This window comes from Brevibacillus sp. BD137 (assembly GCF_041644655.1).
Taxonomy (GTDB): Bacteria; Bacillota; Bacilli; order Brevibacillales; family Brevibacillaceae; genus Brevibacillus; species Brevibacillus brevis_D.
Genome location: NZ_JAOTNO010000012.1, coordinates 115,344 through 163,968, shown reverse-complemented (window position 1 = coordinate 163,968; position 48,625 = coordinate 115,344). Strand labels below are relative to the sequence as shown.

The 48,625-nt window shown below is 48.3% G+C and carries 51 protein-coding genes and 3 tRNA genes (1 of these 54 running past the window's edge); 45 read left to right on the top strand and 9 right to left on the bottom strand.

Annotated features, from left to right (window positions below; all coding sequences use genetic code 11):
- Positions 1 to 4 precede the first annotated feature (4 nt).
- Positions 5 to 748 carry a class I SAM-dependent methyltransferase gene (locus tag ODZ53_RS22975; RefSeq protein WP_372680304.1) on the bottom strand — a complete coding sequence of 248 codons (744 nt, stop codon included), beginning with the start codon at positions 746 to 748 and terminating at the stop codon, positions 5 to 7.
- Between the two features lie 239 nt (positions 749 to 987).
- Here ODZ53_RS22975 and ODZ53_RS22970 point away from each other — a divergent pair, with 239 nt between their 5' ends.
- The gene (locus ODZ53_RS22970; protein ID WP_012686227.1) at positions 988 to 1,437 is read left to right on the top strand and encodes a hypothetical protein; all 450 of its coding nucleotides are present in this window, start codon (positions 988 to 990) and stop codon (positions 1,435 to 1,437) included.
- Between the two features lie 31 nt (positions 1,438 to 1,468).
- Here the strand turns inward: ODZ53_RS22970 and ODZ53_RS22965 are convergent, their stop codons facing one another.
- From ODZ53_RS22965 to trhO, 3 genes are all read right to left on the bottom strand, one after another.
- Positions 1,469 to 1,990, bottom strand: coding sequence for a hypothetical protein (locus tag ODZ53_RS22965; RefSeq protein ID WP_372680302.1), 522 nt, complete (start codon positions 1,988 to 1,990; stop codon positions 1,469 to 1,471).
- 12 nt (positions 1,991 to 2,002) lie between these two features.
- Positions 2,003 to 3,454 (bottom strand): amidase family protein, encoded by a 1,452-nt coding sequence (locus ODZ53_RS22960; protein WP_372680300.1) that lies wholly within the window; start codon positions 3,452 to 3,454, stop codon positions 2,003 to 2,005.
- 143 nt (positions 3,455 to 3,597) lie between these two features.
- The gene (trhO, locus tag ODZ53_RS22955) at positions 3,598 to 4,542 is read right to left on the bottom strand and encodes an oxygen-dependent tRNA uridine(34) hydroxylase TrhO (RefSeq protein ID WP_372680298.1); all 945 of its coding nucleotides are present in this window, start codon (positions 4,540 to 4,542) and stop codon (positions 3,598 to 3,600) included.
- Positions 4,543 to 4,739: 197 nt separating this feature from the next.
- Between trhO and dut the strand changes: the two genes are divergently transcribed.
- Positions 4,740 to 5,276 (top strand): dUTP diphosphatase, encoded by a 537-nt coding sequence (gene dut, locus ODZ53_RS22950; RefSeq protein ID WP_016740092.1) that lies wholly within the window; start codon positions 4,740 to 4,742, stop codon positions 5,274 to 5,276.
- Positions 5,277 to 5,372: 96 nt separating this feature from the next.
- Here dut and ODZ53_RS22945 read toward each other — a convergent pair whose 3' ends face one another.
- On the bottom strand, positions 5,373 to 5,675 hold the full coding sequence (locus ODZ53_RS22945) for a DUF3846 domain-containing protein (RefSeq protein ID WP_372680296.1): 303 nt from the start codon (positions 5,673 to 5,675) through the stop codon (positions 5,373 to 5,375).
- A 150-nt stretch (positions 5,676 to 5,825) separates the two neighbouring features.
- Here ODZ53_RS22945 and ODZ53_RS22940 point away from each other — a divergent pair, with 150 nt between their 5' ends.
- From ODZ53_RS22940 to ODZ53_RS22915, 6 genes are all read left to right on the top strand, one after another.
- Positions 5,826 to 7,052 (top strand): NAD(P)/FAD-dependent oxidoreductase, encoded by a 1,227-nt coding sequence (locus ODZ53_RS22940; protein ID WP_372680294.1) that lies wholly within the window; start codon positions 5,826 to 5,828, stop codon positions 7,050 to 7,052.
- Between the two features lie 286 nt (positions 7,053 to 7,338).
- A complete protein-coding gene (locus ODZ53_RS22935; protein ID WP_372680313.1) occupies positions 7,339 to 8,343 on the top strand; it encodes a sulfate ABC transporter substrate-binding protein in 1,005 nt (334 codons plus the stop codon).
- 30 nt (positions 8,344 to 8,373) lie between these two features.
- On the top strand, positions 8,374 to 9,210 hold the full coding sequence (gene cysT / locus ODZ53_RS22930) for a sulfate ABC transporter permease subunit CysT (protein ID WP_199927019.1): 837 nt from the start codon (positions 8,374 to 8,376) through the stop codon (positions 9,208 to 9,210).
- Positions 9,211 to 9,222: 12 nt separating this feature from the next.
- Positions 9,223 to 10,089, top strand: coding sequence for a sulfate ABC transporter permease subunit CysW (cysW, locus tag ODZ53_RS22925; RefSeq protein ID WP_372680292.1), 867 nt, complete (start codon positions 9,223 to 9,225; stop codon positions 10,087 to 10,089).
- The gene (locus tag ODZ53_RS22920; protein WP_188068097.1) at positions 10,086 to 11,207 is read left to right on the top strand and encodes a sulfate/molybdate ABC transporter ATP-binding protein; all 1,122 of its coding nucleotides are present in this window, start codon (positions 10,086 to 10,088) and stop codon (positions 11,205 to 11,207) included. The genes cysW and ODZ53_RS22920 overlap by 4 nt, the downstream gene beginning before the upstream one ends.
- Positions 11,208 to 11,556: 349 nt before the next feature.
- A complete protein-coding gene (locus ODZ53_RS22915) occupies positions 11,557 to 13,170 on the top strand; it encodes an ABC-F family ATP-binding cassette domain-containing protein (RefSeq protein ID WP_199927017.1) in 1,614 nt (537 codons plus the stop codon).
- 69 nt (positions 13,171 to 13,239) lie between these two features.
- On the opposite strand, the gene ODZ53_RS22910 is transcribed toward ODZ53_RS22915, so the two are convergent.
- Positions 13,240 to 13,425 (bottom strand): hypothetical protein, encoded by a 186-nt coding sequence (locus ODZ53_RS22910; RefSeq protein ID WP_372680289.1) that lies wholly within the window; start codon positions 13,423 to 13,425, stop codon positions 13,240 to 13,242.
- Between the two features lie 206 nt (positions 13,426 to 13,631).
- Here ODZ53_RS22910 and ODZ53_RS22905 point away from each other — a divergent pair, with 206 nt between their 5' ends.
- The 14 genes from ODZ53_RS22905 (at position 13,632) to ODZ53_RS22840 (ending at position 26,817) form a co-directional block, all read left to right on the top strand.
- A complete protein-coding gene (locus tag ODZ53_RS22905; RefSeq protein WP_372680287.1) occupies positions 13,632 to 14,891 on the top strand; it encodes a M20 family metallo-hydrolase in 1,260 nt (419 codons plus the stop codon).
- A gap of 128 nt (positions 14,892 to 15,019) precedes the next feature.
- Positions 15,020 to 15,877, top strand: a complete 858-nt coding sequence (locus ODZ53_RS22900; protein WP_012686242.1) for a carbon-nitrogen hydrolase family protein — start codon at positions 15,020 to 15,022, stop codon at positions 15,875 to 15,877.
- A gap of 36 nt (positions 15,878 to 15,913) precedes the next feature.
- Positions 15,914 to 16,585 (top strand): GNAT family N-acetyltransferase, encoded by a 672-nt coding sequence (locus ODZ53_RS22895; protein WP_188068100.1) that lies wholly within the window; start codon positions 15,914 to 15,916, stop codon positions 16,583 to 16,585.
- Positions 16,586 to 16,630: 45 nt separating this feature from the next.
- Entirely contained in the window at positions 16,631 to 17,302 is a 672-nt protein-coding gene (locus ODZ53_RS22890) for a GNAT family N-acetyltransferase (protein WP_372680284.1), read from the top strand.
- A 142-nt stretch (positions 17,303 to 17,444) separates the two neighbouring features.
- On the top strand, positions 17,445 to 17,687 hold the full coding sequence (locus tag ODZ53_RS22885) for a hypothetical protein (RefSeq protein ID WP_372680282.1): 243 nt from the start codon (positions 17,445 to 17,447) through the stop codon (positions 17,685 to 17,687).
- The gene (locus ODZ53_RS22880) at positions 17,684 to 18,982 is read left to right on the top strand and encodes a sigma-54 interaction domain-containing protein (RefSeq protein ID WP_372680280.1); all 1,299 of its coding nucleotides are present in this window, start codon (positions 17,684 to 17,686) and stop codon (positions 18,980 to 18,982) included. The genes ODZ53_RS22885 and ODZ53_RS22880 overlap by 4 nt, the downstream gene beginning before the upstream one ends.
- A 161-nt stretch (positions 18,983 to 19,143) precedes the next feature.
- The gene (locus tag ODZ53_RS22875) at positions 19,144 to 20,013 is read left to right on the top strand and encodes an energy-coupling factor transporter ATPase (protein WP_087350822.1); all 870 of its coding nucleotides are present in this window, start codon (positions 19,144 to 19,146) and stop codon (positions 20,011 to 20,013) included.
- Positions 20,010 to 20,870, top strand: coding sequence for an energy-coupling factor transporter ATPase (locus ODZ53_RS22870; RefSeq protein ID WP_372680277.1), 861 nt, complete (start codon positions 20,010 to 20,012; stop codon positions 20,868 to 20,870). The genes ODZ53_RS22875 and ODZ53_RS22870 overlap by 4 nt, the downstream gene beginning before the upstream one ends.
- A gap of 13 nt (positions 20,871 to 20,883) precedes the next feature.
- A complete protein-coding gene (locus ODZ53_RS22865; RefSeq protein ID WP_372680275.1) occupies positions 20,884 to 21,720 on the top strand; it encodes an energy-coupling factor transporter transmembrane component T family protein in 837 nt (278 codons plus the stop codon).
- A gap of 66 nt (positions 21,721 to 21,786) precedes the next feature.
- Positions 21,787 to 22,344: an ECF transporter S component gene (locus tag ODZ53_RS22860; RefSeq protein WP_064199677.1), complete on the top strand. Its 558-nt coding sequence runs from the start codon at positions 21,787 to 21,789 to the stop codon at positions 22,342 to 22,344.
- On the top strand, positions 22,344 to 23,306 hold the full coding sequence (locus tag ODZ53_RS22855; RefSeq protein WP_372680273.1) for a P1 family peptidase: 963 nt from the start codon (positions 22,344 to 22,346) through the stop codon (positions 23,304 to 23,306). The genes ODZ53_RS22860 and ODZ53_RS22855 overlap by 1 nt, the downstream gene beginning before the upstream one ends.
- 37 nt (positions 23,307 to 23,343) lie before the next feature.
- Complete coding sequence (locus ODZ53_RS22850) at positions 23,344 to 24,561, top strand: M20 family metallopeptidase (RefSeq protein ID WP_372680271.1); 1,218 nt, start codon at positions 23,344 to 23,346, stop codon at positions 24,559 to 24,561.
- Between the two features lie 98 nt (positions 24,562 to 24,659).
- On the top strand, positions 24,660 to 26,447 hold the full coding sequence (locus tag ODZ53_RS22845; protein WP_372680269.1) for a M3 family oligoendopeptidase: 1,788 nt from the start codon (positions 24,660 to 24,662) through the stop codon (positions 26,445 to 26,447).
- A 121-nt stretch (positions 26,448 to 26,568) separates the two neighbouring features.
- Positions 26,569 to 26,817, top strand: coding sequence for a hypothetical protein (locus ODZ53_RS22840; protein ID WP_012686254.1), 249 nt, complete (start codon positions 26,569 to 26,571; stop codon positions 26,815 to 26,817).
- Between the two features lie 79 nt (positions 26,818 to 26,896).
- Here ODZ53_RS22840 and ODZ53_RS22835 read toward each other — a convergent pair whose 3' ends face one another.
- Positions 26,897 to 27,805 (bottom strand): C40 family peptidase, encoded by a 909-nt coding sequence (locus ODZ53_RS22835; RefSeq protein WP_372680267.1) that lies wholly within the window; start codon positions 27,803 to 27,805, stop codon positions 26,897 to 26,899.
- A gap of 177 nt (positions 27,806 to 27,982) precedes the next feature.
- Between ODZ53_RS22835 and ODZ53_RS22830 the strand changes: the two genes are divergently transcribed.
- The 19 genes from ODZ53_RS22830 to ODZ53_RS22740 all read left to right on the top strand — a co-directional run bounded on the left by ODZ53_RS22830 (position 27,983) and on the right by ODZ53_RS22740 (position 43,923).
- Positions 27,983 to 28,059: transfer RNA gene (locus ODZ53_RS22830), tRNA-Asp, on the top strand.
- A gap of 43 nt (positions 28,060 to 28,102) precedes the next feature.
- A tRNA-Thr gene (locus tag ODZ53_RS22825) sits at positions 28,103 to 28,178 on the top strand.
- 7 nt (positions 28,179 to 28,185) lie between these two features.
- Positions 28,186 to 28,272, top strand: a tRNA-Leu gene (locus ODZ53_RS22820).
- A 178-nt stretch (positions 28,273 to 28,450) separates the two neighbouring features.
- Positions 28,451 to 29,497, top strand: a complete 1,047-nt coding sequence (locus tag ODZ53_RS22815) for an NAD(P)/FAD-dependent oxidoreductase (RefSeq protein WP_199926767.1) — start codon at positions 28,451 to 28,453, stop codon at positions 29,495 to 29,497.
- Positions 29,498 to 29,655: 158 nt separating this feature from the next.
- Entirely contained in the window at positions 29,656 to 30,285 is a 630-nt protein-coding gene (locus tag ODZ53_RS22810; protein WP_199926768.1) for a VanW family protein, read from the top strand.
- A gap of 133 nt (positions 30,286 to 30,418) precedes the next feature.
- Positions 30,419 to 30,964, top strand: a complete 546-nt coding sequence (locus ODZ53_RS22805) for a hypothetical protein (RefSeq protein ID WP_372680265.1) — start codon at positions 30,419 to 30,421, stop codon at positions 30,962 to 30,964.
- Between the two features lie 57 nt (positions 30,965 to 31,021).
- A complete protein-coding gene (locus ODZ53_RS22800) occupies positions 31,022 to 31,648 on the top strand; it encodes a fumarylacetoacetate hydrolase family protein (protein ID WP_087350857.1) in 627 nt (208 codons plus the stop codon).
- Positions 31,649 to 31,949: 301 nt separating this feature from the next.
- On the top strand, positions 31,950 to 32,852 hold the full coding sequence (locus tag ODZ53_RS22795; protein ID WP_372680262.1) for a C40 family peptidase: 903 nt from the start codon (positions 31,950 to 31,952) through the stop codon (positions 32,850 to 32,852).
- Positions 32,853 to 33,047: 195 nt separating this feature from the next.
- On the top strand, positions 33,048 to 33,653 hold the full coding sequence (locus tag ODZ53_RS22790) for a TetR/AcrR family transcriptional regulator (RefSeq protein ID WP_017248223.1): 606 nt from the start codon (positions 33,048 to 33,050) through the stop codon (positions 33,651 to 33,653).
- 33 nt (positions 33,654 to 33,686) lie between these two features.
- The gene (locus ODZ53_RS22785) at positions 33,687 to 35,213 is read left to right on the top strand and encodes an o-succinylbenzoate--CoA ligase (RefSeq protein WP_372680260.1); all 1,527 of its coding nucleotides are present in this window, start codon (positions 33,687 to 33,689) and stop codon (positions 35,211 to 35,213) included.
- A 9-nt stretch (positions 35,214 to 35,222) separates the two neighbouring features.
- Positions 35,223 to 35,639 (top strand): MaoC family dehydratase, encoded by a 417-nt coding sequence (locus tag ODZ53_RS22780; protein ID WP_372680258.1) that lies wholly within the window; start codon positions 35,223 to 35,225, stop codon positions 35,637 to 35,639.
- Positions 35,636 to 36,682 carry a 3-oxoacyl-ACP synthase gene (locus ODZ53_RS22775; RefSeq protein ID WP_372680256.1) on the top strand — a complete coding sequence of 349 codons (1,047 nt, stop codon included), beginning with the start codon at positions 35,636 to 35,638 and terminating at the stop codon, positions 36,680 to 36,682. Before ODZ53_RS22780 ends, ODZ53_RS22775 begins: the two co-directional genes overlap by 4 nt.
- 49 nt (positions 36,683 to 36,731) lie before the next feature.
- Positions 36,732 to 37,919, top strand: coding sequence for a substrate-binding domain-containing protein (locus ODZ53_RS22770; RefSeq protein WP_372680311.1), 1,188 nt, complete (start codon positions 36,732 to 36,734; stop codon positions 37,917 to 37,919).
- 12 nt (positions 37,920 to 37,931) lie between these two features.
- Complete coding sequence (locus ODZ53_RS22765) at positions 37,932 to 38,702, top strand: ABC transporter ATP-binding protein (RefSeq protein WP_372680254.1); 771 nt, start codon at positions 37,932 to 37,934, stop codon at positions 38,700 to 38,702.
- Positions 38,686 to 39,387: an ABC transporter ATP-binding protein gene (locus tag ODZ53_RS22760; RefSeq protein ID WP_372680252.1), complete on the top strand. Its 702-nt coding sequence runs from the start codon at positions 38,686 to 38,688 to the stop codon at positions 39,385 to 39,387. Before ODZ53_RS22765 ends, ODZ53_RS22760 begins: the two co-directional genes overlap by 17 nt.
- A 27-nt stretch (positions 39,388 to 39,414) precedes the next feature.
- Complete coding sequence (locus ODZ53_RS22755; RefSeq protein ID WP_142496099.1) at positions 39,415 to 40,275, top strand: branched-chain amino acid ABC transporter permease; 861 nt, start codon at positions 39,415 to 39,417, stop codon at positions 40,273 to 40,275.
- 7 nt (positions 40,276 to 40,282) lie between these two features.
- Positions 40,283 to 41,281, top strand: a complete 999-nt coding sequence (locus ODZ53_RS22750) for a branched-chain amino acid ABC transporter permease (protein ID WP_372680250.1) — start codon at positions 40,283 to 40,285, stop codon at positions 41,279 to 41,281.
- Between the two features lie 136 nt (positions 41,282 to 41,417).
- Positions 41,418 to 43,001 (top strand): acetate--CoA ligase, encoded by a 1,584-nt coding sequence (locus tag ODZ53_RS22745; protein WP_372680248.1) that lies wholly within the window; start codon positions 41,418 to 41,420, stop codon positions 42,999 to 43,001.
- Between the two features lie 109 nt (positions 43,002 to 43,110).
- On the top strand, positions 43,111 to 43,923 hold the full coding sequence (locus ODZ53_RS22740; RefSeq protein WP_199926779.1) for a transglycosylase domain-containing protein: 813 nt from the start codon (positions 43,111 to 43,113) through the stop codon (positions 43,921 to 43,923).
- Between the two features lie 122 nt (positions 43,924 to 44,045).
- Here the strand turns inward: ODZ53_RS22740 and xerS are convergent, their stop codons facing one another.
- On the bottom strand, positions 44,046 to 45,158 hold the full coding sequence (gene xerS / locus ODZ53_RS22735) for a tyrosine recombinase XerS (RefSeq protein ID WP_372680246.1): 1,113 nt from the start codon (positions 45,156 to 45,158) through the stop codon (positions 44,046 to 44,048).
- A 145-nt stretch (positions 45,159 to 45,303) separates the two neighbouring features.
- Between xerS and ODZ53_RS22730 the strand changes: the two genes are divergently transcribed.
- The 4 genes from ODZ53_RS22730 to ODZ53_RS22715 all read left to right on the top strand — a co-directional run bounded on the left by ODZ53_RS22730 (position 45,304) and on the right by ODZ53_RS22715 (position 48,438).
- Positions 45,304 to 45,681, top strand: coding sequence for a (2Fe-2S) ferredoxin domain-containing protein (locus tag ODZ53_RS22730; protein ID WP_372680244.1), 378 nt, complete (start codon positions 45,304 to 45,306; stop codon positions 45,679 to 45,681).
- A gap of 292 nt (positions 45,682 to 45,973) precedes the next feature.
- The gene (locus ODZ53_RS22725) at positions 45,974 to 47,167 is read left to right on the top strand and encodes a glycine C-acetyltransferase (protein WP_012686276.1); all 1,194 of its coding nucleotides are present in this window, start codon (positions 45,974 to 45,976) and stop codon (positions 47,165 to 47,167) included.
- Complete coding sequence (locus ODZ53_RS22720; protein WP_064199661.1) at positions 47,164 to 48,126, top strand: L-threonine 3-dehydrogenase; 963 nt, start codon at positions 47,164 to 47,166, stop codon at positions 48,124 to 48,126. The genes ODZ53_RS22725 and ODZ53_RS22720 overlap by 4 nt, the downstream gene beginning before the upstream one ends.
- Positions 48,127 to 48,279: 153 nt before the next feature.
- Positions 48,280 to 48,438 (top strand): hypothetical protein, encoded by a 159-nt coding sequence (locus ODZ53_RS22715; RefSeq protein ID WP_172801860.1) that lies wholly within the window; start codon positions 48,280 to 48,282, stop codon positions 48,436 to 48,438.
- A 92-nt stretch (positions 48,439 to 48,530) separates the two neighbouring features.
- On the opposite strand, the gene ODZ53_RS22710 is transcribed toward ODZ53_RS22715, so the two are convergent.
- Positions 48,531 to 48,625 carry the final stretch of a spore coat protein gene (locus ODZ53_RS22710; RefSeq protein WP_012686279.1) on the bottom strand. 460 nt of this gene lie beyond the right edge of the window, so only the last 95 of its 555 coding nucleotides appear in the window; the start codon falls outside the window, past its right edge — the gene reads right to left on this strand; its stop codon occupies positions 48,531 to 48,533.

The window sequence follows — 48,625 nt, the reverse complement described above, 5'->3', positions numbered from 1 at the left end:
CCATTTAAGCAATCTTCTGCGTCTTGAAAATAATAAACGTCGGTCTTCTTACTTCTGAAATCTGATGCGGCTGCAAGAGAAGTCCTTCTGGCGTGCAGGTTGGCTCGATGATCTCTTGGAGGGTAAGCCCCGATTGGATTAACGTATTGACGGCAGTGGACATGGAGCGGTGGTAAAAAAGCGCCTTTCTGCCGTTCATCATGTACATTTCACGTTCTCCATCTTCCAGGTAGTTGTCCAAGGGCCAGAAATGCTTCTGTCCTTCTTTGTCGCGTACCCAGCCCTCGACCTTTTTGCGAGCGGTAATATGCGGATGGAGTGTGGAGTATACGAAATGTCCTCCGTTGCGTAAGGCGCGGCTTATTTTGTTGATCACGTGCTCATAGTCACGAACATAGTCCATGACGAGAGAGCTCGTAATGAGATCGTAGTCATGAGTGGCAAGCTCAATGTCCTCCAGGGAGCTAAGTAGATATTGAATGTTCTCATGACTGTTATTCGTTCGGGCATATTCCAGCATATTGTGGGAAAGATCAACACCGATCACTTCACTTGCGCCTTGCTCTACACAGTATCTGGCAAACTGTCCGCCACCACAACCGAGGTCGAGTACACGCAAACCTTTTAGGGAGGGGAGACATCCGCGTAAGGCAGGCTGTTCGATCATATCATTCTCTGATTCACCGGACAGACGCAGCTTTTGATAGTCCTGATAAAAATCCAGTTGATCATACAGATTTTGTTTCATCCTATATCTCCCCGTTTCCATTTTTTCTCGGATTCCTATTATGGATAAAAGATGAAGATGATGTCAATTATTTGTTTAAAACGATTGAAAATGAGAGCAGGAGTTTGCTTTTTTTACGAGAATTAGTGATAGACAACCCATTTTTGTGATTCCGTCCGCTTTGCTGTGACGGTTTTTTTCTGTAAGAAGATTTGGTTTCGGTATTTTTTGGCGAGACTGAAATCGAAGGAGGGATATACGTGGACCAAATACTTCAACTGATCAAAGATTACTGGCCGATTGCGCTAGCTATCATAATCATCATCATGGCTGCCCAATGGGTGGTGCGAAGTATCATTCGAATTATTTCGCTTGCAGCTATTATTGGTGTTGTGCTCGTGTTGTTTTTCCAATTCAGTCCTGAAGAAGTGATCCAAATGGGGCGCCAAGCAGCCGTAGCGACGCAGGAAGTCGTCGATAAAACGATTACTCCGGTATTGGACAAAGAGCTTAAGGATGCGGATATTTCCTTCAAGGAAGATGGCACCTATGAAGTGAAGACAACGAATATTCGTATCGTAGGTAAAAAAGGCGAATCCAAAGCGACTGTTTATTACAAGGATGAGGAATGGGAAGTAAATATCGGTCAATTGAGCAAGCTGTTCCAGGATCGACTCGGGAAAGCGGAGCAAGAAAGCAAGACGATGTAGAAAGGGAAAAACGCATGGGGCCAAAAAGGTCTCATGCGTTTTTTGCTGGATAGGCGAGTACTTCCTTTACCCATGTATCTAGCAGATGCTGATATTCTTTGCTCGTTTTGATTCCAGGGGCTGAGGCAAATTGTTTTTCTAGTGGGAGCGTGCGCAGTTTTTTAGCGAATTTCCCTTCGATATCATCTTCATCTTCGAATACCAGATAGACGACATCTTCCAAGGAGCGATAGCACGTAACACTATACTCGATTTCATTCATTATCGTTTGAAAATGACCGTGACTATACTGGCATAGGATGAACGTGAAGCCAAGGTTGTTTATAATTTCTAAAAATCTGTTCAAAAAAGCCGGTTCCACCATAATACACGCTAGCATACTGTTTGGATAATCAGAGTGACCGATGTGGAGTTCTGGAATAATTTCGATAAAGTCCTGCTTTCGTTCTGGACTGGCTTTGCCATAGTAATCATCGTTGAATTTGCGAATGATTTTCTTCAGGTGCTTGAAAGGGATTGCTGTGCCAATAAAAAGTCCGTAATATCGGTTCATTCTGTGCTTCCTTTACGCATTCGTCATATCCGGAGCTACGCGCAGTCGAGTTGCTTGCTCATAAGCGTAGGCCAGACGAAGTAAAGCAGGTTCCTGGAATGCCAACCCAGTCAGCATGATACCAAATGGTTTGCCCGCAGAAGTATAGCCAGCCGGAATCGTAATCGAAGGGTAACCAGCTTTGGCTGGGATTGCATAACCCGTACTGCCAGGGTACAAGAGGGCATCGAGTTCGTGCTCTTTCATGACAGCATCAAGACCTTGTTTCTGTGACATTTCCAAATCGAACAGGCGATTAGCCAGATATTCCGGTTCTGTCAGTGTGCCACTGGTTTGCTCGGATTCTTCCAGCAGCTCTTGCCCATAAAGCAGGGCTTGCTCCTCATGTGCCCGATTAAAAGCAATGACATCCTGTAAGGAGCGGATCGGGTAGGAGGCTGGTAACGTTTTTAAGTACGCATTTACACCAACCTTGAATTCATGCACGAGAACATGTATGTTCCATTCGGCATTTTCTGTCGGGATGTTGACCGTATCTATGATAGTTGCACCAGCCTCTTTGAGCTTTTCAATTGCTGCTTCATACAAGGTGATTTCTTCGGCTTCACACTCAGCCAAAAATCTGGAGCGTACAACGCCGATGCGTGCACCCCGCAATCCATCTGCATCGAGGAAGGGGAGGTAATCGGTCTGCGCGAGACCCTCGCTTTTTCCAGTCACCGGATCCTTTTCATCTATGCCAGTAAGCGCGCCAAGCAAAATAGCTGCATCTGTCACGGTTCTTGCCATCGGTCCGGCTGTGTCTTGGCTATGGGAAATCGGGATGATACCCGAACGGCTGATTAAGCCAACAGTAGGTTTGATTCCCACGAGCGAATTTTGTTCTGCTGGATGGAGAATCGACCCGGAAGTCTCCGTACCGACTGCTACAACGGCAAAACCTGCGGCAATCCCAGCAGCCGACCCCGAGCTAGACCCGCCGACATCGAGTACACCAGGACCGTATGGGTTCAACACTTGTCCACCGCGCGAGCTGTAGCCATCTGGCATGTCATTGGAGATAAAGTTAGCCCATTCCGTCAGATTGGTTTTCCCTAAAAGAACCGCGCCCGCCTCTCGGAGCTTCGTTACGACGAATGCATCCGCAGAGGCAAACGAATCAGCTAAAGCTAGAGCTCCAGCCGTCGTGTGCATCTTGTCAGATGTCGCAATGTTATCCTTAATCAATACAGGGATTCCGTGAAGCGGCCCACGACTACCTGACACCGCTCGTTCTCGATCCAGTGACTCTGCGATCGCTAGTGCATCTGGATTTAGCTCACAAATGGCATTGATTCGGATGCCTTGTTTGTTGTAGGTGGCAATCCGCTGTAAAAAGGCGAGGGTCAATTCCCGCGAAGTCGTGGTTCCAGCTGTCATTGCAGCTTGCCATTCGAGAATGCTCGTTTCATGAATCAATGACATAATGTATCCCCTTTTGCGAATGATTTGATTTTTATTATAGTACCAAATTCAGGGAAAGGGAATGAGAGGGGAGTGTGAGCCTTTTGCCTATAAAAAACAAGCTGACTCTGCGAGAGAATCAACTTGTTTGTGTTTGTACCAAATTATGCGTTTGATCCAGCAGCTTCCAGCTTCGCTTGTTCTTCCGCTTCTACATAACGGTTGCGAGGGTGCTCGCGGCATTCATCGGAGCAAGAACGCTTGAATTTTGTCTCACATTCTGTGCAGCAGAAGTGCTGCTTGTTGCAGAATGGGTTGGCGCAGTTTACATAGCGGTCTTCGATAGTACCACAGTAATGGCAACGGCCAATGACGACGTCTTCTTCGGTATGATTGATCGGTATGGAGATGCGCTCGTCAAACACGTAGCATTTTCCATCCCACAGGCGCCCTTGAACTTCTGGATCTTTACCATACGTGACAATTCCGCCCTCAAGATGGTACACATTTTCAAAACCTTGTTGCAGCAAGACACCTGTCAGCTTTTCGCAACGAATACCGCCTGTGCAGTAGGTCAGGACTTTTTTATCCTTAAACTGGCTCATGTTGTCACGAATCCACTCTGGGAACTCACGGGATGAATCCACTTCTGGGCGAATCGCACCACGGAAATGTCCCAAATCGTATTCGTAGTAGTTGCGACCGTCGAGGATTACGACATCCTCTTCCTGCATCATTTCGTACCATTCTTTTGGGTTCAGATAGGTGCCAACTAGTTCATTCGGATTGACATCTTCCTCCAAACGCCATGTTACGAGCTCCTGCTTCGGACGTACAAACATTTTTTTGAATGCATGCTCTTCCGACTCATCTATTTTAAACCACATATCACTAAAACGTGGATCTTTTCGCACATATTCCATGTAGGCGTCTGTTTGTTCAATCGTTCCGGATACGGTTCCATTAATGCCCTCCGGAGCGATGATAATCCGCCCTTTCAGCCCGTTATCCTTGCAAAATTGCAAGTGCTCGGCTGCGTACTCCTCATAATTTTCAATAGGAGTATACTTGTAATACAACAAAATGCGATATGGTTTTTGTACTTGCAAGGTACAATTCCACCTTTCTTTTTCAATTGTGATTTTAGATGCATCGGTGATTATACCACATTCCATTGTTAAAAGCGCTAAAAAAGTAAGGGGTTTGTGAGGGTTTTATGAAATCGGTGCTTCTTGCTGGATGTGGTTGCTTCTTGTACACTATGAATGGTAATCAGCCCACAGGCTATATGAGGAGAGACTATTACATGAACATGACAAATGAGCGCCCGGTTACACAGGTGAAAATTAAAAAGCTCCACCAGGACGCCGTGATCCCAGCGTACGCGAGAGCAATGGACGCGGGCTTTGATCTGGTTGCGGTAGAGGATACATTGATTGCCCCAGGACAATCTGCAAAAGTTCCCACAGGCTTGGCTTTCGCGCTTCCAGAAGGATTTGAATTGCAAGTGCGCCCTCGCTCCGGGATCAGTGCAAAAACAAAGCTGCGCTTGTCCAATGCACCAGGGACTGTTGATGCTGGTTATCGCGGTGAAGTATGCGTCCTGATCGATAACATTCGGATCGCTTCCGGAAAAAGCGGCAAGGTATGTCTGGGTGCTGGCGAAAACGAAGTAACCGTTGAACAAGAAGTCGATGCACATAGCTACTTGATCAAAAAAGGGGATCGGATTGCACAAGGCGTGATTGCAATCGTTCCAGTCGCGCAGTTCGAAGTAGTCGATGAGCTGGATGAGACGGAAAGAGGAGCGGGTGGCTTCGGCAGCAGCGGTATCAAGAGCTAGTTCTTGTTCTATTTGAGTGAAAATACAAGACCCCTGACCTATCATCAGCCGTGTACATGAGCTGATAGGTCAGGGGTCTTTGTTTTGATCAAAACCTCATCCTTTGGCGGATAAAAACCGGTCAATTCTCAAAAGGTCGTCAGCTGTAAGTGAACGTCCATCTGCTTTGACGAATACGCAAGGTCCATAGACCCAGTCTAAAAAACCATCTGACGTGATGGGGAAATTGTTTGCTTCTACTCCGCGAGCATCTTCATTTACAACGAGGGAGATTCCCTCCAGATGGTCATCTTCCACTACCTCATAGTCTCCGCCCACCAGCTCCTGTAGGTCATCCGTTCCTGCGATTTCTCGAACAACTGCATTTTCGTGCGGAAGCTTAACATATACCGTAGTCAAGCGCAATCACTCCTTCTAACACCCATCATACCGTATAAGCAATGAATTGGGCGATAGGGGAACGGATGCCGGTTGGCGTGTTGGTTATCCTAATGGTTGAGAATTGAAGGGACGTCCATAATGATACTTTCAGCCTGAGGGGACATGCTGATGATATTCGTGACCGGAAAATTGTATTGGCCAGAAACAGTTCCAGTGCCCCCCCTCTATCCCACTCTTACTGAGGATGTGAAGTGTGATGTCCTCATCATTGGTGGCGGAGAGGCAGGAGCGCTCGTTTCCTATTATTTGAAGCAGCATGATATGGATGTCATCCTCGTGGATAAACGGCGGGTGAGTGGGGGCAGCAGCAGCGCTAATACCGGTTTGCTGCAAATATGCAACGATAAAACGCTGACAGCCTGTATCCATTCGTTCGGTGAGCAAAAAGGAGTTCGTTTTTACGAACTGACGCGGCAGGCTGTTGATGAATTGGAAAAAATCTCGGGGCAGCTAAACCAATCTCCCGATTACATAAGGCGTGACAGCTTGTATTATGCCAGTAAACAAGCTGATGCGGAGAGCTTGCGGACAGAGTACCAGCTATTGAAGAAGTACGGCTTTCCTGTCACGTATTTGGAGCGTTCAGAGATAGAGCAGCGATTCTCCTTTTCAAAGGCAGGGGCTATTTTTTCCAGGGGAGATGCGGAACTCAATCCGTATAAATTTGCCAACGGTGTGATCGCCCACTCTGTGAAAAAAGGGATGCGCGTATACGAAAACACGGAAGTTGTGCATCAAAAAGTCCATGATGGAGGACTTTTGGTCTATACAAAAAGTGGGTATACAATCAAGTGCAGGCGTGCCGTGTTTGCTACTGGCTACGAAGCACAAACCATGAAGCGTAATGCCAACGCGGTGATTTCCAGCTCGTTTTCCATCGTGACCAATCCAGTCGAAGTGCTTACGGGTTGGCCGAATGCTTGTTTAATCTGGGAAACCGCCCGTCCCTATTTGTATATCCGTACTTGTTTGGAGGGCAGAATCATTGTCGGAGGACTTGATGAGCCGTTGAACGAACTACAAAAGAAGGATGCCTCTAGTCTGAAGAAGCGGGATCAATTACTCGCAAAGATTCAAGAGTTGTTTCCACAGATTCCCATGCGAGCCGAATATTATTGGGGAGCGACTTTTGTTGAAACGCATGATGGACTCCCGCTGTTTGGGGAGCAGGAGGGGTATCCGCACTGCTTGTTCACGCTAGGCTACGGAGGGAACGGAACCGTCTATTCCACGATCGGCGCGCAAATCATCAGTGATCTGATAACAAAAGGAAGTCACGCGGACGCCGATCTTTTTACTTTTGACCGGAGGAAATATGCCAGTGCCACAGTCTGATCGAAACAAGCTTTCCCTTTTGAGCGGGAAGGCTTGTTTTTTTGAGTAAATCAGAAAGGGCGGGCCCAAATTTACTGGATAGGCGAATAACATTTGAACGTGGCCTACCTGCCTAGCATAGGGTAGATGGAAATATCGTTGACAGGAACAGAAAGGCAGGTATAATTTTCAATAACAGAGTATTCCGAGTAAATTACTATAGATTAAAAGAGGAGTGAAGGTGAGCTGTATGAAAACCACGAAAGGCAAGGTCCAGACGATCCTGCAACGCGTAGGAATCGTTGCTATGGCTGCTGCTATGGCTGGCTGCTCGGCTGCTGCACCAGCAGAAACTGGTAAGGGAGCAGGGGGCAGCAACTCTACGGTAGAGCTGCTCAATGTTTCCTACGATCCGACGCGAGAGTTTTACCAAGATATCAATAAGGAGTTTGCCTTAGAGTGGCAACAAAAGACAGGTCAAACAGTGACGATCAAGCAATCACATGGCGGTTCAGGCAAGCAATCCCGCTCCGTCATCGATGGTTTGGAAGCAGATGTGGTGACCCTTGCCCTCGCTTACGATATTGACGCGATTGCCGAACACGGTCTGATTCCTGCTGATTGGCAAAAGAAGCGCTCGGAAAACAGCTCTCCTTACACCTCTACGATTGTGTTTCTGGTACGTAAAGGCAATCCGAAGCAAATCAAAGATTGGGATGATTTGATCAAGCCTGGTATCTCCGTGATTACTCCGAACCCGAAAACGTCTGGGGGAGCCAGATGGAACTACTTGGCTGCCTGGGGTTATGCCTTGAAGACAAATGGGGGAGATGAAGCGAAGGCACAAGAATTCGTCGCACAACTGTTTAAAAATGTACCCGTCCTCGATTCCGGGGCGCGTGGTTCGACCACTACTTTTGTCGAGCGTGGCATGGGGGATGTGCTGATTGCATGGGAAAACGAAGCGTATCTCGCGGTCAATGAACTAGGGAAAGACAAGTTTGAGATTGTAAATCCGTCCGTGAGCATTTTGGCTGAACCGCCTGTCACCCTCGTTGACAAATACGCTGACAAGCACAAGACAAGAGAAGTAGCGGAAGCGTACCTTCAGTTCCTGTATACCAAAAAAGGCCAAGAGCTCGCAGCCAAGCACTACTACCGCCCTCGTTCACAGGAAGTACTCAAAGCACATAAACCTGCATTCCCTGACATTCAATTGTTTACTATCGATGAGTTGTTTGGCGGCTGGACGAAAGCCCAAAAGACTCATTTTGCAGATCAAGGCGTCTTCGACCAACTTTACAAACCATAGACCTACACTTTCCTCAGAGGAGTTACCTTCATGAGAAAATCACTCAGCAACAGAGGGTTTCTGCCAGGCTTTGGCATGACCATGGGCTATACCATCATCTACCTGAGTCTTCTGGTGCTAATCCCTCTGTCTGTCTTGTTTTTAAAAGCTTCGACGATGAGCTGGGAGCAATTCATCGGGACGATTATGGATACGAGGGTCCTTGCCTCCATTCGTGTGAGTATTATGACTTCTTTTTTTGCGGCTTGTCTCAATGCGGTGTTCGGTGTCTTGGTGGCATGGGTGTTGGTTCGCTATCAGTTTGCGGGGAAGCGGATCATTGACGGCATTGTTGACCTGCCTTTTGCCTTACCTACCGCAGTAGGCGGGATTGCCCTGACTTCTATTTACGCTGAAAATGGCTGGATCGGGCAGTACCTGGCGGAGTGGGGGATCAAGGTAGCGTACACCCCCATCGGTATATGGGTTGCACTAACATTTATCGGTCTTCCTTTTGTCGTCAGAACGGTCCAGCCTGTTTTGCAGGATTGGGATTTGCAAATGGAGGAAGCGGCGGCTACGTTGGGCGCTACCCGATGGAATACATTTTGGCGGGTGGTTTTGCCGCATCTGTTACCGGCAATCATTACGGGTTTTGCGCTAGCCTTCGCCAGAGCCTTGGGGGAGTATGGCTCCGTCGTTTTCATCTCCGGGAACATGCCGTTGAAAACAGAGATTGTACCCCTTTTGATTATGACCAAGCTGGAGCAGTTTGATTATGCAGGCGCTACGGCAATTGCAACCGTCATGCTTGTCATTTCCTTTGTCATGCTTTTGGTCATCAACTACTTGCAATGGAAAATCAATAAATTCGATGCGGCCCGTTAGGAGGTATGGCGTATGAAGCATTTGACGGAGCCAGCTTATATCCGATGGACACTGATTATCGTGGCCATGCTCTTTCTTGGCTTGTTTTTGATCATGCCACTAGTGGCTGTGTTTACAGAAGCATTTCGGCAAGGGGCGGAGGTGTTCGTTGCCGCTATTACTGAGGAGGAAACGTTATCCGCCGTTAGGCTCACCTTGCTAGTGGCAGCCATTAGCGTACCGCTGAATGTGACGTTCGGGATCGCTGCTGCATGGGCAATCGCCAAGTTTTCGTTCCCGGGTAAAAATGTGTTGCTTACGTTGATAGACTTGCCATTTGCCGTATCTCCAGTCATCGCGGGCCTAATCTTTGTCCTCTTGTTTGGGAGTCAAGGTTTGGCGGCACCCTTGCTTGCGGCGTGGGATTTCAAAATCATTTTCGCGGTTCCCGGTATCGTGCTCGCGACGACCTTTGTTACCTTTCCGTTCGTCGCTCGTGAACTGATTCCGGTTATGGAAGCACAGGGAAGAGACGAGGAGGAAGCGGCAGTCTCACTCGGAGCAAGCGGCTGGAAAACATTTTTACGCGTCACACTGCCAAATGTAAAATGGGGGCTCTTGTACGGGGTTATTTTGTGCAATGCCCGCGCCATGGGTGAATTTGGGGCAGTATCCGTCGTTTCTGGTCATATCCGCGGCATGACCAATACGCTCCCGTTGCATGTGGAGATTCTCTACAACGAATACCAATTCGCTGCTGCCTTTTCGGTAGCCACCTTGCTTGCTGCCTTAGCCTTAGTGACGCTTATTCTGAAAAGCCTGATCGAGTGGAAGACCGAGCGGCAGGTAAAGCTGGATGAGGAACAACACTACGACGTGACAGGAGAGAGAGCCGGATGAGTATCGAGGTAGTGAACATAACCAAGTCTTATAAGAGCTTTACAGCGCTGAAAAATGTAAATCTGCACATCCCGGAAGGCGAACTCGTAGCGCTTCTCGGACCTTCCGGATCGGGAAAAACGACGCTTTTGCGTCTCATCGCTGGACTGGAGCAACCGCAGGAGGGAAGGATTCTCTTTCACGGAGAGGATAATACGAACCGCGACGTGCGCGAGCGGCAGGTTGGGTTTGTTTTTCAGCATTACGCCTTGTTTCGGCATATGAACATCTTTGACAACATTGCGTTTGGATTGTCCGTTCGCTCACGCAAAACACGACCGAGCAAGGAAGAAATCAGTGAAAAAGTTCATTCCCTGTTAAAACTCGTGCAGCTAGAAGGTCTCGCACATCGCTATCCCTCACAGCTATCTGGTGGGCAGCGCCAGCGGGTTGCATTGGCGAGGGCGTTGGCAGTGGAACCAAAATTTTTGCTGCTGGATGAACCGTTTGGCGCTTTGGATACGAAAGTGAGGCAGGAGCTGCGTCGCTGGCTCCGTCATCTGCACGGGAAGCTTGGGCTAACGATTCTATTCGTTACACACGATCAGGAGGAAGCGATGGAATTGGCGGATCAGGTAGTTGTGATGAATGAAGGGCGAGTGGAGCAGGTAGGATCGCCCGAAGAAATTTATCATCATCCGGCGAATCCGTTTGTGTACAGCTTTCTGGGGCGGGTCAATCTGTTTCACGGACGAATCCAAAATGGCAAAATCAAGCTCGGTGAGGCAGAGTTCGAGACAGATTGGAAGGACAAAGCGGTGGAGGCTCCCGCTGTCGGATACATGCGGCCACACGATGTAGAGATCTCAGTGCGCCCGCCAGAGGGGAAGTCTGCCAGATCGGTTCAGGCTGAGATTAACCATATTTCGCTCTTGGGGCCGATCGTTCGCCTTGACCTGAAGCGATTGGACACGGAGGAGGTATTTGAGGCAGAGATGAGCAGGCAGCGCTTTATGGAGCTGAACGTAGAAGAGCAGAGCATTGTGTACGTGACGCTGCACAATGTATCGATCTACGTGGATTCACAACCTGTACAGACACATCGCCCTGCCCGCGTTCCGTTGCAGGCCAGTGTTTGATCTGATTTCTTGCAAATAAACCGGTCTGCATATGCTGCAGGCCGGTTTTTGATGGGGTCACTCGTTATTCGCCGCGTTGCTTGGAGCGTGTCTGTTCTTTGCTAATTGTGTTCGATCTGCGGGTTTGTGAAGGGTTTTCTTTCTTTCCCATCTCATTTTTGACACCATTTTGCTTGGACATATCGGAAGCCTCCTTCCCACTGGATTGCCATGGTAGTTTTCCCTGCCAGAGTCCATTTCATGAATCAGTATTTTTTGCTAGACGCGAAATCGTTTACCTTTTGCAAAATGAGGTCATCTCTGGTAAGATAAGTGTTTGAACGATTCAAAAAAGGCAGGTATTGCGACGATGATAAGCACTCAGAACGTGACGCTGCGCTACGGGAAGCGCGCACTGTTTGAAGATGTATCCATTAAGTTTACCCCAGGTAACTGTTACGGCCTCATCGGTGCGAACGGTGCAGGGAAGTCTACCTTCGTGAAGATCCTCTCCGGAGAGATCGATCCGACGAGCGGTCACGTTTCGGTGACACCGGGCGAGCGTATCGCTGTTTTAAAGCAGAACCACTTTGAATTCGACGAGTACGAAGTGTTAAAAACGGTAATTATGGGCCACAAGCGCCTATTCGAGATCATGGAAGAGAAGACCGCTCTTTACATGAAAGAAGATTTCTCTGAGGAAGACGGCAATCGCGCGTCCCAATTGGAGGGAGAATTCGAAGAGCTAAACGGCTGGATGGCCGAAGCAGATGCAGCTAGCTTGCTGATCGGTCTCGGTATCCCGACAGACCTGCACGACAAGCAGATGAAGGATCTCGCTAGTACGGAGAAGGTACGCGTTCTGTTGGCGCAAGCGCTGTTTGGTAATCCACACATCCTGCTTTTGGATGAGCCGACGAACCATTTGGACATCGAGTCGATTCGTTGGTTGGAAAACTTCCTGGCGGATTATGAAAACACTGTCATCGTTGTATCCCATGACCGTCACTTCCTGAACAAGGTATGTACGCACATTGCGGATATTGACTTTGGCAAAATCCAAATGTATGTAGGTAACTACGACTTCTGGTACGAATCCAGCCAATTGGCGCTGAAAATGGTTCGTGATCAGAATAAGAAGAAAGAAGAAAAAATGAAGGAACTGCAAGAGTTTATTGCGCGTTTCTCTGCGAATGCTTCCAAGTCCAAGCAGGCGACTTCACGTAAAAAGCTGTTGGAGAAAATTACGTTGGAAGACATTCGTCCTTCCAGCCGTAAGTATCCGTTCATCAACTTCAAGCCAGAGCGTGAAGCGGGTAAAAACCTCGTAGCCATCGAAGGCTTGAGCAAGACGATTGAAGGCGAAAAACTGTTTGAAAACCTTCACCTCACCATCAACAAAGGAGATAAAGTTGCGTTTGTCGGACCAAATGAGCTGGCGAAAACAACCTTCTTCCAAATCTTGATGGGCGAAGTTCAGCCTGATAGCGGTTCTTTCGAATGGGGCGTTACGACTTCCCAAGCGTACTTCCCAAAAGACAATGCGGAGTACTTTAACTCGGATCTGAGCCTGGTTGACTGGCTGCGCCAGTACTCCAAAGATCAAGACGAGACATTCATTCGTGGATTCCTCGGTCGTATGCTGTTCTCTGGAGATGAAGCGCTGAAAAAGTCAAACGTATTGTCCGGGGGAGAAAAAGTTCGTTGCATGCTGTCCAAGATGATGCTGGCGAGTGCCAACGTATTGATCATGGACGAACCGACGAACCACTTGGATTTGGAATCCATTACTGCATTGAACAACGGCTTGATTGAGTTCGACGGTACACTTCTCTTTGTATCTCATGACCACCAGTTCGTTCAAACCATTGCGAACCGGGTCATTGAGTTCACGCCGAAGGGTGTCATTGATAAAATGATGACATATGACGAGTACCTGGAGAGCGATGAAATCAAACGCCTGCGTGACGAGCATTACGCGTAAGCTACTTACGCACATATAAAAAGCCCTTGGCTTCGCACTGATTGAAGTGCTGAAGTCAGGGGCTTTTTCTCATGAAACGGGGTCTTCCACGAACTCGACTTTATTTAGGAACGCTTCCTTGCTCGAGAAAATAACGCGCTCTTTTCGCGGGGAAGTAAAGAACACCACGATATATTGGTCATCGATGTATTCTACCGTACCTCGTTTCCTTGGTCTTTGTATGGTCTTCACTGGTTTATTCAACCACTCGTTCATCTGCTGTTCCTCCTACCTGACTTTCCCATTCATTATACCAAGATTAAAGACGATTTTCCTGACCCACTCTATACAGAATCGCTTCATTTGAGGAAATTTCTACTAGGAACAGGACGAGTTGAATACCATTTGGGAAGAGGCACATGCATAAGGTAAGGATGAGCAGCTTTCGTCTATCATGACCAAGATGAGGAGGTCCTACGAGCATGAACGTAAAGGCGAGGAAGCTTGTGATCAACGAAGAACGACTGCAAAAACGAATCGAGCAATTGGCGCAAATTGGGAAAATAGGCGAAACGGGTGTATGTCGACTCGCTTTGTCTGCTGAAGACCGAGCAGGAGTAGAGCTGGTGGCTAGCTGGATGAAAGAAGCCGGTCTTCACACGCGGATCGATGACTTCGGCAATTTGATTGGCCGGATGGCGGGGAAGGATGAACAAGCCCCGATCTTGATGATTGGCTCACATATCGATTCGCAACCGTACGGGGGTCGGTACGATGGGGTGATCGGTGTATTGGGTGGACTAGAAGTCGCGCAGACGGTGAATGAACAAGGAATCATACCTGCACAGCCTATTGAAATCGTTGCGTTTTGTGACGAAGAAGGATGCCGTTTTCAAAAAGGACTGTTTGGTTCCAAAGGCATTCTCGGTATGCTGGAACCGGCGGACTTGGAGAGGACGGATAAAAACGGGATCACACGCAGGCAGGCACTGATTGATTTTGGGTGCGATCCTGATCGCCTGGAAGCGTCTATTTATCCAAAAGGTAGTATCGGTGCTTATTTGGAGCTGCATATTGAGCAGGGGCCGATTCTCGATGACGCGAGAGAAGCGATTGGAATCGTGTCGGCGATATCAGGGCCTTTGTGGTGGACAGTCGAGCTGACTGGCTTTGCCGGGCACGCTGGTTCCGTACCGATGTCGATGAGAAAGGATGCCCTAGTCGGAGCGGCAAAAGTAATTTTGGCAGTAAACGAGCTGGCAAAGCTCGATCCACAAGCGCCAACAGTCGGTACGGTCGGTCACCTGGAGGTTTTCCCGGATTCGCGCAACATCATTCCCGAAAGGGTGCGTTTTTCGATTGATTTGCGGGATATCGATTTGAAGCGTCGCGATGAGCGCGAACAAGCGTTGCGCGAGGCGATTGAGCTAGCTGCCATAGAAGGTGGATTGCACTATACCATTACGGAAGATACAAATAGTGAACCGCGTTATTGTGCTGACTGGATTAAGGCAATCATGCATGAGGAGAGCAGCAAGCTCGGTGCCTCTGTGCGCGAGCTGATGAGTGGTCCTTTCCATGACGCATTGGCGCTGTCCTACGTTTGTGATTACGGGATGATTTTTGTCCGCTGCAAGGACGGTATTAGTCATAATCCGCAAGAATACGCAGCCTATGAAGACGTGGCACTCGGAACAGAGCTGCTCTACAAAACCGTTTTGCGGATGTGCATCAACCAATAATGTTGAGAGTCGCCCGTCTAAGCGGATAGGCGACTTTTTTCATACAGTCTATAACGAGACTTTACAGACTGTTTTTGATATATTTTAGTCTGAGAGGTTGTTATCACGTCTGAGGAAGGAAGAATGGCATGAAAATGCGTGTTTCCGCTGTGCAGTACCATCTGCATACCATACATAGCTTTGAAGACTTTGCCAATCAAGTTGAGCACTACGTGAAAAACGCGCAAGAGTACGACACAGAATTTCTCCTTTTCCCGGAGCTGTTTACGACTCAACTCATGTCAATCGGAGACGAACAGGGCAATGCGCTGCCGATTACAGCATTGCCATCATTCACGGACCGATATGTTGAGCTGTTTCGTTCCCTCGCTGCCAAATATGAGATGCATCTGATTGGTGGAACGCACATCATCGAGGAAAACGGCAAGCTTTACAATACGGCTTTTCTGTTCTACCCGGATGGACGTGTTGGCCAGCAGAAAAAAATCCATATTACGCCATGGGAAGTAAAAGGCTGGAACATGGGGGCTGGCGATTCGCTGCAAATCTTTGAGACCGACAAAGGGAAGGTAGCGATGATTATTTGCTACGACATCGAGTTCCCTGAGTGGGTGCGTATCGCCAAAGCACGGGGTGCAGACGTCATTTTCTGCCCATCCTGCACGGATGATCGCCACGCGTTCCACCGCGTACGTTATACCAGTCATGCCCGGACAATTGAAAACCAAGTGTATGTCGTGCTGACTGGAACAGTAGGCTCGTTGCCGACCGTTGATTTCATGCGAGCGAACTTTGGACAAGCGGCGATCTTGACACCAAACGATGTTCCGTTCCCTCCGCGAGGCATTCTTGCTGAAGGGGAAATCAACCACGACATGATGGTAACCGCTGACCTAGATATCCAATTGCTATACGATGTGCGGGAAAAAGGCTCTGTCACAACGTGGCGCGACCGCCGCACCGATTTGTATACAGACTGGAAGTAAGCACTCCATCGTGATCTGGACAGCAGGAGGATGCATATGTACAGAAAAGAGCTGTATGTATTTGAAGGGAACAAGCCACGGAAAGCCGTCATTCGCAACTACAATCGCGCAGACTTCTTCGAATTGATCCAAATACAGGCGGAGAGCTTTCCCCCGCCGTTCCCGTCAGAGCTATGGTGGAACCAGGAGCAGCTGACGAACCATATTACGCTCTTCCCGGAAGGTGCCATTTGTGTAGAAGTGGACGGCGTTTTGGCAGGTTCGATGACAGGGTTGCTCGTGAAGTTTGATCCGGCTCACCCCGAGCATAAATGGGAAGATGTCACGGATAGCGGTTATATTCGTAATCATGATCCTGAGGGGGACACGCTATACATTGTAGATATTTGCATCCGACCGAGCTTCCGCAAGCTGGGATTGGGTCAACAGATGATGCAAGCAATGTATGAGCTGGTGGTACAAAAAGGACTGCGCAGATTGCTCGGCGGAGGTCGCATGCCAGGATATGGACGGTATGCAGACCAATGGACACCTGAGCAGTATTTGGAGCATGTTCTGACAGGGGAAGTAAGAGACCCGGTGATTACATTTCTCATGCACTGTGGTCGCACGCCTGTTCGGGTTGTGGCAAATTATTTGGAAGATGAGGAATCTCGCAACTACGCGACACTCATGGAATGGAAAAATCCATTTCAACAGCATCTGTAGGGTGTTTGTTTATCCGACATAATCGATCGAGAGGGGATTTGACTGATGGAATTCGTACGTATTCAACATATTGACAATCCACTGTTTGCGAAGATGCACCGTTTGATGCAAGAGGTTTTCCCGCCTGAAGAAGTATTGGCGTACGATCTGTGGAAAGAACCGCTCGAAGATCCAGGCATTCGCGTATTTGTAGCTGTACACGAAGGAGAAGTTGTGGGCGCTACCGAATACCGTTATTACACAGACATGAACGTAGCCATGACAGACTTCACGATCATTGGTCGCGAAGGACTCGGGGTGGGACGTTTCCTCGCCAGGGAGCGTCAAAAGGACCTGCTCGCTCTGGCTGCTGAAAACGGCAAGGAGCTATACGGGATGTTTGCAGAAATCTACGACCCGTACCGTGTGGCAGAACACAGCTTTGGCGGAATCAAGCCAATGGACCCATATGTACGCCGTGAAGTGCTCTCGCATCTGGGCTACAAACGTACGAACTTTACGTATGTGCATCCATCTTGGCAAAATGACGGCGAAGCAGTATCTGGACTCGATCTGGGCTTCATGCCGACTAACGAGGAGCAAACGACCCTCGAAGCGGATCTGATCGTCACGTTCTTGAAGCGATACTACGCCGTGCTTCCACAAAAGCCACAAGCATGGCTCGACATGGTGAAAAACTTGGAGAGCAAAGAAATGGTGGAGCTGCTCCCTATCTAATTGAAAGACAACAAGAACCAACTCTCCTGTGGAGCGATGTTCACGGCTCCATGGGAGTTTTTCGTAGAGCGTAAGTCAGATTATTGCGAAAAAACAAGCTGCCGCATTTTTTCTCTAACCAGCAAAAACAGAGGTGAAACAGGTGAACGCTCAAAATCTAGCATCGATCTTCCTTTACATAGCCGTCATCTTACACTTGTTGGGCATGAGTGGCTGGACTTCTGCAAAGCTGGGACAACCAATTGAGCTAGCCATCCTCGCACTGATGCTCCTATCCATTTTCATTTTACGGAAAAAGAAACGAAAAAAGCGTCGGGCAAGAAGGCCAGCACCGGAAGTAGCCGTTATGCTTGAGCATGCCGAGGAAGGAGAACCAGGCAAATGATCCATGACATCCACATGCAGGCGATTCTGGACGCTTCTCATGACGGGATCATTGCGGTCGATCGGGATTCGATTATAATCGGAGTCAATAAAAATGCGATGGAAATACTCGGTCTGCCTAGCAATATTGTTGGACAAAAAATTACCCGTTATATCCCTAATTCAGATATGTTGAGGATTTTGGCAACGGGAAAAAAAGAAATAGGGGACATTGCCACGATCCTGAATCGACAAATTATCATCAACCGTTTGCCGATTGTCGTAGAGGGTGAAATCGTGGGGGCGGTTTCCACTTTTAAAGAGATTACCGACATTCAAAAAATGGAGATGCGCATTCGCAAGCAAAGTATGGAGAGCGGCTTGGAAGCCAAATTCCGCCTGGAGGATATCATTGGAGAATCTGCTGCGATCCGGGAAGCAAAGGAATGGGCGGAAACATTTGCGCGGACAGATGCGACCGTTCTCATACAGGGAGAGACTGGGACTGGCAAGGAGCTTTTTGCTCAAGGGATACATTTGAGCAGCCAGCGTGCAACCGGACCGTTCATCCCGGTTAACTGTGCGGCTCTCCCTGGCAATTTATTGGAGAGCGAGTTGTTTGGATACGAGGAGGGCGCTTTTACTGGCGCGCGAAAAGGTGGAAAGCCCGGGCTGTTTGAATTGGCCCACGGAGGCACTCTGTTTCTCGATGAAATCGGAGAGATGTCGATTCCGATCCAAGCGTTGCTCTTGCGTATCTTGCAGGAGAAAAAAGTGCGCAGAATCAGCGGAGAGCGTATCGTCCCTGTCGATGTGAGAATCATAGCGGCAACGAATCGGGATTTGGAACGACTGGTTGAGGAAAAGCAGTTTCGTTCAGACCTGTACTTCCGATTGAATGTGTTGACGCTTGAGTTACCTGCTTTGCGAGAGCGAATTGAAGATATTCCTCTATTGGTGACATCGATCATGGAAGAAATCAAGGAACGGGAAAATAAAAGGCATTTGAAAGTAGAAGAGGCCGTTTTCCATGTTCTCAAACAATACGACTGGCCAGGCAATGTACGAGAGCTGCGCAACGTTGTGGAAAGAATGGTCTTGCTGTGCAAAGATGACGCGCTTGGCAAGGGGGACACAGCTTTTTTTGCCAAGAAGCTGCATCAGCGACAATCTTACCGAGACCATGAAGAGGGAGAAGCAGAAGCCATCCGAAAGGTTTTGGCGGAGACGAAGGGAAACAAAGGGGAGGCGGCGAAAATTTTGGGAATGGATCGGTCCACCCTATGGAGAAAAATGAAGCGCTACGAAAGGTCGTAAAAATTGATGCAATTGCAACAATGTCGATGCATAATTGCAACAGAGTGCCACCGTTAGCTGCTTAGTTTACAGAAAATTAAAAACATATTTATTTGGCATGGTAGTTGCTTATTTATAGGAACACAACACATACGACTTATACGAAGAGGCGAGGGGAGAGCATGACACCACAACCGATTATTCGTGTAGAAAATGTCTCGTTTGCCTATCAGGTTAACCAAGATCAACAAATTCCTGTCCTGCAAAATGTCTCCTTGGAGGTGTTTCCAGGAGAGTATGTCGCCATCATTGGTCATAATGGGTCCGGTAAGTCAACACTGTCTAAGCATCTCAACGGAATATTGACTCCAAAGGAAGGCGATGTCATCGTCAACGGAATCAACACGCGTGAAAAACAGCGTATTCATGAAGTGAGGAGCCGTGTCGGGATGGTTTTTCAGCATCCGGACAATCAGATTGTCGCGACGATTGTAGAGGACGATGTGGCCTTCGGATTGGAGAACATCGGAACATCGGCGGAAGAGATGAAAACACGAGTGGATTTTGCCCTAGAGGCAGTAGGAATGAGTGCCTTTCGCCATCGACCGCCTCATCATTTGTCTGGCGGACAAAAGCAACGGATCGCCATTGCGGGGATATTGGCGATGAAGCCACAATGCCTCGTCATGGATGAAGCGACGAGTATGCTGGATAGCTACGGTAGACAGGATATTTTGGCCGTCGTCCGCAAGCTGCACCGCGAAGGAATGACGATTGTCACAGTGACCCATCACATGTCAGAGGTAGCAGAAGCGGATCGCGTTATCGTGATGGAGGGCGGCAAGATCGTATTGCAGGGCACTCCGCGAGAAGTATTTTCCCATCAGGAAAGACTTCGCGAGCTGCATCTGGATGTTCCGGACGCGAGCCGGATTGCCCATCTCGTTCATTCCGAATATAGCGAATTTACACCTGATCTCATCCACAATGAGGAAGTTGTCGCGGAGGTTAATCGTCTGTACGTCAGACAAGCGGAGGCGAGTGGTTCATGACGCAACCGATCGTAAACGTAGAAAATCTATCTCATGTCTATATGCAGGGAACGCCTCTCGAACATCGTGCTCTCGATCAGGTAACCATCCAGGTGGCAGAGGGCGAATGCTTGGCCATTATCGGTCATACCGGCTCGGGAAAATCGACGTTAATCCAGCATTTTAACGGCCTGATTCGCCCGCAATCCGGTACGGTCATCATTAATGGAATGGATGTCTCTCAACCGAAGATGGATATTCGTACGTTGCGCAGACAAGTAGGGCTCGTTTTTCAAAACCCGGAGGATCAACTGTTCGAAAAGCTGGTCGGTGATGATGTAGCCTATGGCCCTTTTCGGATGGGGCTGCCTTTAGAGGAGGTGCGGCGACGCGTTCAGTGGGCGATGGACTTGGTTGGCCTCTCGTTTCAGGAGATGAAAGACCGTCCGACTTTTGCCTTGAGTGGCGGACAAAAGCGCAAGGTGGCATTGGCTGGCGTCCTCTCCTTGCAACCCAAGGTTCTCGTGCTTGACGAGCCAACAGCAGGGCTAGACCCGCGCTCTCGTCTTGAGCTATTGGAACGCATCCGCCGTCTCAATCGGGAAGAAAAGCTTACGGTTATTTTCGTCTCACACAATATGGAGGAGGTCGCAAAGCTTGCTGATCGCGTTTACGTCATGGCAAACGGCAATTCAGTCTGCGAGGGGACACCACGAGAAATTTTTGGCAATCAAGAATTGCTGCGCCAGCATCATATCGGCACACCGGAATCGGTAGATATTTTATACAGGCTCCGTGAGCAGGGCTACAGCATCGATCCAAGCGCTTTTTTACCTGAAGAGACGGCGATGGAAATTTTGAAACTGATGAACCGCTAAGGAGGGGGTCCACATGTCAGCAGAATTTGAATTGACGCGCAATATTACCATCGGTCAATATTTACCCACTACTTCGGTTGTTCATCGTCTCGATCCTCGTTTCAAGCTGGGTGCTTTCGTCATCCTCATTCTAGCGATTGCCATCTGTGATACATACGTGGGCAACCTGTTTGCTTTAGCCATTTGTATCTGGATGTTTCAAATCTCGAAAATCCCTCTGCATTACGGCATATCCGGGATCAAGCCCGCCATCCCCTTTATTATTATTTTGGCAATCATGCAGTTGCTTTTCTACGGGGAGGTTGTCAATGGCGGAACCGTTTATTTGAAATACGGCTTCATCACGATCACGAGTGAGAGTGTGCGCCTCGTCATCGTGTCAGCCATGCGCTTTGTAGAAGTGATCTTTTTATCGAGTGTCCTCACGCTGAGTACTTCTACGACGGAACTCACGCACGGAATGGAACGACTGCTAGGGCCCTTGGAAAAAGTAAAGTTTCCGGTTCACGCGTTTGCATTGATCATCACGATTGCTGTGCGCTTTGTACCTACCTTCGCGATGGAAATGGAAAAAATGATGAAAGCACAAGCGTCCCGTGGTGCAGATTTCGGGACAGGAGAATGGTGGCGGATCATCCAGCGAACAAAAGACATGTTTCCCATCATCATCCCGTTGTTTAATGTGGCGCTTTCCAGAGCAGAAGATTTGATTTTGGCAATGGAAGCCAGATGCTACACACCAGGTGCCGCACGGACTAGATACACCCAATACAAGGCAGTAGGCAAGGATTACGTCGCGCTGATCGCAAGCATTGTCATTTCTGCCATCATGCTCGCCATACCTTGGTAAGGGAGACTAGCGGGAACTCGCCCTAGTAGGGCATTCCACATAAAACGCGTAAAAGGAGGAGTATGCATGGAAAAAGGCTTGACCGTTCGCAAGATTGTCATTGCAGGCGTTCTGGGCGCGATCGCGATTTTACTCGGGGTGACACGTCTCGGCTACATTCCGGTTCCGACAGCAGCGGGCAATGCCACTATTATGCACATCCCGGCAGTTATCGGGGGCATAATGGAGGGCTGGGGCGTTGGTATGATCATTGGCCTTATATTTGGAGTCTCTTCTTTCTTAAATGCCACCGTTCCGCTTTTTAAAGACCCTCTCGTCGCCATCCTGCCACGCTTGTTTATTGGTGTGACTGCTTACTTGACTTACGTTGGTTTGAAAAACGTCAATCAGTATTTAGCGATTGGTGCCGCTGGCTTTATTGGGGCAATGACCAACACGATCCTGGTCCTGGGCATGGCCGTCATTCGAGGATATATGACCCTCGGTGTAGCGACAACGGTCGCAATCACGAGTGGCTTGCCAGAAGCAATTGTGTCTGTCATTGTTACGGTGGCTGTTGTTGCGGCTTGGAAAAAATTAGGCTCGGCAGGCAGACAAAAATCAAAAATTTCAGGAGACTTATAATGAGTGGAACGATTGTTGACGTACCTGGCGTTCTCGTCGGGCATGCACAAAACGAAGAAACATTAACGGGATGTAGTGTGATTATGCTGGAAAAGCCATCTGTCTGCGGTGTGGATGTCCGGGGTTCTGCCCCGGGCACCCGCGAGACGGACCTCTTGGACCCTGTCAATCTGGTGAGTGTCGTACATGCGATTTGTCTTTCTGGTGGTAGTGCATACGGTTTGGATGCTGCTACAGGTGTCATGCAGTATTTGGAAGAACAAGGCATCGGACTGGATGTTGGCTATGGCGTCGTTCCTATCGTTCCAGCAGCAGTTTTGTTCGATCTGGCTGTTGGCGACTATCGGGTTCGTCCGGATCGTCAAATGGGCTATGAGGCAGCACGGGCAGCAAGCTGTGAGCTAGTAGCACAAGGAAACATCGGTGCTGGTACGGGTGCGTCAGTAGGAAAGCTGAATGGATTTGGGAATGCGATGAAGAGCGGGTTGGGCACAGCTTCCGTGATTCTACCCAATGGACTTGTCGTTGGCGCCATCGTCGCTGTCAATGCGGTCGGTCATGTGGTAGATCCGCAGTCAGGGACGATCTTAGCAGGGCCAAGAGATGAACAGGGAACGATTCGGGATAGCATGGAGATCATGCGCCAGCGAGCTTTTGCCCCGATTCCTCCAGGTACAAACACGACGATAGCTGTAGTCGCGAGCAATGCCCGCTTGTCCAAAGCAGAAGCAAACAAAGTAGCGCAAATGGCTCACGACGGGCTTGCCCGTACGATCCGGCCGATTCACACCATGTACGATGGCGATACGATCTTTGCGGTAGCAACAGGCGAAGTCGAGACGAGTGTAGACTTGGTGGGCGCGTTGTCCGCAGATGTGCTGGCTAAAGCCGTCATCCAAGCCGTTAAGCACGCAGAGGAGGTAGGGGGACTGCCTTCTTATCACAGTTACTTCCAGAAATAGGTGTACCATAATGGGATGCAGAGGAGAGGATTGGCGGATGAATCAGGTAATATCCTTTGTTGACGAGCAGGAGGTTGTACGCCTAACGCAGGAGCTCGTTAGAATTCCGAGTGTGTTTCGCCCTGATCAGGCAGGAGCGAATGAAGAGCGGGTCGCGCTATTTGTCGCCGATTATCTTCGCAACATGGGGTTGCAGGTGTTCTATGAAGAGGTTGTTCCAGGCAGACCGAATGTCATCGCATTTTACGATTCGGGTAGGCCTGGCAAGACGCTTTTATTCGAGGCTCATACAGATGTCGTAACAGAAGGGGATCGGGGTGCTTGGAGCTATGACCCTTTTGGCGGGACAATATCTGGTGGGCGTATCTACGGGCGTGGCTCCTGTGACACAAAAGGAAATCTGGCTGCCGCGATATGTGCCGTCAAAGCTATCCAACGATCCAAACAGTCTTTTACAGGCAAAATCCTCCTGTGCATCCCTTGCGATGAGGAGAGCATGATGATCGGGATCAAAGATTTCATCCGACGCGGCTGGGCAAACAACGTTGACGCTGCGATCATCTGCGAACCGGAAGAAAATCAGCTCTGCATTACGCAAAAAGGAGCGATGCGAGCGATTCTTCGTACGTTTGGCAAAATGGCGCATGGTGCCATGCCACTGACAGGAATCAATCCGAACACAAGGATGGCACGCGCCATAGTCGCATTGGAGGGTCTGGAGCGCAAGGAAATGGCTCGTCTGGGAGAGCACCCGATGTTGGGGTGGCCGAGTATTACTCCCACGATTTTGCAGGCACCGGTCAAAGGAGACGCCCAAATCAACGTCGTACCCGATCAATGCATGACCACGCTTGATATTCGCACGGTACCCGGGCAGGACCATCAAGAGCTGTACAAAGAAATCAGTGCTATATTAGAAGGATTAAGTAAAGAAGATGACAAGTTCAAAGCCACCTTGGAAGTTATCGAAGAGCGTCCTTGGACGTTGACTGGCATGAAGGAAGAAGTCGTGACCGCTGTCGCGAGCGCCTATCGGGAAATCACGAAAAAAGAACCCGTATACAATGGCGTTCCAGGTGCGACAGATGGAACCTTCCTGCACAAGGCAGGCATTCCGATTTTGACTACAGGCGCAGGCGATCGACACATCCCTCATCATGCAGATGAGTACGTAGCGATTGACCAATTGGTAGAATCTACCCAGCTTTTTGCCTTGTCTGCCTTGACGTTTTTGACGCAGCCGGTACGAGCTTGATCGTCTACAAAAGAAGTTTTCTTAGTAAAAACTTGCAGAATCTATCTAATTTTTTTTACAATAGGCTTGTTACATAAGTGAAAAGGAGGCGCGTGCCCATGAATATGCGCTGGAATTTGGACGTCTTGTATTCCTCATTTGATGCACCAGAATGGAAACAAGATTGGGAGAAGTTCGTACGGGAAACAGAAGAGATCAAAAGCTGGGCAGCGCAAAACTTGCAATCTTCAGAAGATGCAGTAGCGAAGATGGAGAATTACATCACGATGATGACCTCCGTCCTGCAAACGCAATTCCGCTTGTATGCCTACGGAGAGCTGACTGCCAGTGTCGATGCTAAGAATGAGGCAGCACTGCTCGCGATTGAAAAAGTGCAGAATCAGGCTGTTGAATTGGTTGAACCAGGCGTACACTTCCAAAAATGGTTAGGATCGTTGAGCAACCTGGACGAGCTGATTACCCAGTCGGAACTGTTAGAAACACATCGTTTTATGTTGACAGAAATGTCAGACAAGAGCAAATACATGCTAGGCGAAAAAGAAGAAATCATCTTGGCAAAAATGAAAAATACAGGGTCAAATGCATGGACAAAGCTCCATGAAATGCTGACCTCCACATTGCTGGTAGACATTACAGTCGATGGAGAGCACAAGCAGCTTCCATTGCCAGTGGTGCGAAATATGGCGAACGAAAAAGATCCGCAGCTTCGCAAAACGGCATACGAGGCGGAGCTTGCCGCTTACAAAAAAATCGTTGATGCTGCTGCTGCCAGCTTGAATGGAATTAAGGGCGAGGTTATTACCGTAGCGAAGCTCAGAGGCTATGAATCACCACTGGATAAGACGTTGCAAGACTCCCGAATGGATCGCGAGACGCTCGAAGCAATGCTTCAGGCAATGCGTGAGAGCCTGCCATCCTTCCATCAATACTTCCGTACAAAGGCGAAGCTGCTCGGTCATGAGAGCGCTCAATTGCCGTTTTATGATTTGTTTGCGCCAGTGGGCGAGGCAGACATGCGTTTCTCTTATGAGGAATCCCGCGATTTCATCGTGAAGCATTTTGGTAGCTTTAGCGAAAAGCTCGCCAACTATGCAGCACGAGCTTATGACAATCAGTGGATAGATGCAGAGATTCGTGAAGGCAAGCGTGGAGGGGCATTCTGCTACAACCTGCACATCGTAGGGGAGAGCAGAATTATGTCCAACTACACAGGCAGCTACAGCGATGTGAGCACAATGGCACATGAATTGGGACATGGCTATCACGGAGAATGTCTGGTAAACGAAGCTTTCTTGAATAGCGACTATCCAATGCCAATCGCTGAAACCGCGTCCATTTTGTGCGAAACCATCATTGCCAATGCAGCGCTTGAACAAGCGACCTCCGAGGAAGCATTTGCGATTTTGGAAAATGATATCAGCGGAGCAAGTCAGGTGATCGTTGATATTTATAGCCGTTACTTGTTCGAGACGGCTGTATTTGAGCGCAGAACAGAAGGTGCCTTGTCTGTTTCCACGCTGAACGAACTGATGCTGCAAGCGCAAAAGGATGCGTACGGAGATGGTTTGGATCCGGAAGCCCTGCACCCGTACATGTGGGTATGCAAACCTCACTATTATAGCGCGGATTACAATTTCTACAACTTCCCGTATGCTTTTGGACTCCTGTTCGCGAAAGGCTTGTACGCAGAGTATCTCAACCGCGGGGAAGCTTTTGTTGAGCAGTACGACAAGCTCTTGTCCGTAACGGGCAAAATGAGCATTGCGGATGTAGCAGCCATCATGGATGTTGATGTACGCTCCGTTGATTTCTGGCGGAATTCCCTCTCTTTGGTTGCAAAAGATATCGAAAAATTCGTTGAGCTCGCCTCTGCTCGCCTGAACTAAATTAGGAAGAACGTCCGTTATGTCATTAGCGGGCGTTTTTTATTTATGCTGCTAAGCGTTTTTGTGCGCATAGGTAACAGAGGGGAAGGAGAAAGTAAGAAAAAACAGATGAGGTGATTACGTGGTAAATGGATTGCAGTTACTCGACCTATTACGGGAAACGGAGAACAAGATGCTGCATTTACATAGAGCCATCGACAGAGTAAGCAGCGAGCCGGATTTCAAGGAGTCTGTCAGTGTTCTTACCGTAGTCGTTCGTGATTATCAACTTCAGCTCGACAAAATGAAGCAAGCGTTGGGCAAAATTGAAATCGGAGGGCAACAGCAACAACAGCAGCAACAGCAGGGACATAATACCGAAATACATTAAGCATAGAACGACAAACAGCCCTCGAACTGCGCTGAAAAGGCAGATAGGGCTGTTTGTTTGCTTATCCGTGTAGGAAAGCTTACTGGAAATTAGCGTAACGCTTCACACCGTAAAACGGGTAGAGCTTATGCATGTATTCGACTTTGCCATAACGAACATCTTCGCCATTCGCGTGCACAATTGCTCCATTACCCAGATAGATCGCTACGTGAGACACGCGTCCTTTTCCAAGCGCATCGTAGAACAAAAGGTCACCCGGCTGTGCTTGATCCAGTGATACTTCTTGACCGCCACGGAATTGATCTTCAGAAGTGCGCGGAAGTGTAACCCCAAGCTGATCAAAAACGTATGAAGTAAAGCCACTACAATCAAAGCCATTCGGAGTCGTTCCGCCTAAAACGTATGGTGTTTTGAGCAATGGCTCAAAAATTTCCTGCAAACGACCCAGATCTTCTGCATTTACCTCGGCAGGCAGCGAAACGGTAGAAGTGAGGTTTGGACTTAGGAATTCTGTAGCAACGTATGCTTCACGATCTTCGAATTCGATTTTCGTCCATTCACTACCCGTTTCTACGACTTCTACAATGGAACCGGATCGTAGCTTGCCTAACACTTTTGCGTCAGTCGAAGGCTTTTTACGCACATTCAGTACGTCACCAGTGACACGGGCTTTTTCACCAGCGGTTAGTTCTTTAGACTCAGTGGTAGCGTTATCATTCTGATCGACAGTTACATCGGAAGGAATGTCTGTCGCAATGGAGCCAGAAGTGTTTGCACCATGAATTGACAAAGTTTGTCCAATTGACAATCGATCATCATTCAGTTGGTTCCATTGAATAATTTGATCCACCGTGACCTGATGTTCGCGAGCGATCTTGCTCAACGTATCACCTGCTGATACCACATATGCCGATGAGGAAGCATGGGCAGCAGTAGGCAGCAGAGTGAAGAGGGCGAGGAAGGTGAGTAGCCTCGAAGTCTTTTTCATGTCATCGTCTCCACCAATCTACTAAAATCTGCATATCTAGCTAAAATTCTATCGGATTTTGCTTGGTAAATCTATGAAAAAATTAATCTTTCTATTATTTTTAAAAAACTATTGCTTCACAAGATAGGATCGTGCTATATTACATAAGTCGCCGCAAGATGGGGGACAAAACCACATGGAGCTGTGGTGAAGTTGGAGTTCACGCCGGTCTGTCACACCGGAGGTCGCGGGTTCGAGTCCCGTCAGCTCCGCCATTCTTTTACTAGAATGTGCGAATTGAATAGTTTCTTTTAACGTGCCGGTATAGCTCAATTGGTAGAGCACCTGACTTGTAATCAGGGGGTTGTGGGTTCAAGTCCTATTGCCGGCACCATTTTTATGCGGTCGTGGCGGAATTGGCAGACGCGCTAGATTCAGGTTCTAGTGGTGGCAACACCGTGGAGGTTCAAGTCCTCTCGACCGCACCATATGGCAAACAACAGGTTCGTAAATTAGCGGATGAAGCTAATTACGAGCCTTTTTATTTTTTCTAGCATGTTGAATCCTCCTCCATTTTCCATTACAATCACATTGTGATAATGAATCTCATTTTCACTATCACTTGATGATTCATAAACAAACGAGAAAGACAGTGGAGGGGTAGTTGTGGGAGAACAGTTGGAGCTGTTTGATGTAACCATTATCGGCGGTGGCCCTGCGGGGATGTACGCTGCCTTTTATAGCGGAATGCGCGATATGAAGACGAAACTCATTGAAGCAAAAGAAGAGCTCGGTGGACGAATGTTGATCTATCCAGAAAAAATGATCTGGGATGTAGGCGGTGTACCACCACAGTTATGTGAAAAGCTGATTGCCAATCTGGTGCAACAAGCGAAGACATTTGATCCTGCCATCGTCCTAGGTGAGGCGATCATTGGACTAGAGCCACAAGAAGACGGCACGTACATACTCGTTGCAAAATCAGGGAGAAGGCATTGGACCCGCACGATCATTTTGGCTTTAGGCCGAGGTATTTTGAAAATGGCAAAGCTGGAGATCGAAGGAGCAGAGCGCTACGAGGTGACAAATCTTCATTATACCGTGCAGGAACTGGAGCCATTCCGTGGCAAGCACGTCCTTATCTCAGGTGGTGGGGACTCCGCGGTCGATTGGGCAAATGAACTGGTGCAGATTGCAGCGTCCGTAACGGTCGTGCATCGCCGCGATGTATTTGGTGGACATGAACGGAATGTGAAGCGCATGAAGGAGTCATCTGCGATCGTACGCACCCCATATGCGGTCACGCAATTGCAAAGCTCAGACAAAGAAACGATCGATAAAGTGACGATACGTCATCTAGAGACAGACGAGACAGAGCAAATCAATGTCGATGCGATCATCGTCAATCACGGATTGAAGGCTGATTTCACCGGGATTAAAGAGTGGGGCTTGGACATGGATGAATGGAACGTATTTGTCAGCCCTCGTCTGGCAACGAATCTACCAGGGATTTTTGCGGCGGGTGATTTTGCGAGCTTTGACAGCAAGATTACGCTGATCGCGGGAGCATTCACCGATGCGGCTGTAGCCGTAAACAGTGCCAAATTGCACATTGACCCGGTAGCAGATCGGATGGCGTACGTTTCTTCTCATAACCAGCGTTTTAAAGAAAAGAACAAAGCCCTCGGGGTTATCGACGAGGGCGACGAGTAGAATTGATGTAGGACAAAAAGCCCAACATTTGCAGGTTGATTGTCGCTTTTCCCATACGTTACATTGTAAGAGGCAAGGTATAAAAACTAGGTCAGACGATATAAATAGGGAACTTCGTGCTAGATAATCGATCAACAAATGTGGGAGAGGAAGTAGAAATGAAGAAAGTTCGGCATTGGCTGATCACTATGGCTACAGTGGCCCTTGTGTTCTCGCTCGGTATGAACTTCGCGCCTGAGCATGCAATGGCATTACAATTAGACCAGGTATCTCCTTCTATCGAGTTGCAGGATAAGTTACAGGAAAAGTATGTGGAGAAGATGGGCCTCAAGGAAGACGAGGTTCTCGGCTTTTATTACTCATCGATGAAAAACAGCACAGATGAGCGTAAACATAACATCAAGCAAGCATTGAGCAAGATTCATAATGAAAAAATCAAGCCGCAACAGGTGTTTTCTTTTAACGATATAGTAGGAAATTCGAATTTGCCTGATGGTGGTTGGCAAAAGGCTGGAGTCATTCAGAACGGGCAGCTCGCTGATGACTATGGAGGCGGGATATGTCAGGTTTCCAGCACGCTTTACAATGCAGCTGCTGAAGCGGGAATGATCATGGTGGAACGGCATAACCACAGCAAATCGGTGAGATACGTGCCAGCGGGTCAAGATGCCACAGTCGCGTATGGCTATATGGATTTTAAATTTGTCAACTTGTACGACTTCCCTGTGAAAATCAAAGCAAAATCATACGATGACGAACATGTTGTGATTGCGATCATACGTGCGTAGCTTCGAAGGAATAAAGGGGGCATCCTATGGATGAACCCTGTTTTTTTCGGTATTTTGACAGGAAAAAAATGGATATCGATTTGGTTTTGAGTCATGCATTCCTGACCATACTGTTTTAGAAGGAGGTGCCGTGATGTTCGTTCAGGTGACAGGTGATTCACACAAGCAAGAGGTTCTCGTCATGGGAGAACGGTTAGAACGCCAGCAGGATGGTTGTTATCTTTTTCCTGGGAGACTTGTCCACGCATTGAAGCCACATGATTTGCCAGTAGGAATCCCATTCAAGCTCTCGGGTGCGCTGCCCTCTGGCTACGGGTTTTATCGGGAAGACTCTGTTGTTTTCCGGCGGACGAATGATACTCCTTCCCTGTGGATTGATGTTACTTCTACATATATGGTGGCGGAATGGGATGGCATGTTCTCGGTGGAAGCAACGGTTGAAGCCAGAAAGCATGTCGTGGAACAGCAACAGCAGTTTGCCTTTGTCCTCTCCGAAGCGACAGAGCAGCATGTGATTTTCCATTACGAGTTTTCCTGGAGCTCCAAGCAAGAGATGGATCTGGAGAGTGCTTTGGAATCTATTTGTGATACCGTGATTGAAGTAGAAGCACGAGGAAATGCCCGACTTTGGCCTGGCTATGGAAACTGCATGGAAGAGGACGAACAAGACAAGCTGTAATACGCCATGCAGCCATGATATAGTGAAAAAAAGACAGCCACCAAAGGAGAGGACAAAATGGAGCACGTCAAAAATATTTACTGTATCGGTCGCAACTATCGATTGCATGCTGCGGAGTTGGGGAACGATGTGCCAACCAAGCCAATGATCTTTGATAAGCCAACACATGCGCTTGCAATGGCAAATGGTGAGGCCATTGAGCTTCCTTCTTCTCGTGGAGAGCTCCATTATGAGGCGGAGCTTGTGATTCACATCGCGAGGCCATATGAGGCTGGCGTTACTCTTGACGAGATGATTGACAAAATAGCACTCGGGATCGACTTTACTTTGCGGGATGTTCAGAGCGAGCTGAAGAAAGCAGGGCATCCATGGTTGTTGGCAAAAGGGTTTAAAAATTCAGCGATTTTGACTTCTTTTCATCCTTTCCCTGGCATTGATGCACTGCACCAAACAGATTTCTCCTTGCTGAAAAATGGAGAGCAAGTGCAACGCGGCAATCTGCGTGATGTGATTTTTGATTTGGAAACGATTATTGCCTATATTTCCGAACATCTAGGACTGGATCAAGGGGATATCATTTACACGGGTACGCCAGCGGGGGTAGGACCTGTTACGGATGGAGATGTCCTCACTCTCAAGTGGGGAGAAGAGACGTGGGGGCAGTTTACGGCGAAAATGAAATAGGGACAAATGGAAAACCATCTTCTGACAGAAACAAGCAGAAGATGGTTTTTGTTTGGGGATCGGGCCAGCAATAGAGCGGGTTTTTGCGGCGAAAATCATCTTTGATACCGTTTTGTAACCTTTGTGGTTCTATGGAACTAAGGAGTAGCAACCGCCTACGTTACACCTTGTTTTCTGACTAGTCCCATGCTACCAATTCCATCATTGGAAAATTTTACGGTCTTATCCTCCTGTTTCCTCCTGCGCTATTCTGTCCATGTACCCAAGACGGGTGCCACAACATGACAAGGAGGAAAAGAAAGTGACGAAACGAGATTGGGTAATGAGGTCAACAGTAGCAGTCATGCTGAGTACGTCCCTGTTAATGGGTGGTCAAGTTGGAGTAGTGGCCGCTAAGACACAAGATTCAAAACAATCAGAGGTTGCAAATATTGCTACTTCTTTGATCGGGAAGGATTACGAGTACAAAGCAAAGGGACCGAAGCAATTCGGATCAGCAGAGCTGGCTACGTATGCGTACAAACAAGTAGGGATTTCCATCGGGAGCACAATCTCTAGCCTGTACAAGACTGGGACGAAAGTATCCGAAAAAAGCGTAACGCCAGGAGATTTGGTGTTCTTCGCCTCTAGCGGAAGCGGCAGCCCAACTTTTATGGGAATATACATAGGCAGTGATCAATTCGTTTATTCTTCGAAAGGGGAAGACGAGGTAGTTGTCAAAACATATTCGGAGTACAGTGACAAATTTGTAGGGGCTCGTCGTGTTATTGAGAGCAATTCCTCAGAGAATACGCCTAGCAAGCCAGAAAAGCCGGTAAGCACTGTTGCCGATCAAGTTATTAAAAATGGCGAAAAGTACATGGGCACCAATTACAAATACGGCTCCAGCAGTAGTACGACCAAAACATTCGATTGCTCTTCCTTTACACAGCGCGTGTTTAAAGAAGCGGGCATTACATTGCCGCGCGACTCCCGCCAGCAATCTACTGTAGGGAAATCTGTTTCCAAGAGCAACCTGCAAAAAGGTGATCTGATCTTCATGAAGGCATCGGTAAACAGTACTTCTGATCGGATTACACACGTAGCTATTTATGCAGGGGATGGGAAAATCCTGCACACGTACGGCAGTCCTGGTGTGACTTATTCCAAGTACGATGGAACGAACTGGGAAAAGCGCACCGTGAAAATCAAGCGCGTCATTTAAGCATTCGATCCATTTCAGCTCTCGTGCATTTGCATGGGAGCTTTTGTATTATATATGACGCTTGTTCGCACAGATCGTTTCGCGTCAATTTTTGCCATTAGGGAAAAGGGAATCATACCGCTTTTTCGTTCGCAGCAAGAAATGTGTTGTAATATTCAGAAATATACATATAATAAAAACTGAGAGGTGATTCAGGTGTCAGAAAATAGTCTACCTACCCCTGTTTTAACCAAGAAAGGACAGGAAACTCGCAAAAAAATACTGGATGCCGCAGAGCATGTGTTTGGCGAGCTGGGTTATTATGATGCCTCTATCGTCTTGATCACGCAGCATGCACAGGTGTCCCAAGGGACGTTTTACAATTATTTCGAGTCGAAGAAAGCGATTTATGATGAATTGATCAGGCAGCTGAGTAGAGAGCTACGTTCCACGATCAAAGAAGCGATCATGGGAGCAACCACGCAAGAAGAGAATTTGCGCCTAGGATTTCTGGCCTTTTTTCGTTGGATCAAACATCATCGCAATATGTACAGCATTATTCAACAGGCTGCACTCGTCGACCAGGAGCTATATCGCTGGTATTACGCCAAACTGGCAGCCGGGTACGTACGAAGTTTGAAGAACGCCATGAACGAAGGTGCGTTTCGAGAGATGGATCATGAGACGCTGGCTTATTGTCTCATGTCGATCGGACAATTCATCGGGATGCGTTGGGTTTACTGGGAAAATGAAGACGTACCGGAAGAGGTGTTAGAAACAGCCATGTCGATGATTATGAAAGGGATTGCTGCCAAGCCATAACCGATCCATTTTATAGGCAAAGGAGTAAAGTTCATGCACGGAATTGCTTATTGGATTGAAAAGCGAGCCCGAATCACTCCGACGCGGATCGCAGTGATTGCCAACGAGCAATCACTTACGTATCAGCAAATGAATGAGCAGATCCAACGTGTTGCCAACTATTTACGACATGAGCTACAGGTCAAAAAGGGGGACCGGATCGGCATTTTGTCCCAAAACAGTTTGGAGTATGTGCTTCTGCTGTTTGCCATCGCCAAACTCGGTGCGATAGCCGTCCCCTTTAATATCCGCTTGACCCCAGCAGAATTAGATTATCAGTTTGAAGATAGTGGTATTCGCGTGTTATGTGCCCAGCCAGAGTTCGCTGCTACCATTCAGTTGATCAAGGCGAAGGCAAGTGTTGCGCACATGATATGGCTGGAACCGGGAGAACTTCCTTGGAGCCAGGATGGGCCGAGTGAGTCATCCCAGCACAGTAGGACCGACGCAGATGACGGCAGTGGAGATGATCCATACATCATTTGCTATACATCAGGAACGACAGGAAAACCCAAGGGAGCAGTGCTCACCCAAGAAAACATGTTTTGGAACTCCGTACACAATGTAGCCGCGCTTGATCTCACCTCAGAAGACTGCTCGATTGTCTTATTGCCACTCTTTCATATCGGGGGAATCGGACTGTTCGCCTTCCCTACATGGCTTGCTGGCGGACGCGTCGTTGTAGCCGGGAAGTTCGACCCTGATAAAGCGATTCAACTAATCGAAACGCACCGAGTCACCATCGTGATGGGTGTGCCCGCCATCCATGAAGCCATTCGTCAAAGCCCTTTATTTGCAACCACATCATTCGATTCCGTCCGTTGGTTTTACAACGGCGGCGCTCCATGCCCCATGGAACTCATCCAGCATTTTCAGGAGCGAGGCCTCCCTTTTGGACAAGGATACGGCCTAACAGAAACATCCCCCACCGTGTTTATGATTGCCAAGGAAGATGCGAGAAGAAAAGCCGGCTCAATCGGAAAGCCCGTCATGTTTTGTGAAGTCCGCCTGATCTCGGATGACGGAAAAGACGTGGGTCAGGGCGAAATCGGAGAATTGCTTGTCAAAGGCCCGAATGTGATGAAGGAATACTGGAACAGACCAGAAGAAACAGCCAAGACCATCCGCGGTGGGTGGCTGTACACAGGGGATTTGGCACGTTATGATGAAGAAGGGTTCGCCTATATCGTAGGAAGACGAAAAGACATGATTATCTCAGGCGGGGAGAACATTTATCCGCTGGAGCTGGAACAGGTCATCGGCGAGCTGGATGGTGTTCAGGAAGCGGCAGTCGTCGGTGTACCCGATAAAAAATGGGGAGAGGTCGCGAAGGCGTTTATCGTGCCCAAATCAGGTGCAGTCATCACGGAAGCACACATCAAAGAACACTGTGAGCAAAGACTGGCGAAGTATAAAATCCCGAAGTCATTCGTGTTTTTAACTGAGCTGCCACGCAATGCGACAGGGAAAATTGTCAAGCAAGCATTGACCAGATTGAAAACAGATTCCATTACACAATGAGGTGATTACATGGCGAGATTTGCAATAGGGGAGCAAGCATCTTTTAGCAGAACGATTACGGAAACAGATATCGTTCTATTTGCGGGAATGAGTGGGGATTATAATCCGGTGCACATTGACCAACAGTACGCAAAAGACACGCGATTCGGCCAGCGTATCTCACATGGTCTGTTGACGGCGAGCATGTTGTCCAGATTGCTCGGGATGCAGCTGCCTGGCACCGGTTCCATTTACAAAGACCAGACCATTTCGTTTACGGCTCCGGTATTGATCGGAGACACGATCACTGCAACCGCCACTGTGCTGGAGTATCAAGAAGAGCGTGGCATCATTCGATTGCTTACGGAATGTACGAATCAGCATGGAAAAGTAGTTCTTACTGGAACAGCGACGATGCTCGTACCGATGGAAGGAGCGAAAGTATGAATCATCTTGAAGGCAATACGATCCAAGAGCAGACCATCGGAGTGGAAGCGACGTCCGTATTTTTTCCTGAAGGTGTAGAAACAGCTGAATGTTTGGCTGAAAAGACAGGAATCCCCATGCAAGTTATTGTCGAAAAATTCGGTCTTTATCAAAAGCATGTCGCAGATGACACCCTTCATGCATCAGACCTCGCTGTGCTCGCTGCCCAACAGCTGACTGGCTCGGTGATCGATCCATCTGAGATTGACGTGATTATTTACTTTGGCAGCCCGCACAAAGATTACTATGTATGGTCCAGCGCACCGAAGATTACATACGAACTAAAAGCGACAAATGCATACGGTTTCGAGATGATGAACGTCAGCTCGTGTTTCCCAATCGCCTTGAAGGTTGCCAAAGATATGCTGACGGCAGATGCATCCATTGAAAACATCTTGCTGGTTGCTGGCTGTAAAGAATCACAAATCGTCGATTACGACAATCCTCGCTCACGCTTCATGTTTAATTTTGCAGATGGGGGGACAGCGGCTCTTGTAAAACGTGGAGCTACTAAGAGCAGAATTCTCCACAGCTGTGTCATCACCGATGGTTCTTTTCACGATGATATAAGGGTACCCGCAGGCGGCTCGAGGCACCAACCTAGTCATGAAACGGTGGAAAACAGACTTCATTACATCGATGTGCCGAATCCGAGCGATATGAAAGAACGACTTGACCCCATCTCAATACCAAACTTTGTTCATGTGGTAGAGCAGGCATTGGCAAAAAGTAATCGTTCCTTGCGTGATTTGAAGCTGCTGCTTCCTTTGCACACAAAGCGTTCGATGTTCTTGGAGCTGTTGGAACGTTTGCAACTGAGCGAGGAGCAGGCCGTCTATCTCGATCATTACGGGCATTTGTCTGCACTCGACCCGTGTATTGGACTGCATGTCGCACAGCAAGAGGGACGTCTTTCCCCAGGGGATATTGTCGTAGCTGTCAGTGCTGGGACTGGATATACGTGGGCTGCAACCGTCCTGGAATGGTTAGCCGAATCGCAATGAACATGATGACACTCGAGGAGGAACGGGCGTGAAAAAAAGAGGATGGAAAATGTTGCTCCCGCTAGCGATGTCTGTTGTGCTTGTTGCTGGCTGCAGCCAAAATGAAAGCGCTTCATCTAGTGGCGGCAATACGATCAAGGTAGGCGTACTCGCTTCGCTCACAGGGCCATTGGAGAGCTACGGCAAGCAGACGGCAAGAGGTTTTGAGCTCGGGCTCGATTATGCAACAGAAGGCAAGCGAGAGATCGGTGGCAAAAAGATCGAGTTTGTCGTGGAGGATACGGAGACGAAGCCAGATGTCGCCGTCCAAAAAGCAACGAAGCTCCTGGAAACTGACAAGGTAGACTTTCTCGTAGGCTCCTCGAGTTCAGGCGATACGCTAGCTGTCCTTCCACTGGCAGAGGAGTACAAAAAAATCATGGTCGTAGAGCCAGCAGTAGCAGATAGTATCACCGGGAAAAACTGGAACAAATACATTTTTCGCACAGGTCGAAATTCTTCACAGGACGCAGTAGCAGGCGCTGCGGCGATTGCTTCTAAAGGAACGAAGATCGCGACGATGGCTCAAGACAGCGCCTATGGCCGAGAAGGGATCGAAGCCTTTAAGACCGCCGCTGAAAAATTAGGGGCTGTCATTATCGAAGAGCAATACGTGGACACGAGCACGACTGATTTTACAGCCAATATTCAAAAAATCATTAGCGCCAAACCCGAATATGTGTTCATCACGTGGGCAGGCTCGAACTCCCCGTGGAAACAGCTGCAAGATATGCAGGTTCAGCAAAAAGGCATCAAGGTGTCTACGGGAGCTCCCGATATCGCTGCATTGAAAACGATGGAGGCAATGATCGGGATGGAAGGATTCTCGGTGTATTACCATTCGCTCCCCAAAACGAAAATGAACGACTGGCTCATCGATGAGCACAAGAAGCGTTTTCAAGGCGAGATTCCAGATTTATTTACGGCTGGCGGGATGACGGCAGCGGTAGCGATTGTGGAAGCACTGAAAAAGACGAACGCCGACACAGATTCGGAGAAGTTGATTGCTGCGATGGAAGGCATGACCTTTGATTCGCCGAAGGGTCAGATGCAGTTCCGGGTGGATGACCATCAGGCACTGCAAACATTATACGCGATCAAGCTAGAGAAAAAAGACGGAGTCGATCATCCGGTCCCGGTGCTCGTTCGGGAGATGACGATGGAAGAGACAGCACCACCTGTCAGGAACCAGAAGTAGAGGAGGTGTGTGATGAGTTACTTGTTGGAAACGGTTGACGCAAGCGTAGCATTCGGGGAGCAAACTGTCATAAACAAGGTATCGCTACGCATATCGAAGCAGCGATTTACTTCGATCATCGGACCGAATGGAGCCGGAAAGACGACGCTGTTTAACCTGTTAAGCGGACAGCTTACCCCCTCGCAAGGAATAATCAAGTACAAGGGTCAAGAAATTACACACTTGCCCCCAGCAGCACGAGCGAGAATGGGGATTGGACGATCGTTTCAATTGACAAACTTATTTCCCAAGCTAACGGTGCGGGAAAATATTCGATTAGCCGTGCAAGCTTCGCAGGGAGTTCGGTTTCGTCTATGGATTTCCGAGGCAGATCAGATGCGACAGGCTGAGGAAGTTGAACGATTGCTGCATCTGGTATTGCTGGAGAAAAAGGCAGATGTGCTGGCAAGCCTACTGGCGCATGGGGAAAAACGAAAGCTGGAGCTGGCCATGCTACTTGGACTGCGTCCGGATGTTCTTTTACTCGACGAACCGACGGCGGGGATTTCGCTGGAGGAAGTCCCGGCTGTATTGAGGGTGATCGAATCCATAAAGGAAAGCAATTCGTGCACGATCATCCTCATCGAACACAAGATGGACATGGTCAAATCACTCTCCGATCACATGGTCGTTCTGTTTCATGGAGAGCTATTGGCTGAGGGAACCCCGACTGACATGATGCGAAATGAACAGGTGCAATCTGCCTACTTGGGAGGGTTGTATAAGCATGATGCTGCAACTTGATCAGATTGAAACGTACCTTGACCAGTTTCACATCTTGCAGGGTGTCTCGCTTTCTGTGCAAGCAGGTAGTATTACTGTCCTGTTTGGACGAAACGGCGCTGGCAAAACAACGACGCTTCGTTCCATTATGGGGCTTGCCCCGATCCGTCATGGCCAAATTCGCTATCGAGGAGAAGAAATCGGACATTTGCCGACCTATTCCATCGCACGTAAAGGGATTGGGTATGTGCCCGAGAATCAAGGGATTTTTCATGATTTTACGGTAGAAGAGACGTTCCGGCTCGCCATGCAAAAAAATGACGACGAACAAAAAGAAAAGCTCGCGTGGATGCTCGATCTTTTTCCAGACCTGTATCACTACTGGAAAAAGAAAAGTGGGCACTTAAGCGGTGGTCAAAAACAAATGCTTGCGATTGCACGAGCTTACGTGAACAGCAACGGACTCTTGTTAATAGACGAACCGAGCAAGGGGCTTGCACCCATCATGGTTGAAAAACTCATGTTCCACATCGAATCGATGAAAGAGAAAGCAACCGTGCTATTAGTTGAACAAAACTTTATGATGGCGAGCATGATTGGCGAGCAGTACTACTTGATGGATGAAGGGAAAATTGTCCGCAGTGGCGCGATGCAGGAGTTGAAGGATGATGCAGATACGCGACAAAAATATTTGGGTATTGCTTGAGCGTATGACAGGGAGGGGGAGGATGAAATGGATGTCGCGATAAATTTGCTTGTAAATGGACTGGCGACAGGCACACTCATTTTCTTGCTCGCTTCCGGGCTCACGTTGATCTTTGGCTTAATGAGTGTGTTGAACTTTGCCCACGGTGGATTGTTTGCCTGGGGGGCCTTTGCTGGTGTATGGCTTTTCGGATTAACGGATAGCTTTTTTCTGGCCATCGTAGGTGCTGCTGTCATCGGGATGCTGCTCGGTTTCGTGCTAGAGCGCGTACTGATCCGTCCCGTGTACGGTGATCATATTCAGCAACTACTCGTGACATTGGGCGGAATGCTCGTGATCAGTGAATTGCTCAAGGTGTTTTGGAGCCCCAATCCCATTCGGGCAGGATTACCAGATTATTTGCAAGGGAGCATCGAGCTTGGCGACATCATACTAATTACGTATCGCTTGTTTGTCATCGCAGTGGGAATAGCTGTGTACGTCGGGTTGCACCTGCTATTGACAAGAACGAGACTAGGCTTGATCGTCCGAGCGGGCGTCATCGATAAGGAAATGGTGCAGGCACTCGGCATCAATATTAAACAAGTGTTTACTTTCGTCTTTTTGCTGGGGGCAGGCATGGCTGCGCTGGGAGGAAGTCTGCTAGCCCCGTATTCGGGGGTAATTTTTGCGGAAATGGGTATGCAGTATGCGATTCTGGCATTCATCGTCGTCATTGTCGGTGGGATGGGAAGCGTTCAAGGCTCTATGATTGCGGCGCTTTTAGTAGGGGTGCTTGGCTCGTTTATGGCTTACTTCGTTCCAGAGCTTTCACTGGCAGTGAACATGCTGCTGATGCTGGCAGTGTTGCTTATCAAACCATCCGGCCTGTTTGGAGCGAAGGGGTGATCATGCGTTGACTACATCCGGATTGTTGAATCATCGTTTTATCCTCTTTGTGTTTTTGTCTTTAGCCGTTTTGCCGTTTTTTTCAGACTCGCGAAGCCTGTACATCTTGTTCACCCAAATCTTTATCTTTGCGATTTTTGCGATGAGCTTTGATTTGTTGCTCGGCTATACGGGGATCGTCTCATTCGGACACTGTATGTTTTTCGGCATAGGTGCGTACTCTGTGTCTTTATTTCTGAAAAACTTTGACGCGTCGGTCGGCTATTTCTTACTTGGCGTACTCGTTGCCATCGTCCTATCTGGGATTCTCAGTTATGTGATCGGGATGCTATCCTTGCGCTTAAAAAGTCATTTTTATGCGATGCTGACCTTGGCGATTTCCCAGCTGCTATTCGTATTGGCAGAGAAATGGCGCTCGCTGACGATGGGGGGAGATGGCTTCACCTTCCCGGTGCCTGAGCTGTTTCGGGATCGTTTGTCCTTTTACTATATATGCCTGTTCCTAATGGTCATGCTATTCGTCATCTTGCGGGCGTTTACGCACTCTCCACTCGGCAAGGTACTGAAAGCCATCGGTCAAAATGAACAACGCGCGGAAGCGTTAGGCTATCAAATTCTTCATTATAAGGTAATCGTCAGCATTGTCGCTGGAGTGGTTGCAGCGATAAGTGGGGGCTTGTACGCGGTCATGCTGCGATTCGTAAACACCCAAGTGTTTTCAATTGAAACGACTCTAGATGCACTCTTGATGAGCATGATCGGTGGGCTGGGAACGCTATTTGGCTCTATTTTGGGGTCGGGGATCGTAGAGCTGGCGCATCACGGATTGACTGAGTTGGCAAAGCTTCACCCAATATTCGAGAGATGGGTCATATTCCTTGGCTTGCTCTATATTTTGGTCGTTCTCTGCTTTCCGAGCGGAATTGTCGGCAGCTTTCAAGAGTGGAGGGAAAAAAGAAAACAGCGTTCCGTGCAGGCTGCGACGATTATAGAGCCAGTAGAGTGATAGGGATGAAAGAAGGGAGGTCAACCGATGGAAAAGGTTGGCCTTTTTTTGTCCCATTTTTGTCGAAAGAAAAAGGTGAGAATTATAGTGATGTCGAATTATCATTCATCAATCTTAGAAAAGGTGGAGATGTGCTATGGAATTAAACATGCCAGTGAACTATAATTTCGCAGCCCAGGTGGACGAATGGTCGAAAAAACATCCAGAGAGACGTGCGGTTTGGGAGTTAGATGAGCAAGGCCAGGAGCATATCCTTACGTACGAGGATTTGCGCCAATATTCAAATAAAATCGCAAATGGACTAGGGTCCATTGGAATCGGGCATGGAGATCGGGTACTCGTTCTGGTTTCCCGAGGAACATTGGCTTACGGACTCTATTTGGCACTACTGAAGCTAGGGGCAGTGATTTTGCCAGGGTCTGAGATGCTGCGTTCCAAAGATATCGAGTACCGGATTAATCATGCAAAAGTAAAGGCAGTGATCAGCTTCGCGGGAGCAATGAGTGAGGTTGATCTGATCAGAGGCAACTGTTCGACACTGCAACACTACATCACGACGGGCGAAGAAAAAGAAGGGTGGATTTCGCTTGAGGGGTTGCTTCAGGGGCAGGACACAGAATTTGAGGTAGTAAACACGAAATCGGATGAGCTGGCCTTCCTGTCTTATACTTCAGGGACGACTGGGGGACCAAAAGGGGTTATGCACGTTCATGGTTGGCCGTTTGCGCATTTGGCTGTGGCGGCTACACAGTGGCTGGACGTTCGCGAAGGTGATGTGGTTTGGGCAACGGCTGGGCCTGGTTGGGCCAAGTGGATCTGGAGCCCGTTTGTCTCTACACTAGGGCTGGGAGCGACCGCGTTTGTCTATAAAGGAAAGTTCTCTGCGGAAAATTATTTGACGATTCTGCAAAATTACCCGGTGTCTGTTTTGTGTGCGACGCCAACCGAGTACAGAATCATGGCAAAAGTAACGGATATAGAACAATACAAGCTGTCCGCCCTGCGCTCCGCATGTTCGGCTGGTGAACCGCTCAATCGGGAAGTGATCGACACATTCCGCCGCGTCTTCCAGTTGACCGTGCGAGATGGATACGGACAGACTGAGAACACGTTACTGGTGGGTACCTTTGTCGGCATGGAACCAAGGCCAGGTTCAATGGGCAAGCCATCGCCAGTTGTAAGAATCGCCATTATTGACGAAGAAGGAGCGGAGCTGCCAGTAGGCAAAGTAGGCGATATTGCCATTGACCGCCATATGGTGGCGCTATTCAAAGGCTATCTGGATGATCCCGGGCGCACTGCCAGAGCTTTTCGGGGTGACTGGTACGTGACGGGTGATCAAGGCCGCATGGACGAAGATGGCTACATCTGGTTCGAAGGACGTTCCGATGACATTATCATCTCAGGTGGATATACGATTGGTCCGTTTGAGGTTGAGGATGCGCTGGTGAAGCATGCGGCGGTAGCGGAATGTGCGGCGGTTGCCAGTCCTGATCCAGAGCGTGGTCATGTGGTAAAAGCCTTTGTCATCCTGAAAAAAGGGAATGAGCCATCCGAAGAGATGATCGTGGAATTGCAAAATCATGTCAAGCAATTAACTGCGCCGTATAAATACCCGCGCAAAATCGAATTTGTACAAGAACTGCCGAAAACGACCTCCGGTAAAATCAGACGGATCGAGCTGCGGCAGCAGGAGGCACGGCAAAATCAGCATTTATAGGGAATCGTTTGTCTTACGAAATTGTAAGATTGCTGTAAGTGGATTCGATGGGACGAAATGCGTGCATCCCCTACAATGTGAGTAGAAGCAAGGCAAGGGGGAATGCAGCATGAACCACCTTCCAATCCCATTAGGAAGAAACACCGACTTGTATGAAGCGGCGAGCATGCCCAAGATTAAGAAACTCGGTGTTCATTGGAAAAAACGACTGCGTATCAGTTTTCTCGTGATCATGATGGCAGCTATCCTGGCGCCGATCGTGCTTGCGTGGACAGGGAATATATGGATAGATGAAAAAAAGCTGGCTGCTGTACAGCAATCCAACAGTTATGTAAAGCTGGACGAAATGCCTGATTATGTGTGGAAGGCATTCGTTGCGATAGAGGATCATCGGTTTATGCAGCATCCAGGAGTGGATCCGATTGGATTGAGCCGAGCGATCTGGGTCGATGTCAAGGAAGGTGCTTACGTGCAGGGCGGAAGTACAATCACCATGCAGTTGGCGCGGAACCTGTTTCTGACGAACGACAAAACGATGACCAGAAAAGTAAAGGAAGTCGCGATCGCTTTACAATTAGAGCAGCGATACAGTAAAAAAGAACTGCTCGAAATGTACCTCAACGTCATTTATTTCGGGCACGGAAAATACGGAATTGGCGAGGCTGTTCCCTTTTACTTCGGAAAAAAAGCAAATGAAACAGGAAATCGAGCAGTAACATTAGGAGAAGCGGCCATGCTAGCTTCTTTGCCGAAAGGACCAGAGCGGTACTCACCGGTAAAGAACTGGGACAGAGCCAAAGAACGGCAGGAGGTTGTACTGAATCGGATGAACGAATTGGCCGTGATCGATCAAAGCGAACGTACATTGGCTAAGAACGAGCATATATCCGTTGTTCCTACTACCAAACGTGCAGCGAAATAAACGAATGTGATGGAATCCCCTGTCTGGATGGCAGGGGATTTTTGCTAGGGAACAGAAGAAGTATGCATTTGACATGGCCCGTTGCCTGATGGTGGAACAGCGGCGGGGATGCAGAGCGCTTCTTACGTCGTTCGGTTCACAGCCTTGCCCAAAGCATCTTCCAATACATGGGCATACTGCATAGTCGTCTCGATTTTGGAGTGCCCCAGCTGTGCTTGGAGCTGATGGGGGTCAGGGTTCAAGCGGAGAAACTGTGTAGCAAAGCTGTGACGAAGCTTATGGACAGACAAATCGGGAATGCCGAATGCTTTCGCGTACTTTTTGACCAGCTTTTGGACAGACCGTACTTCAATGCGATGCCCATTCGGATTGGCAGGGGAGACAGCGAGAAAAACAGCGTCCTCTTGCGGTTCGGGATTGTATTTGTCACGCAGCTGCAAGTATTTGGCCAAGTACTCTTTGCCCCAGTCACTAAAAAAGGGAGCGTCCTCTTTCTTTCCTTTGCGAATCAATTTCAACTGGTTTTTTTCCATAATAATGTCGGATAGATCGAGACTGACGATCTCTGACACTCGGAAGCCACCAGAGAGAATCATCGCGATCAAGGCAGTATCCCGGTCGCGGTTTTGCATGTGATACTGCTTCTTTTTTTCCGTATCGCAATGAGCCAAATATCCGTTGTAGACAAAATCAACGAACTGATAGATTTCGTCGTCTATCAGGATTTTTGCCCGAATGGCGTGGGCGCGTGCGAGGGGAGTCAGCTCCGTGATCTCCAGCTCGATTTTGGCGAGTACATTCCGCGTCAAATACGATTCCCCCTTTTCATCCTCAGCGAGGGCGGACAAGTAATGAAAAAGCGATTTCAGGCTCGATATTTTTCTGCTGATCGTACGGTCACTGTACTCTTTCTTCGCGCTTTTGGTAGGGTTCGAGAGCAAAGCGGATCGCTCATACAGATGCGACTCCTGCAAGTATAATATGTAGCTTTCTACCGTTTCCTTCCTTAAGTCATTCAAATCGCTTAACGGAATGTCCTTCATATCCGTCGCAGTACTCAATCCTTCTGTCATCATCCAGCGAAAGAAAAAGGAGAAATCGCGAAGGTATCCAAGCAAGGTGGAGGGTGAATTCTTTTTTGCTTTTTTATGCTCAATAAACTTTTCGACATACCACGGGTAGGAGCCCACTGTTTGCAAAAGCTGCAAGGCATCGCGCTGTTTGGTAACGGACATGCTTTCACCACCAACATCTATTTGTAATCGTATACGAACATATATTCTATCAAAAACCAAACGTTCTGGGAATTGCAAATTGAACAAGAAACCGTCATGATGGGGAGTATGGATCGATGATGGACAAGAACGGAGTGGATTTGTAGTGGCAACATGGGACTTATCTCAGACGAGACATCATGTGCTGATTTGCAATGGTGGAAGCTGTATGCGCAAGGGTGGCGAAGAGGTTACGGTGGCGATACGCGAAGCGATTACCGAAGCAGGCTTGGATGACTATGTACATACAACCCGCACGCGTTGCAACGGACGCTGTGAGGACGCATGTGTGATGATCGTGTACCCCGAGGGAATCTGGTATGAAAACGTGACACCAGAAGATGCACAGCAGTTGGTGGAAGAGCATTTTCAAAATGGCAGACCTGTAGAGTCCTTGATGACGCATCGCTTCGAAACGAACGGTTTTGTGCGTACGATAGACAACAAGCCCGGTATCTTAAAATCACAAAAGGCAAAAAAATGAGGAAAAGGCCACGATCTGCTCATGAAGCGAGAGAGTGGTTTTTTCATTTTCAGGAGTCTACGATTTACGACAAAAGGAGAAAGTAGGAGAGATGGCAATATCGAAAGGAAAATGATTGAAAGCGTTAACAATATGTCTTTGTGATGTGGACGTTTTAAGTAAATGGTGGTAAAATGTCTGTAGATTAAGTTGATTTTATGCGAATTTTATCAAAATGATATGTCCATACAGTGTGAACAATTGTTTTTGTGGAAGTTACTAATCGATGGCTGAATATATGGAGGGATTCTCGTTGGCGAGCAAAACACTTGAACATTTTTTACATGAAAATTTGGCAGATTTGAAGAGCAAAGGACTGTACAACGTCATTGATCCATTGCAAAGCGCAAATGGTCCTGTCATTACGATTGCAGGAAAAGAACTGATCAACCTCTCCTCCAATAACTATCTGGGTCTGGCTACTGATCAACGCCTTGTGGACGCTGCGATTGCAGCAGCAAGCAAATACGGCGTAGGTGCAGGGGCTGTTCGTACGATTAATGGAACCTTGGACTTGCATGTGAAGCTGGAAGAAAAGCTCGCTGCCTTCAAGCATACGGAAGCTGCAATCGCTTACCAATCTGGCTTTAACTGCAACATGGCTGCGATCTCTGCTGTCATGGACAAGGACGATGCGATTCTTTCTGACGAATTGAACCACGCTTCCATTATTGATGGATGCCGCCTGTCTCGTGCACAAATTATCCGTGTGAACCACTCCGATATCGATGACCTGCGTGCGAAAGCGAAGGAAGCAAAAGAATCCGGCAAATATAAAAAGCTGATGGTCATTACTGACGGCGTATTTTCAATGGATGGCGATGTTGCCAAGCTGCCGGAAATCGTCGAGGTAGCCGAAGAATTTGACTTGATTACGTATGTAGACGATGCCCACGGCTCTGGTGTTCTCGGTAAAGGGGCAGGAACGGTTAAGCATTTTGGCCTGTCTGATAAAATCGACTTCCAAATCGGCACGCTTTCCAAAGCAATTGGCGTAGTCGGCGGTTACGTAGCGGGACGCCAAGAGCTGATCGACTGGCTCAAAGTACGCAGCAGACCTTTCCTGTTCTCGACTTCGCTGACGCCAGCGGATGTGGCTGCTTCCATTGCAGCTATCGATATTTTGATGAACAGCACTGAGCTGCACGACAAGCTGTGGGATAACGGACATTACCTGAAAAAAGGCTTGAAAGAACTCGGCTTCAATATCGGGGAGAGCGAAACGCCTATCACTCCTTGCATTATCGGAGACGAACAGCAGACTCAAGAATTCAGCAAGCGACTGTATGAAGAGGGCGTGTACGCGAAAGCGATCGTGTTCCCGACTGTACCAAAAGGAACCGGCCGTGTACGGAATATGCCAACAGCGGCGCATAGCAAGGAAATGCTGGATCGTGCCCTTAGCATCTACGAAAAAGTTGGGAAAGAAATGGGGATCCTGAAATGAAAAAAATTCTGGTAACCGGGGCGCTAGGACAAATTGGTTCCGAGCTCATCATGAAACTACGCGATATTTACGGAGCGGATCAAGTCATCGCTACAGATATCCGGAAAAACGAAGAAGATCCTGTGGTGCAATCTGGACCCTTCGAAGTTCTTGATGTCACAGACGGAAACCGGATGTTTGAGCTGGCGAAGAAACATGGCGTGGATACGATCATGCATTTGGCTGCGTTGTTGTCTGCAACAGCAGAAGCAAAGCCTCTCTTGGCATGGAACCTGAACATGGGCGGGCTGGTAAACGCGTTGGAAGCAGCACGTGAGTTGAACTGCCAGTTCTTTACACCGAGCTCGATTGGTGCATTTGGTCCGACTACACCGAAGGACAACACACCGCAGGACACGATTCAACGCCCTACGACCATGTATGGTGTAAATAAAGTTTCAGGTGAGTTGCTCTGCGATTACTATTATCAAAAATTTGGGGTAGATACGCGCGGCGTGCGCTTCCCAGGTCTGATCTCGTATGTAGCGCCTCCGGGTGGTGGTACGACTGACTACGCAGTAGATATTTACTACAAGGCTATCCAGCATGGAGCGTATACGTCCTACATCGGCAAAGGCACGTACATGGATATGATGTATATGCCTGATGCGTTGAATGCGATTGTTTCTTTGATGGAAGCAGATGCCTCTAAGCTCATCCACCGCAACGCGTTCAACGTGACTGCGATGAGCATTGAGCCAGAAGATGTAGCAGCAGCGATCCGTAAACACATTCCTGAGTTTACGCTCTCTTATGAAGTCGACCCTGTGCGTCAGGCGATTGCCGATAGCTGGCCGAACTCCATTGATGCTACGGCAGCCATGCAAGAGTGGGGCTTTAAAGCCGAGTACGACTTGGACAAAATGACCGAGGACATGCTCGCAAAACTGCGGGGAAAGCTGCTCCAGCAAGTCGGATAAACGAATAGAGAAAAGGAAAATGTGCCACTTCTTCTTGTGCCGTGATGCGAGAGAGGTGGCCATTTTTTGTTTGTCCGTTCACATGCACATTATAAGACTATTGAATGCCTTTCCTGTTCTATGGGCACATTATGAAAAGAGAGGGGGAAAATCATGGATTTACCAAAAAACTTGCAGGACAACCATTCGAAGCACGACGAAGAAGGACAAGTCATCCCAAATATACAGGACAACAAAGACAGTAGTAATGAAGAACGACCAATAGAAAGCTGGGGCTGGTCGAATAATACCGAGACGGTTCGAGAGAGCTGATACCATGTAACAAACAAAACCTTCCGGAATCCGGGAGGTTTTTCTCGTACACACAAAGGGAAAACCGTCCAAACAAGGACGGTTATTGAGGCTTACAGGAGCATTTGTTGTTGAGGCTGATAGGCATTAATCATCGTGTTCATTGTGTGATCGGCAAGCTGTGGAGCTTGGTAGTAGCCTTTGGCAT

Bases quoted from the DNA above. Each gene is read 5' to 3' on its own strand.
- ODZ53_RS22960 (WP_372680300.1), bottom strand. From the start codon at position 3,454: ATGTCATTGATTCATGAAACGAGCATTCTCGAATGGCAAGCTGCAATG.
- ODZ53_RS22745 (WP_372680248.1), top strand. From the start codon at position 41,418: ATGGAATTAAACATGCCAGTGAACTATAATTTCGCAGCCCAGGTGGAC.
- ODZ53_RS22920 (WP_188068097.1), top strand. From the start codon at position 10,086: ATGAGTATCGAGGTAGTGAACATAACCAAGTCTTATAAGAGCTTTACA.
- ODZ53_RS22915 (WP_199927017.1), top strand. From the start codon at position 11,557: ATGATAAGCACTCAGAACGTGACGCTGCGCTACGGGAAGCGCGCACTG.
- ODZ53_RS22720 (WP_064199661.1), top strand. From the start codon at position 47,164: ATGAAAAAAATTCTGGTAACCGGGGCGCTAGGACAAATTGGTTCCGAG.
- xerS (WP_372680246.1), bottom strand. From the start codon at position 45,158: ATGTCCGTTACCAAACAGCGCGATGCCTTGCAGCTTTTGCAAACAGTG.
- ODZ53_RS22910 (WP_372680289.1), bottom strand. From the start codon at position 13,425: ATGAACGAGTGGTTGAATAAACCAGTGAAGACCATACAAAGACCAAGG.
- cysW (WP_372680292.1), top strand. From the start codon at position 9,223: ATGAAGCATTTGACGGAGCCAGCTTATATCCGATGGACACTGATTATC.
- ODZ53_RS22860 (WP_064199677.1), top strand. From the start codon at position 21,787: ATGGAAAAAGGCTTGACCGTTCGCAAGATTGTCATTGCAGGCGTTCTG.
- ODZ53_RS22975 (WP_372680304.1), bottom strand. From the start codon at position 748: ATGAAACAAAATCTGTATGATCAACTGGATTTTTATCAGGACTATCAA.
- ODZ53_RS22775 (WP_372680256.1), top strand. From the start codon at position 35,636: ATGAATCATCTTGAAGGCAATACGATCCAAGAGCAGACCATCGGAGTG.
- ODZ53_RS22870 (WP_372680277.1), top strand. From the start codon at position 20,010: ATGACGCAACCGATCGTAAACGTAGAAAATCTATCTCATGTCTATATG.
- ODZ53_RS22865 (WP_372680275.1), top strand. From the start codon at position 20,884: ATGTCAGCAGAATTTGAATTGACGCGCAATATTACCATCGGTCAATAT.
- ODZ53_RS22940 (WP_372680294.1), top strand. From the start codon at position 5,826: ATGATATTCGTGACCGGAAAATTGTATTGGCCAGAAACAGTTCCAGTG.
- ODZ53_RS22785 (WP_372680260.1), top strand. From the start codon at position 33,687: ATGCACGGAATTGCTTATTGGATTGAAAAGCGAGCCCGAATCACTCCG.
- ODZ53_RS22740 (WP_199926779.1), top strand. From the start codon at position 43,111: ATGAACCACCTTCCAATCCCATTAGGAAGAAACACCGACTTGTATGAA.
- ODZ53_RS22805 (WP_372680265.1), top strand. From the start codon at position 30,419: ATGTTCGTTCAGGTGACAGGTGATTCACACAAGCAAGAGGTTCTCGTC.
- ODZ53_RS22965 (WP_372680302.1), bottom strand. From the start codon at position 1,990: ATGAACCGATATTACGGACTTTTTATTGGCACAGCAATCCCTTTCAAG.
- ODZ53_RS22835 (WP_372680267.1), bottom strand. From the start codon at position 27,805: ATGAAAAAGACTTCGAGGCTACTCACCTTCCTCGCCCTCTTCACTCTG.
- ODZ53_RS22845 (WP_372680269.1), top strand. From the start codon at position 24,660: ATGAATATGCGCTGGAATTTGGACGTCTTGTATTCCTCATTTGATGCA.
- ODZ53_RS22810 (WP_199926768.1), top strand. From the start codon at position 29,656: ATGAAGAAAGTTCGGCATTGGCTGATCACTATGGCTACAGTGGCCCTT.
- ODZ53_RS22770 (WP_372680311.1), top strand. From the start codon at position 36,732: ATGTTGCTCCCGCTAGCGATGTCTGTTGTGCTTGTTGCTGGCTGCAGC.
- ODZ53_RS22715 (WP_172801860.1), top strand. From the start codon at position 48,280: ATGGATTTACCAAAAAACTTGCAGGACAACCATTCGAAGCACGACGAA.
- ODZ53_RS22755 (WP_142496099.1), top strand. From the start codon at position 39,415: ATGGATGTCGCGATAAATTTGCTTGTAAATGGACTGGCGACAGGCACA.
- ODZ53_RS22895 (WP_188068100.1), top strand. From the start codon at position 15,914: ATGTACAGAAAAGAGCTGTATGTATTTGAAGGGAACAAGCCACGGAAA.
- ODZ53_RS22890 (WP_372680284.1), top strand. From the start codon at position 16,631: ATGGAATTCGTACGTATTCAACATATTGACAATCCACTGTTTGCGAAG.
- ODZ53_RS22905 (WP_372680287.1), top strand. From the start codon at position 13,632: ATGAACGTAAAGGCGAGGAAGCTTGTGATCAACGAAGAACGACTGCAA.
- dut (WP_016740092.1), top strand. From the start codon at position 4,740: ATGAACATGACAAATGAGCGCCCGGTTACACAGGTGAAAATTAAAAAG.
- ODZ53_RS22880 (WP_372680280.1), top strand. From the start codon at position 17,684: ATGATCCATGACATCCACATGCAGGCGATTCTGGACGCTTCTCATGAC.
- ODZ53_RS22760 (WP_372680252.1), top strand. From the start codon at position 38,686: ATGATGCTGCAACTTGATCAGATTGAAACGTACCTTGACCAGTTTCAC.
- ODZ53_RS22780 (WP_372680258.1), top strand. From the start codon at position 35,223: ATGGCGAGATTTGCAATAGGGGAGCAAGCATCTTTTAGCAGAACGATT.
- ODZ53_RS22900 (WP_012686242.1), top strand. From the start codon at position 15,020: ATGAAAATGCGTGTTTCCGCTGTGCAGTACCATCTGCATACCATACAT.
- ODZ53_RS22765 (WP_372680254.1), top strand. From the start codon at position 37,932: ATGAGTTACTTGTTGGAAACGGTTGACGCAAGCGTAGCATTCGGGGAG.
- ODZ53_RS22800 (WP_087350857.1), top strand. From the start codon at position 31,022: ATGGAGCACGTCAAAAATATTTACTGTATCGGTCGCAACTATCGATTG.
- ODZ53_RS22935 (WP_372680313.1), top strand. From the start codon at position 7,339: ATGGCTGCTGCTATGGCTGGCTGCTCGGCTGCTGCACCAGCAGAAACT.
- ODZ53_RS22855 (WP_372680273.1), top strand. From the start codon at position 22,344: ATGAGTGGAACGATTGTTGACGTACCTGGCGTTCTCGTCGGGCATGCA.
- ODZ53_RS22875 (WP_087350822.1), top strand. From the start codon at position 19,144: ATGACACCACAACCGATTATTCGTGTAGAAAATGTCTCGTTTGCCTAT.
- ODZ53_RS22850 (WP_372680271.1), top strand. From the start codon at position 23,344: ATGAATCAGGTAATATCCTTTGTTGACGAGCAGGAGGTTGTACGCCTA.
- cysT (WP_199927019.1), top strand. From the start codon at position 8,374: ATGAGAAAATCACTCAGCAACAGAGGGTTTCTGCCAGGCTTTGGCATG.